Source organism: Flavobacterium sp. 1355, assembly GCF_017833415.1.
In the GTDB taxonomy this organism is placed as follows: Bacteria; Bacteroidota; Bacteroidia; order Flavobacteriales; family Flavobacteriaceae; genus Flavobacterium.
The window spans coordinates 172,185-224,738 of the sequence record NZ_JAFICC010000012.1; the positions used below are offsets into that span (position 1 = coordinate 172,185).

42 protein-coding genes (1 of these 42 cut by a window edge) are annotated in these 52,554 nt (G+C 33.3%); 14 read left to right on the plus strand and 28 right to left on the minus strand.

Translation table 11 applies throughout. The features are described 5' to 3' along the window. The 3 genes from lipA to JOD96_RS16680 form a co-directional block, all read left to right on the plus strand. A protein-coding gene (lipA, locus tag JOD96_RS16670) for a lipoyl synthase (protein WP_209565356.1) crosses the window boundary here: on the plus strand, nt 1–68 show its final stretch. 799 nt of this gene lie to the left of the window's left edge; the window shows 68 of its 867 coding nt (coding positions 800–867); its start codon lies beyond the left edge, outside the window; it ends in the stop codon at nt 66–68. Nucleotides 69–132: 64 nt separating this feature from the next. Then, a complete protein-coding gene (gap, locus tag JOD96_RS16675; protein WP_209565357.1) occupies nt 133–1,134 on the plus strand; it encodes a type I glyceraldehyde-3-phosphate dehydrogenase in 1,002 nt (333 codons plus the stop codon). 26 nt (nt 1,135–1,160) lie between these two features. Further along, nucleotides 1,161–3,341 (plus strand): ATP-binding protein, encoded by a 2,181-nt coding sequence (locus tag JOD96_RS16680; protein ID WP_209565358.1) that lies wholly within the window; start codon nt 1,161–1,163, stop codon nt 3,339–3,341. Here the strand turns inward: JOD96_RS16680 and lpxK are convergent. From lpxK to JOD96_RS16695, 3 genes are read right to left on the minus strand one after another with little or no spacing between them, the layout of a single operon-like run. After that, entirely contained in the window at nt 3,338–4,372 is a 1,035-nt protein-coding gene (lpxK, locus tag JOD96_RS16685; protein WP_209565359.1) for a tetraacyldisaccharide 4'-kinase, read from the minus strand. The two genes, JOD96_RS16680 and lpxK, sit on opposite strands and share 4 nt — an antisense overlap. Before the next feature lie 4 nt (nt 4,373–4,376). Further along, entirely contained in the window at nt 4,377–4,658 is a 282-nt protein-coding gene (locus JOD96_RS16690; RefSeq protein WP_209565360.1) for a Txe/YoeB family addiction module toxin, read from the minus strand. Then, complete coding sequence (locus tag JOD96_RS16695; RefSeq protein ID WP_209565361.1) at nt 4,634–4,885, minus strand: DUF2683 family protein; 252 nt, start codon at nt 4,883–4,885, stop codon at nt 4,634–4,636. Before JOD96_RS16695 ends, JOD96_RS16690 begins: the two co-directional genes overlap by 25 nt. 254 nt (nt 4,886–5,139) lie before the next feature. Here JOD96_RS16695 and JOD96_RS16700 point away from each other — a divergent pair, with 254 nt between their 5' ends. The 3 genes from JOD96_RS16700 to JOD96_RS16710 all read left to right on the plus strand — a co-directional run bounded on the left by JOD96_RS16700 (nt 5,140) and on the right by JOD96_RS16710 (nt 8,085). Beyond that, complete coding sequence (locus JOD96_RS16700; protein ID WP_209565362.1) at nt 5,140–6,234, plus strand: Nif3-like dinuclear metal center hexameric protein; 1,095 nt, start codon at nt 5,140–5,142, stop codon at nt 6,232–6,234. A 3-nt stretch (nt 6,235–6,237) separates the two neighbouring features. Next, nucleotides 6,238–7,017, plus strand: a complete 780-nt coding sequence (locus JOD96_RS16705) for a zinc ribbon domain-containing protein (protein WP_209565363.1) — start codon at nt 6,238–6,240, stop codon at nt 7,015–7,017. 180 nt (nt 7,018–7,197) lie between these two features. After that, nucleotides 7,198–8,085 (plus strand): alpha/beta fold hydrolase, encoded by an 888-nt coding sequence (locus tag JOD96_RS16710; RefSeq protein WP_209565364.1) that lies wholly within the window; start codon nt 7,198–7,200, stop codon nt 8,083–8,085. A gap of 18 nt (nt 8,086–8,103) precedes the next feature. Here the strand turns inward: JOD96_RS16710 and JOD96_RS16715 are convergent, their stop codons facing one another. After that, nucleotides 8,104–8,781: an ArsR/SmtB family transcription factor gene (locus tag JOD96_RS16715; RefSeq protein WP_209565365.1), complete on the minus strand. Its 678-nt coding sequence runs from the start codon at nt 8,779–8,781 to the stop codon at nt 8,104–8,106. Between the two features lie 76 nt (nt 8,782–8,857). Here JOD96_RS16715 and JOD96_RS16720 point away from each other — a divergent pair, with 76 nt between their 5' ends. The 3 genes from JOD96_RS16720 (at nt 8,858) to rluF (ending at nt 11,382) form a co-directional block, all read left to right on the plus strand. Further along, a complete protein-coding gene (locus JOD96_RS16720; protein ID WP_209565366.1) occupies nt 8,858–10,009 on the plus strand; it encodes a cytochrome P450 in 1,152 nt (383 codons plus the stop codon). A 15-nt stretch (nt 10,010–10,024) separates the two neighbouring features. Then, a complete protein-coding gene (locus tag JOD96_RS16725) occupies nt 10,025–10,369 on the plus strand; it encodes an antibiotic biosynthesis monooxygenase family protein (RefSeq protein WP_209565367.1) in 345 nt (114 codons plus the stop codon). A gap of 200 nt (nt 10,370–10,569) precedes the next feature. Beyond that, nucleotides 10,570–11,382 carry a 23S rRNA pseudouridine(2604) synthase RluF gene (gene rluF / locus JOD96_RS16730; RefSeq protein ID WP_209565368.1) on the plus strand — a complete coding sequence of 271 codons (813 nt, stop codon included), beginning with the start codon at nt 10,570–10,572 and terminating at the stop codon, nt 11,380–11,382. Between the two features lie 17 nt (nt 11,383–11,399). Here rluF and JOD96_RS16735 read toward each other — a convergent pair whose 3' ends face one another. From JOD96_RS16735 to JOD96_RS16795, 13 genes are all read right to left on the minus strand, one after another. Then, complete coding sequence (locus tag JOD96_RS16735; protein ID WP_209565369.1) at nt 11,400–12,146, minus strand: LytR/AlgR family response regulator transcription factor; 747 nt, start codon at nt 12,144–12,146, stop codon at nt 11,400–11,402. Continuing rightward, nucleotides 12,139–13,890 carry a tetratricopeptide repeat-containing sensor histidine kinase gene (locus JOD96_RS16740; protein ID WP_209565370.1) on the minus strand — a complete coding sequence of 584 codons (1,752 nt, stop codon included), beginning with the start codon at nt 13,888–13,890 and terminating at the stop codon, nt 12,139–12,141. The genes JOD96_RS16735 and JOD96_RS16740 overlap by 8 nt, the downstream gene beginning before the upstream one ends. Nucleotides 13,891–13,898: 8 nt before the next feature. Then, complete coding sequence (locus JOD96_RS16745) at nt 13,899–14,411, minus strand: hypothetical protein (RefSeq protein WP_209565371.1); 513 nt, start codon at nt 14,409–14,411, stop codon at nt 13,899–13,901. 222 nt (nt 14,412–14,633) lie between these two features. After that, nucleotides 14,634–16,022 (minus strand): DUF4173 domain-containing protein, encoded by a 1,389-nt coding sequence (locus tag JOD96_RS16750; RefSeq protein WP_209565372.1) that lies wholly within the window; start codon nt 16,020–16,022, stop codon nt 14,634–14,636. Between the two features lie 59 nt (nt 16,023–16,081). Continuing rightward, a complete protein-coding gene (locus tag JOD96_RS16755) occupies nt 16,082–16,372 on the minus strand; it encodes a winged helix-turn-helix domain-containing protein (protein ID WP_209565373.1) in 291 nt (96 codons plus the stop codon). Nucleotides 16,373–16,376: 4 nt separating this feature from the next. Next, nucleotides 16,377–16,991, minus strand: a complete 615-nt coding sequence (locus JOD96_RS16760) for a hypothetical protein (protein WP_209565374.1) — start codon at nt 16,989–16,991, stop codon at nt 16,377–16,379. A 259-nt stretch (nt 16,992–17,250) separates the two neighbouring features. Continuing rightward, a complete protein-coding gene (locus tag JOD96_RS16765; protein ID WP_209565375.1) occupies nt 17,251–18,135 on the minus strand; it encodes a bifunctional 5,10-methylenetetrahydrofolate dehydrogenase/5,10-methenyltetrahydrofolate cyclohydrolase in 885 nt (294 codons plus the stop codon). 131 nt (nt 18,136–18,266) lie between these two features. Then, the gene (ffh, locus tag JOD96_RS16770) at nt 18,267–19,619 is read right to left on the minus strand and encodes a signal recognition particle protein (protein WP_209565376.1); all 1,353 of its coding nucleotides are present in this window, start codon (nt 19,617–19,619) and stop codon (nt 18,267–18,269) included. Nucleotides 19,620–19,887: 268 nt separating this feature from the next. Continuing rightward, on the minus strand, nt 19,888–21,570 hold the full coding sequence (locus tag JOD96_RS16775) for an MBOAT family O-acyltransferase (protein WP_209565377.1): 1,683 nt from the start codon (nt 21,568–21,570) through the stop codon (nt 19,888–19,890). Nucleotide 21,571: 1 nt separating this feature from the next. Beyond that, entirely contained in the window at nt 21,572–22,993 is a 1,422-nt protein-coding gene (locus JOD96_RS16780) for a GDSL-type esterase/lipase family protein (protein WP_209565378.1), read from the minus strand. Beyond that, complete coding sequence (locus tag JOD96_RS16785) at nt 22,986–24,467, minus strand: SGNH/GDSL hydrolase family protein (RefSeq protein WP_209565379.1); 1,482 nt, start codon at nt 24,465–24,467, stop codon at nt 22,986–22,988. Before JOD96_RS16785 ends, JOD96_RS16780 begins: the two co-directional genes overlap by 8 nt. A gap of 231 nt (nt 24,468–24,698) precedes the next feature. Beyond that, the gene (locus tag JOD96_RS16790) at nt 24,699–25,334 is read right to left on the minus strand and encodes an HmuY family protein (RefSeq protein WP_209565380.1); all 636 of its coding nucleotides are present in this window, start codon (nt 25,332–25,334) and stop codon (nt 24,699–24,701) included. A gap of 26 nt (nt 25,335–25,360) precedes the next feature. Beyond that, nucleotides 25,361–27,427 (minus strand): TonB-dependent receptor plug domain-containing protein, encoded by a 2,067-nt coding sequence (locus tag JOD96_RS16795; protein WP_209565381.1) that lies wholly within the window; start codon nt 27,425–27,427, stop codon nt 25,361–25,363. A 105-nt stretch (nt 27,428–27,532) separates the two neighbouring features. On the opposite strand from JOD96_RS16795, the gene JOD96_RS16800 reads away from it, so the two are divergent. Continuing rightward, entirely contained in the window at nt 27,533–28,438 is a 906-nt protein-coding gene (locus JOD96_RS16800; protein ID WP_209565382.1) for a DUF6607 family protein, read from the plus strand. A 102-nt stretch (nt 28,439–28,540) separates the two neighbouring features. On the opposite strand, the gene JOD96_RS16805 is transcribed toward JOD96_RS16800, so the two are convergent. From JOD96_RS16805 to argS, 6 genes are all read right to left on the minus strand, one after another. Beyond that, nucleotides 28,541–29,050 carry a lipid-binding protein gene (locus JOD96_RS16805; protein WP_209565383.1) on the minus strand — a complete coding sequence of 170 codons (510 nt, stop codon included), beginning with the start codon at nt 29,048–29,050 and terminating at the stop codon, nt 28,541–28,543. Between the two features lie 59 nt (nt 29,051–29,109). Beyond that, on the minus strand, nt 29,110–30,648 hold the full coding sequence (locus tag JOD96_RS16810) for a SusD/RagB family nutrient-binding outer membrane lipoprotein (protein ID WP_209565384.1): 1,539 nt from the start codon (nt 30,646–30,648) through the stop codon (nt 29,110–29,112). 10 nt (nt 30,649–30,658) lie between these two features. Then, nucleotides 30,659–33,880, minus strand: coding sequence for a SusC/RagA family TonB-linked outer membrane protein (locus JOD96_RS16815; RefSeq protein WP_209565385.1), 3,222 nt, complete (start codon nt 33,878–33,880; stop codon nt 30,659–30,661). A 262-nt stretch (nt 33,881–34,142) separates the two neighbouring features. Further along, on the minus strand, nt 34,143–35,645 hold the full coding sequence (locus JOD96_RS16820) for a SusD/RagB family nutrient-binding outer membrane lipoprotein (RefSeq protein WP_209565386.1): 1,503 nt from the start codon (nt 35,643–35,645) through the stop codon (nt 34,143–34,145). Between the two features lie 9 nt (nt 35,646–35,654). Next, entirely contained in the window at nt 35,655–38,858 is a 3,204-nt protein-coding gene (locus tag JOD96_RS16825; RefSeq protein WP_209565387.1) for a SusC/RagA family TonB-linked outer membrane protein, read from the minus strand. Nucleotides 38,859–39,388: 530 nt separating this feature from the next. Next, the gene (gene argS, locus JOD96_RS16830; RefSeq protein WP_209565388.1) at nt 39,389–41,170 is read right to left on the minus strand and encodes an arginine--tRNA ligase; all 1,782 of its coding nucleotides are present in this window, start codon (nt 41,168–41,170) and stop codon (nt 39,389–39,391) included. A gap of 319 nt (nt 41,171–41,489) precedes the next feature. On the opposite strand from argS, the gene JOD96_RS16835 reads away from it, so the two are divergent. After that, complete coding sequence (locus tag JOD96_RS16835) at nt 41,490–43,904, plus strand: TonB-dependent receptor domain-containing protein (RefSeq protein ID WP_209565389.1); 2,415 nt, start codon at nt 41,490–41,492, stop codon at nt 43,902–43,904. Between the two features lie 89 nt (nt 43,905–43,993). Here the strand turns inward: JOD96_RS16835 and JOD96_RS16840 are convergent, their stop codons facing one another. The 5 genes from JOD96_RS16840 to JOD96_RS16860 all read right to left on the minus strand — a co-directional run bounded on the left by JOD96_RS16840 (nt 43,994) and on the right by JOD96_RS16860 (nt 48,381). Then, nucleotides 43,994–44,665, minus strand: a complete 672-nt coding sequence (locus tag JOD96_RS16840) for a copper homeostasis protein CutC (protein ID WP_209565390.1) — start codon at nt 44,663–44,665, stop codon at nt 43,994–43,996. Between the two features lie 189 nt (nt 44,666–44,854). Next, the gene (locus tag JOD96_RS16845; RefSeq protein WP_209565391.1) at nt 44,855–45,862 is read right to left on the minus strand and encodes a 3-oxoacyl-ACP synthase III family protein; all 1,008 of its coding nucleotides are present in this window, start codon (nt 45,860–45,862) and stop codon (nt 44,855–44,857) included. Nucleotides 45,863–46,104: 242 nt separating this feature from the next. After that, the gene (locus tag JOD96_RS16850; protein WP_209565392.1) at nt 46,105–47,055 is read right to left on the minus strand and encodes an ABC transporter ATP-binding protein; all 951 of its coding nucleotides are present in this window, start codon (nt 47,053–47,055) and stop codon (nt 46,105–46,107) included. Between the two features lie 102 nt (nt 47,056–47,157). Then, nucleotides 47,158–47,853 (minus strand): OmpA family protein, encoded by a 696-nt coding sequence (locus tag JOD96_RS16855; RefSeq protein ID WP_209565393.1) that lies wholly within the window; start codon nt 47,851–47,853, stop codon nt 47,158–47,160. Between the two features lie 24 nt (nt 47,854–47,877). Continuing rightward, a complete protein-coding gene (locus JOD96_RS16860) occupies nt 47,878–48,381 on the minus strand; it encodes a lipocalin family protein (RefSeq protein WP_209565394.1) in 504 nt (167 codons plus the stop codon). A gap of 202 nt (nt 48,382–48,583) precedes the next feature. On the opposite strand from JOD96_RS16860, the gene htpG reads away from it, so the two are divergent. The 3 genes from htpG to JOD96_RS16875 all read left to right on the plus strand — a co-directional run bounded on the left by htpG (nt 48,584) and on the right by JOD96_RS16875 (nt 52,417). Next, on the plus strand, nt 48,584–50,467 hold the full coding sequence (htpG, locus tag JOD96_RS16865) for a molecular chaperone HtpG (RefSeq protein ID WP_209565395.1): 1,884 nt from the start codon (nt 48,584–48,586) through the stop codon (nt 50,465–50,467). 261 nt (nt 50,468–50,728) lie between these two features. Continuing rightward, on the plus strand, nt 50,729–51,550 hold the full coding sequence (locus JOD96_RS16870; protein ID WP_209565396.1) for a Gfo/Idh/MocA family oxidoreductase: 822 nt from the start codon (nt 50,729–50,731) through the stop codon (nt 51,548–51,550). A 132-nt stretch (nt 51,551–51,682) separates the two neighbouring features. Further along, the gene (locus JOD96_RS16875; protein ID WP_209565397.1) at nt 51,683–52,417 is read left to right on the plus strand and encodes a DUF4369 domain-containing protein; all 735 of its coding nucleotides are present in this window, start codon (nt 51,683–51,685) and stop codon (nt 52,415–52,417) included. The last annotated feature ends 137 nt before the right edge of the window (nt 52,418–52,554 follow it).

Here is a 52,554-nt window from a genome sequence, read left to right on the forward strand (position 1 = left end):
GTTTCCGCCATGTAGAAAGCGGGCCACTGGTTCGTTCTTCATACAAAGCACAAAAACATATTCTATAAAAAATTTACTTGTTTAATTGTTAACCAATTAAACAAGTAAATGGTCAAATGAACTCATTACGAATTGAAAAAAACAAGAATTGCCATTAATGGTTTTGGAAGAATTGGAAGAAATCTATTCCGCTTACTTTTAAACCATCCTGAAATTGAAGTCGTTGCAATAAACGATATTGCTGATAACAAAACAATGTCGCATTTAATAAAATACGATAGTATTCATGGTGTTTTACCTTTTAAAGTGGGCCACGATGAAGAAAGTATTATTGTAGATGGAAAACACTATTTATTTTTCCATGAAAAAAGTATTTCAAATTTAGACTGGAAAAAACATGCTATTGATTTTGTAATCGAATCAACAGGAAAATACAAAACACACGAAGAATTGAATGCCCATATTGAAGTAGGTGCAAAAAAGGTAATTCTTTCGGCTCCTTCTGAAGTTGACACTATAAAAACGGTAGTTCTTGGAGTTAATGACACTATTTTGGACGGAACCGAAACGATAGTTTCGAATGCCAGCTGTACGACAAATAATGCAGCTCCAATGATAAAAATTATCGATGAATTGTGTGGAATAGAACAAGCATACATTACTACAATACACTCTTACACAACTGACCAAAGTCTTCATGACCAGCCCCATAAGGACTTACGCCGCGCGAGAGGTGCAAGTCAGTCAATTGTCCCGACAACTACAGGTGCAGCGAAGGCATTGACAAAAATTTTTCCTAAATTGCATGAAAAAATAGGAGGCTGTGGAATTCGTGTACCTGTTCCGGATGGCTCATTGACCGATATTACATTTAATGTAAAACGTGCTGTCACTATCGAAGAAATCAACTCTGCTTTTGAAAAAGCCTCAAATACAAGCTTAAAAGGAATATTAGATTACACAGAAGATCCAATCGTTTCGGTTGATATTATTGGCAATACACATTCGTGTCTGTTTGATGCACAACTTACCTCTGTAATTGACAAAATGGTAAAAGTGGTGGGTTGGTACGACAATGAAATTGGCTATTCTTCCCGATTAATCGATTTGATTTTACTGATGAAAAAAACATAGATTCATTGTAAGAAGCATTGCGATACATGAAACATCTTTTAATTCTAATCAGTTTTTTAAATTCGTTTTTGTATTCTCAAGCCAGCCAGAGTACAGATAGTATTTTCTATTATAATAAATTAGCAGACAAAAATCTTAAGGATAAAAAATACGATAACGCTATTTTTTTTACACAGAAATCAATTGATTTCTGTACGGCCAATCATAAAACTGAGCAGCAGGCCAATCAAACTTTTAAGCTTGGTAAAATTTATTACACACAGCGAAATTACGAATATGCGCTAAAAACTTTCCACAAAAGCATTTCCTTATTTGACAGGATAAAACCAACTCCTACAAATGCACTGGCATTGCATTATATTGGTGTTACCAGTGCCTTAAAAGGAAATCTAAGAACTGCCGATGTCTACTATAATAAATCTGAAAATCTTTTTAAACAATTAAATATTGTTGATCGTTCTCAAATCCTGAGCTATCAGAAAGCAATGGCTTTTAAGGCTGGCAAGAACTTTTCACTGGCTATAAAAACTTTTCAGAAAATTGCCAAAAAACCAGATAATATTTCGGTTTTAAAAACAAAAACAGATGCTTATCATCAGCTTGGCTTAATTGAAACTCAACTGAGACAAAATGATTCTGCCCTCTTTTATTTTGAAAGTGCATTAGAAGGCATTTCAAAAAGTAATGATCTGGCTCAAAAATCAAAAATCATTCTGGCTATCAGTCAATACTACAAGAAAAACAAAAACTTTGATCTTGCCTATTCTTATCTGGATGAACATTATCAGATTGAGAATTATATTTTGAAAATAAAAAATACGAGGCTGGATTCAAACGAATTCGAACAATTCAAAAGAAACCAATCCTTAAACAATACCCTGCAAAAAGAAAGCGAAGAAAAAATTCATCAAAAAACATATCGTTACTCCAAATTGGTGAGTATTCTGGCAATTGCCTTAATCTCTATCTTGTCTCTTTTGAGTCTGTCGTTATATAAAAATAATATTATCAGGAATCAGAATAATTTGCTTTTAAGAGAGAAAAACAAAGAACTGATTTTAGCCAAAAACAAAGCCGAAAAAGCTTCACAAGCGAGATCAGAATTTTTATCAACTGTAAGCCACGAGCTCAGAACGCCACTGAATGCTATTAACGGAATTACCCATTTATTACTGGAAGACAATCCTAAAAAAAGTCAGTTAAAATATTTAGAATCTTTAAAATTTTCAGGAAATTACCTTACTACTTTTATAAATGAAATCCTTGAAATAAATAGAATTGATTCTGCCAAAGCAGAAGTTGAAAACATTTCTTTTGATCTTAAAAAGCTGTTATTTAACATCCAGAGTTCCTTAAAAGAATTAGCAACAGCCAATAAAAATTATTTTAATCTGGAAATCGATGAAGATATTCCGGATAATTTAATTGGTGATCCTACCAAATTATCCCAGATTATCCTCAATTTAATAAACAACGCTTTAAAATTTACCCAAAACGGGCATGTAAATGTCATTGCGAAATTATATGAAGCTAATGAAGATACTGCGGCCATTTATTTTGAAATCGTTGATACCGGAATTGGTATTCCCGAAGACAAACTACAAACGGTCTTTGAAAGTTTTTCGCAAGGATCAATAGAAGTAAATCGAAAATATGGCGGAACGGGCCTGGGACTTACTATTGTAAAAAAACTAATTGAACTTTTGGGTGGCGAAATAAAATTAAAAAGTGAGGTAGGAAAAGGTTCTACTTTTACATTCAGATTAAATTTTGATATCAGCAAAGAACCATTAAAAAACACTGATGAACTAAAAACAGATAACTACCCACAATTAAAAAACAAGTTTTTTTTGTTGATTGAAGATAACAAAATCAATCAGATGATTACCCGAAAAATGCTTGAGAATAAAGGTATAAAATGTGAAATACTGGAGAATGGCGAAGATGCAATTGAACTTTTGAAAGTAAAAAGATTTGATATGATTCTGATGGATGTGCATCTCCCCGGAATTAATGGCACAACAGCGACGAAACAAATCAGGGAGTTTGACAGAACAACTCCAATTATCGCATTAACAGCTATTTCGCTTGACGAAAACCGCGATTTACTGCTTTCTTTCGGAATGAACGATGTTATTACAAAACCGTTTACAGCTGACGAATTTTACAGCACAATTGCTAAGTATTTTGAGTTAAAAAATGACTAAGCTTTTTGTTTGCTAAACCTCAACCTCACAATATATTCTAAAATACTACTGTCAAAATCTTGTTCTTTACTGATAAACGTACTTTTTATGGGTAAATAATACAATGGCGAAACCAATTTTGATTCTTTCAGCCGAACATAATCTTTTTCGGTTGTAATAATTTTTTTTTCTTGTGCCTTATTTTGAACCGTTTGTAAATCTGAATCAGAAAAATGATGATGATCCGGAAAAGTAAGACATTCATCTTTTTCATTTTTTAAATAATCAAAAAAGGGTGCTGGTTTTGCAATTCCGGCCAAAAGCAATTTTGATTCATTTTTGATCTCACTCACAGCAATTTTTTCTTCTTTTCCATAAACAGAATCATCATAGTCTATAAAGGTAAAAAAAACCTGTTGCGAACTATTGACATTTAGCTTATTACGAATTTTTTCTTGCTTTTCAACAGATAAATCTTTTGGGCATTTGGTAACAATAACAATATTTGCCCGATCTGCTCCTCTCCTGCTTTCGCGAAGATTTCCTGTTGGCAGCATAAAATCATCTGCATACAAATCACCATAAGATGTGAGCAGAATGTAAAATCCGGCTTTTACTTTTCGGTGTTGATAAGCATCATCAAGTAAAATAATTTCCGGTTTTTCTTTCTGTAACAGTAATTGGGTAATGCCGTTTGTTCTGTTGGCATCAACAGCAACCTGAATATTTGGAAATTTTTGATAAAACTGAAAAGGTTCATCTCCTAAAATTTCAGCATTTGAAGTTTCATCTGCCAAAACAAAACCTTCTGATTTGCGTTTATAACCTCGGCTTAAAGTGGCAACTTTATATTTTTCAGACAATAACCGGATTAAATATTCTATTTGAGGCGTTTTACCAGTTCCGCCAACGCTAAGATTTCCAACAGCAATTACCGGAATTTCAAATGATACTGATTTAAGAATACCTTTGTCAAAAAGAAAATTACGGATCGAAGTAATGAATCCGTATAAAATGGCAAAAGGAAAAAGTAATATTCGAAGTAATTTCATAAAGTTATTTATCGGAGTAATGTCCCATTGCAGAAATCACGAACACGGTTACAATGTCGTCTTCTATTCTGTAAATTAATCGATCTTTTTGATTGATTCGCCTTGACCAAAGACCTGAATATTGATGTTTTAATTGTTCCGGATTTCCAAAACCCTCCTGTGGATTTTCTGATAGTTCAATTAAAATTTTAGAAATATTTTTAATTGAAATTTTATTTCCTGACTTTTTATGCTTTTCAATATCTTGATTTGCAATTTTAGTTACTTCAACCCTAAACTTCCCCATATATCATTCGGATCCAGCGTTGTAGTTTCGCCATTCTTAATATTCTCTTCTGCTTTTCTAACTTTCTCAATAAATTCAGGGCTATAAATACTTTCTCCCTTATCAAGTTTTCTTGAATCGGTTTCTATAATTTCAATTTCTTCAAAACCTTTAAAACTATCAAACATAGCGATAAAAGCTTTCCCTATTTTAGTACGTTCGTTTATTTTTACAGTTAACGTTTTCATGGTTTTTTATTTAAACACAAAGATACAAAATTCGTACTATTAGTAATATAATATATTACCAAGTATAACTATTAAGTAGCATAAAATCAATAAAACTCGTGCTATTAGTAATACAATATATTACCAAGTAAGAACTATTACATATCACAATATCACCGAAATATTTTAAGGTTAATACGTTTATTCGTTAATTTGTTTAAAAATTTTAAGTTAATGGAACAACCTGAAACTTGAAACCTGAAACAAAAATTCAAATGAAAATCAAAAATATAATAGAAGTTCTCGAAGAAATGGCTCCGTTGGCTTACGCCGAAGATTTTGATAATGTTGGACTTTTAGTGGGTGATGCCGAAGCTGAAAGCACAGGTGTTTTGGTATGCCATGATGCTTTAGAAAATGTTATTGAAGAAGCCATTACAAAGAATTGCAATTTGGTGGTTTGTTTTCACCCTATTTTATTTTCAGGAATTAAAAAAATTACGGGAAAGAATTACGTAGAGCGCGCCACTCTAAAGGCTATTAAAAATGACATTGCTATTTATGCTGTTCACACAGCGCTTGACAATCATTTGCAGGGAGTCAATAAGATTTTCTGTGATGCGTTAGGATTAAAAAATAACAAAATTTTAATTCCGAAACAGCATTTTATTCAAAAACTAGTTACTTATACCGTTCCCGAAAATGCCCAAAAAGTACGTCAGGCGATGTTTGATGCCGGCGCAGGAACAATTGGAAATTATGACAATTGCAGTTTTAACTCTAACGGAACAGGAACTTACAAAGGAAATAATGAAAGTAACCCTGTAATTGGAGAACGTCACGAACTAACAGAAACTGAAGAAATAAAAATTGAAGTTACGTTTGAAAAACATCTACAATCCAGGATTCTAAAAGCGCTTTTTGCCAATCATATTTATGAAGAAGTAGCTTATGAAATTTATGATCTGCAAAATCAGCATCAGAATATTGGCTTAGGAATGGTTGGCGAATTTGAAACTGAAATGGACCAAAAAGACTTTCTGATTTTTATAAAAGAAAAAATGATTGCTGACGGAATTCGCCATTCTGCTTTTACAGGAAAAAAAATTAAGAAAGTGGCTGTTTTGGGCGGCTCCGGGAGTTTTGCCATAAAAAATGCAATTCAGGCAGGAGCAGATGCATTTTTAACCGCCGATTTGAAGTACCACCAGTTTTATGAAGCTGAAAACAAGTTACTTTTGGCAGATATTGGTCATTTTGAGAGCGAACGCTATACAAAAAATTATATTGTTGATTATCTTCGAAAAAAAATCCTTAATTTTGCCATCATTTTATCGGAAGAAAATACAAATCCAGTTAAGTACTTATAGAATATGACGAATACGAAAGAATTAAGTGTTGAGGACAAGTTAAGAGCAATATATGATTTACAGCTTATTGACTCTAGAATTGACGAAATCAGAAACGTTAGAGGAGAACTTCCTTTAGAGGTAGAAGATTTAGAAGATGAAGTTGCGGGCTTAAGCACACGTTCAGAGAAACTGAAAAGTGAACTTGAAGTAATTGAGGAGCAAATCAAAGCAAAGAAAAATGCAATTGAGGAGCATAAAGAAGTGATCAAAAAATACACTAAACAACAAGAATCAGTTCGTAATAACAGAGAATTTAATTCTTTGACTAAAGAGGTTGAATTTCAGGAATTAGAAATCCAATTGGCTGAAAAGCAAATCAAAGAAATGAAAGCTTCTATCGAACATAAAAAAGAAGTTATTTCTAATTTAAAAGAAAAACTTGACGCTAAAAGCTCACATTTAAAACATAAAAAATCTGAATTAGACGCTATTATGGCTGAAACTCAAAAAGAAGAAATCTTCTTGTCTGAGAAATCTGCTGAATTTTCTGCTCTAATCGAAGAAAGATTATTAGCTGCTTACAACAGAATCAGAAGCAGTGTACGTAATGGTCTGGCTGTTGTATCTATCGAAAGAGGAGCTTCTGCAGGATCATTCTTTACAATTCCGCCTCAAACTCAGGTTGAGATTGCTTCAAGAAAGAAAATCATCACTGATGAGCACTCTGGAAGAATTTTGGTTGACAGTGCGTTAGCAGAAGAAGAGAAAGAAAAAATGGAACAATTGTTCGCTAAAATCTAAATAAGTTAGTCCCGATTAATCGGGACTTTTTTTTATATTCTTTTGCCACAGATTAAAAGATTAATGTAGATTAAATCATTCAAGTCTGAAATGAAACCCGCGCAAATCTTTAATCTGTAGCAAAACTTTTTTAGCAGGTTTTAAAATCATATTTTTTATCTTTAGAAAAAAATTTAAGTTTTGGGAATCAGAAAAGGAATTCGTTTTATTACTTTAAAATCGGTCGGATCATATATTAATCTTCTTAGTTATGTACGTCCTCAAAAAGCTGTCGCACTTTCTTACGCTCTTTTTAGTCAGCCACGAATAGGCAGATTACATAAAGACAAATTACCCAAAATATTAAGAAATACAGCAACAGAAACATTTCATCATAACGAACATCACTTTCAAACTTATATCTGGAAAGGCAACGAAACCAAAATCTTACTCGTTCACGGATGGGAAAGCAATGCTTCGCGCTGGAAAAAAACCTTACCTCATCTTCAAAAATCAGGAAGCACTATTATAGCAATTGATGCTCCCGCTCATGGGCAAAGCAGCGGAAAAGAATTCAATGTTCCCCTTTATGCAGAATTCATTAATAAGGCTGTAGAAAAATACCAGCCCACAATTATTATTGGCCACTCTATAGGCGGTGCCGCATCTGTCTATCATCAGTATTTATTTCCGAATACCAGCATTAATAAAATGGTTATTCTGGGAGCTCCTTCAGATTTAAAAACTTTAATTGACAATTATATCGCAATGCTGAGTCTGAACACCAAAATGTTTTCACTTCTGGAGAGCAAATTCATGGAAAGATTCAATTTTAAACTGGAAGATTTTTCAGGGCAAAAATTTGCTTCAGTATTCAATGTTTCGGGGTTAATTGCACATGACACTTCAGATAAAATTGTTGCTTTTGAAGAAGGGAAAAAAATCCACAGCAACTGGAAAAATAGTCAGTTTATTGAAACAAAAGGGTTAGGACATGGAATGCATGATGATGAATTGTACGACAAAATAATTGAGTTTCTGTTTAGCGAACAAAACACTCAGGCTCAACTTGACAAAGATTCAGAATAAAAGATTTGCCCGTTTTGATCAAACCACAATCCTGAAATGCTTCAAAAGCTCTTTTTCTCCTTTTCCTGTAATTTGTATCGCTCTGGAATCTTTAGTTCTTCTTAACCAATCTTCTGCAATCATTTTATTTAATAAAGAAGCCCCGAGTGAACCTGCAATATGATTTTTTCTTTCGCTCCAGTCCAGGCATGGTTTCAGGAATAATCGTCTTTGTTTTTTTATTTCCTCCAGATTAATCCCAAAATCAGAAAACCATTTTACACCTTCCTGACTTACTTCGAATTTATTTTCAGAATCGAGAATAATTTTTTGCTCTAAAAGACTTTCGGCAACAGCCACACCAATTTTTCCGGCCAAATGATCGTAGCATGTTCTACAGTGTTTTATTGACGAATGTTTTTCAGAATTCTTTTTTTGAGATACTGCCGGCGGAATCAGGCTTGCCATTGCTTCTATTGCATAAGCTGTTTCTTTATTAGAAAATCTATAATATTTATGGCGTCCCTGTTTTTCTACACAAAGTAAACCAGCGTCTAAAAGCTTCGCCAAATGCATACTCATATTCTGCGGAGAAGTATTGGCTGTAATAGCAAGTTCGGTAGCTGTAAATGCTTTTCCATCAAGCAATGTCCACATAATTGCTGCCCGGGTTGGATCTCCAATTAATGAGGCAATTTTTATAAATTGATCTTCCATTTTATGTATTCATAGTTAAATCCAAACTTAAGTATTGTGTTGTAAAGTTAAATAACTTTGCTAAAAACAATACACTATGTCGTCGTTATTTCTACAATCTGAAGTAAAAAATCCATACACTATTTATCAGAAAATGATAAAAGAAAATCCAGTTTATTGGGATGAAACAAATAAAATCTGGGCGATTTATTCTTATGAATTTTGTGTTGAAATATTAAAAAACCCTGATGCTCAAATTCCGGCATTTCCTCCAAATGAAAAGCTTAATGAATATGTTTTAAAAATCATTGCTAATCTTGCCCGATTATCAGATGGTGTTCAGCATATGGTTGCAAAAGAAACCGCAACTATTCTTTTTTCTCATATGAAAACTAGTGGAATTCAACTGTTATTAGAAAAATTATTCCAAAAAAATAGCGTTTTAAATCAAATAAACTGGGTAGATTCTATCTGCAAAAAACTTCCTGTTCTCACGGTTTTAAAAAGTTTTGATTTTGATGAAGAAGATTGCCTTTTTATTATCGAAAACATAGCAGTGTTTCTAAAAATAATGCAGCCTGTTAAAACAGATGAAGAAGTTGAGATGCTTAATGACATTTCGAAGAAAATTTATTTAATAACCGAAAAACATATTCGCAAATTATCTTTTTATGAAAGTTTACTGGATAAGATTTCTTCATCTTACACCATTTCAAAAGAAGCAGTAGTTTCTATTTGCGTTAGTAATTTAATCGGACTAATTATTCAAAGTTATGATGCCGGGAGAGGGCTTTTAAGCAATTCATTATTGCAGTTTTTTTTAAAAGAAAACCCTCTTCAAAATCAAATTGACAAGACATGGATAGAGAAAATGGTTATTGAAACATTACGGTTTGACCCGCCAATTCACAATACCAGGCGAGTTGCCGTTGCCAATATCGAACTGAATGGAATTACGATCAAAAAAGATGATTTAATTTTAGTGGTTCTTGCTGCTGCAAATCGTGATCCTGATCATTTTGGAAATTCGATTATTTTTGATGTTAAAAGAGAAAATAATAATGAGCATCTGACTTTTGGAGCTGGCGGGCATATGTGCCTGGCAAAGTATTTTTCTGTTCAGTTGGCAACCGAAGCTTTATATTATTTATTTACCCATTACAAAGTTTCATTATTAGGAAATGAAGCAGAATATGAACCTATGATAAATGCCAGATTACCGAAAGCGATCTGGATTTCAATTTTATAATTTTAAACTAAAAAAATGATAGCAGTAATTTTTGAAGTCATTCCAAACAAAGGAAAAAAAGAAGAATATCTTGATATTGCAGCAAAATTGAGACCCGAATTAGATACTATTGAAGGCTTTATTTCTATAGAAAGATTTCAGAGTTTTAATGATCCCGAAAAAGTTTTGTCTCTTTCTTTCTGGCGGGATGAAGAAAGCATTCAGCAATGGAGAAATCTTGAAATGCATCGTTATGCTCAGTCAAAAGGCAGAAATGAGATTTTTAAAGATTATCATTTAAGGGTTGCAACCGTAGTTCGCGATTATGGAATGTTTGAAAGAAAAGAAGCTCCGGGAGACAGTTTTAAATTTCATTCTTGATAGGCTAAGGTTCTGAGATACTAAGATACTAAGATACTAAGATGCTAAGGTTCTAAGCTTTTTTCTTTGGATAAAAAAATTTTATTCTTATCCCGAATAGATATGCTAACGCAAATTTCTAAAATTCCAAAAATCCAGAACCCAAAATCTAAAGTCTAAAATCTCAAATCTAAAATCTTTTTTTTGCCTACTTTTGCAGTATGGAAGAGAATTTAAAACGTCTTAATAAATTTATTGGAGAAACCGGTTATTGTTCCCGTCGTGAAGCCGATAAACTTATTGAGGAAGGACGTGTAACAATAAATGGCATTGTGCCCGAAATGGGAACAAAAGTTTCGGCAAATGATGAAGTACGCATAGACGGAAAACTGATTGTGGAGAAACACGAAAAACCGGTGTATCTTGCTTTTAACAAACCGGTTGGAATAGAATGTACAACCAATCTGGAGGTTCGAAACAATATTGTTGATTATATTAATTATCCAAAACGTATTTTCCCAATCGGAAGGCTTGATAAAGCAAGCGAAGGACTAATTTTTATGACAAATGATGGTGATATCGTAAATAAGATTTTGCGTGCCAGAAACAACCACGAAAAAGAGTATACTGTAACAGTAAACAAACCAATTACAGATCGTTTTATACAAAGAATGGGAAATGGTGTTCCGATATTGGATACGGTGACCCGAAAATGTAAAGTCGAACAAATTAGTAAAACTACTTTCAAAATCATTCTGACGCAAGGGTTAAACCGCCAAATCCGTAGAATGTGCGAATATTTAGGCTACGATGTTACTGCTTTAAAACGTATTCGTATTATTAATATTTCGTTGGATGTACCTGTTGGCCGCTACAGGGATTTAACCGATGCTGAAATAAAAGAATTAAACCAATTGATCGAACCATCAAGTAAAACGGAGGAAGCGAGTCTGCCAAAAACAGAAGCGCCAAAACGCAGAACAGAGTTTATTTCAAAGCATGATCCGAGATTTAAAAAAAAGGGAGATTATTAAATAATCTCCCTTTTTTATTACTTCAATACTCTGAAATTTTTCACAAAATCTTTGTACTTATCGCTTAAGGTTATTTTGTGCTTTCCCTTTAAGATAACCAGATTATCATTGACAATGATTTCTTCTATCTTGCTTGCATTTACGATATAATTACGATGCGTCTGGAAAAATTTTGCCGGATCCAGTAACTGAATGATTTTAGTTAAAGATATCAAAATTACAAATTTATCGGTTTCGGTGATAACGTTGCAATAGCGGTCTTCTACTTCAATGTATACAATATCCTCAAATCTTACTTTCTTCAGAGCTTTATTCTTTTTTATAAAAAGCGAATCATCACTTATTATCGTATTTTGATCCTCGCTATGAAAAACATTTGGCTGTCCGTAAAATTTCTCTACAGCCATTTCGAGTGCATATAAGATTTCAAGCTCATTAAAAGGTTTCATCAAAAAACTAAATGGCTTTGTAAGCTTTGCCCTTTCAAAAATCTGGCGGTCTTTTGAGCTTGTCAGAAACACAAATGGTTTTACACCATTTGGTACAATATTTATCGTTTCGGCAAAAGTTATTCCGTCCGGATTTCCGTCCAGAAAAACATCGATTACTACAATATCAACCGTATTATTGTAGAACATTTTCAACGCTTCGCTATAAGTTGGGGCAATACCGACTACAGTATAATTATTTTGTGTGAGCACTTTTACAAGAGCATCACTTTCTGTTGGGGTGTCCTCAATAATAAGGACATTTATATTATCCATTATTTTTAAACTTTGGTAATGCTATAATTATTTTAGTTCCAACATTTTCTTCACTTTCAATTTCGAGTTTTCCTCCATTTTTATTGATCATGCTTTTACATAACTGCATTCCTAAACCGGTTCCTATTATGTCGTCGTTTTTCTTTTTAGAAAGCAGGACAGTTTCTTTTAGCAATTCTTCTTTTGTTGCTTTGCTCATTCCCAATCCGGAATCTTCTATAACCAGGTAACAAAATTCTTCTGAAGAAGGTCTTGAATAAATAGAAATAGACCCATTTTCATTAGAAAATTTAATTGCATTATCTAAAAAATTCCGAATGACTATCTTCAGCGAATCCATATCGGCATATACATAGTCTGAAGTATTGACATCATTTTTAAAATCAATGTTTTTGTTCAGCATCAAAGGCTTATAGTTGTATTCTACATGTTGCACAATCGAAGCGAGATGCAGTGATTCCTGATAAAAATAAGCTTGTTTGGTTTGCAATAAAGCCCAATTAAGCAGATTATCTAATAAATTATAAGCACCGTTGGCAATTGTACTATTGTTATGAAGCAAAACATCCAGTTCTGAAAAGTTTTTGCTTTCCAGATTTTCCAGCAATTTGCCGTTACTTGTTTTTAAGGCATTTACAGAAGATCGCAAATCATGGCTTACTATAGAAAACAACTTGTCTTTTGTAGCATTCAACTCGTCGAGTTCGTTCTTTTGTGCTAAGATTATTTTGTTGTTCTTAATTTTTTGCCTGTAAAAATAAACTCCTGTACCAAATAAAATGAATAACAAAACAGACGAAGCCAGAAATCCATTTCTTTCAGCTGCTTTTACTTTGTTTTCTGCTTGAAGAATATCTACTTGTTTTTGCTTTTGTTTTACAGCAAATTTCTTTTCAAGATCTGCAATTGCCCAGACTTTGTTTTGGTCGTTTAGAGAATCTTTCCATATTTCGTATTCTTTTCTGTAAACTAATGCAGCCTGAAAATTCTTTCTGTTTTCTTCGACTGCTGCCATATTTTTAGCAGCCATCCTTTTAATCTCAAATGACTTTATTTTTTTAGAAAGAGCATATGCTTTTTCAAAGTACGGTATTGCTTTATTGTCATTGTATTGAACATAGTATAAATTGGCAAGAATTAAATAAGATTCCGCCAGCAATAAAGTATCTTTCTGAGCTTCATGTAATTCAGAATTTTCAATTAAATAATCTTCAGCCTTAGAAAATTCATTAAGATGTAAGTAACATAAACCAATATTCTGCAAAACATCACTCTTTTTAAAATCGTAAGTGCTTTCGGGAAGTTTCTCAATAAAATTGAAATATCCCAAAGCAAGCTTAAATTCATTTTGTTCCAAAGCTATTTCCCCTAAAAAGAAACTCACATTATGATAAAATGCAAATTTCTTTGAAACAAGTCTGAATTCATTTTTAGCTTCTTTAAAAAGCTTTTTCCTTAAAAAACTAACCGCTCTAAAGTAATGACAATAGTCGTTTAATTCCAGAGCGTTGTTCTTTGTAAGTTGTTTCATAGAATAAACCAAAGTTGAGTCCCATTCCTTCTCAAAAAAGAATTTTTGGGCCTTATCAAAATTAATTTCTTCTTTATATTTAATTTTCTCTTTATTTACTTCGATTTTTAACGAACTTTCGTTTAATCTTTTTTGAGAAAAAAGAATGAAAGGGAAAAAAAATAATAATAAAACAACTAAAAAATTTATTCCTGTTTTTTTTTCTCTTAACATATAATCAATTAGATTGACCTAACAGGTGTTTCTGTACCTCTTGATGTTTCAGGATCTTTATCCCATAGAAAAGTTTGAATCGTTTTTAAATTTGAAAGTCCTCCAATAAATATATCTGAATTTGCATCAAAAACGATTTCATATATTGATAAATCACCTGACAATTCTTCAGGCATATCGTAAACAATAAAAAATTGCAATTGAGCATGTCCATCTAAATCAATGTAAGTGTTTTGAAGAACAGAATAGTCAAGCATTCCATTATTTGCTGCAATAACTTTCGAAGTAACATAGACGATAGCATTTAAACTTAGTCTATTCTCATTAGCATTATAATAGGCTTCTACATAAGGAGATAAAATCTCTACAGATTTTCTTTGTTTAAAAACCACATGCCCAATTGGATCAGCTGCTTTTTCTGGTGTGATGTCTGTTCCGGGTGGTGTAAAAGGAGCTGTAAATGCTTCATAAGTAGTTTTTTTCATGGTATTTGTTTTTGGGTTAAATAATAGTTTATTCATGTTTTTAAGAAGTATTCTGCTTAAAAAACATTAAAAAAGGGATTTTTTCTGAAATCAAATGTAGTAAAGTTTTTCCTAATAAGTTTTACGTATTTATTCTAGTTGTAATAATTAACAATTACTTATTGATATGTTAGATAAGAAAACTCAGCAAATATGGGGTATGAATGAATTGCGGGTTATAAAAAAATCCCATTCAAAATTTGATTGGGATTTTTAAGGTTAATTTCTTCGATTTATAAATTCATAATATAACGTTTTTGATAAAAAAGTTTCATTCTGATAGCGCTGAATTTCGCCTTCTCTGGGATCATCAACAAATAAGCTTTCTAAATTATTCTGCTTAAAATATTCTCTTCGGACTTCATCATTAAAATTTAAACTGCTCAAAAATCTGGGTTCAACGCCTTTGTTTACCGAAATATTATAAGTGGTAATCAGGTTTCCCCAGTTGACAAAACTACACAATAATATCGTTCCGTAGAAATACCAAACCATCTGGTTTATAAGATAAGCATTTGTTTTTTGTCTTGTAATCTTCAGGAAGGTAATTACCAATCCTATAATTGCTAAAATTAGAAAAGCATATACGCCTAATCTTTTATAAGTCAATCCGAAAAACGAAACGTATTCTGCGTTTTTTATGAACGTACTTACAATCAGAATACCGTTTAGAATAATCCAAAGTTTAGAAAGGGTTTTTAGTTTTGAAGCTTTTTCATCAAAGTTGAATCCGCCTTTAAAATAAAACAGGATAACTCCAACGGCCATCAGAATCGAAAATATTACCGAATTTACTCTTTCGTGTGTGGCTGCACTCAACTGAGAAGTTTTGACAACTTCAAAAAATTGCTCGTAATTATAAGTTGCAATAAAAACGAGAAGTAATGCATTTAACAGAAATAAGGTAATTTCTCCACTTCTTCTTTCAAAATCACGGTCAAGAAATGAAAATGTATTTTGATTTTTAATTTCTGGTACGTTACTAAAATCATTATCCAGCATTTCATTTTTATCATAACAAATATCCGGAATCCAGTAATTCCAGAAAGTAAATGAAATATAAAATCCAAAACCAGAAATAAGGATAAGCTGCAAAATATCAATATATAATCTGTAATCTGTAAAAAGTGATGAAAAGTGATCGCTCCCAAAAGAATAAACAATAAAAAATAAGATTAAAAAGACAGCCGGAATCATAAAATAAGCAATCAGCTTTTTAGCCAGATTATTATTGATTTGTCTCTTCGGAAGCCACTGATTAAACATAAATACACGTCCCAGAGAAGCAAAACCGTTTAAGAATACCAAAGGGAAGACCTGAATGATTTTTAGCTTTGTTTCCTGCGTTTTAAACTGTAAAAAAATAACAGACATAGATAAAGCGAAAAAAGATGGCGGATCTCCATACCAGGCAAAAGCAATACAAGATAAGACCGATGTAACTACTAAAACCAAATGAGACCGGTCTGTAAAACGATCCTGAAAGTTAAAACAAATAAGACCGGTTAAAATCAAACCGAAGATACCAAGATTAAGTCCTGGTGCTTGCTTGTAAAAAAGCAGTAGAAAAGCCACACTGCAGACTAAGATTAAATGGAGTTTTTTCATAATTTTAAATTTAAAAGTACTTTGTAATTCAAAGTTTTTTAGTAAAAAAATTTTAATGGTTAGAATTTCATTAATTTTTCAAGATTATTAAGATGCTCTTTAAAAGCGGCGCGCCCAAGATCGGTAACTCTATAAGATGTTTTAGGTTTTTTGCCTACAAACTCCTTTTTTATTTCTATATATTCTGCTTTTTCCAGAGCAGAGGAATGACTTGCTAAATTACCATCTGTGATATTCAAAAGCGTTTTCATTTCTGTGAAATCAATCCACTCGTTTACAATCAGAATAGACATTATACCTAATCTGACACGACTTTCAAAATCCTTATTTAATTTATCAATGATTCCCATTGGCTTATTTGTATTTTCTGAACATTACTAATCCGTACAAGATGTGTAAAATACCAAAACCCAGAATCCAAAAAATCAAACCATATCCTAAGAAGAAAAGAGATATAAAACCTAAAATCAATTGACAAAAGCCTAAATATTTGACATCAGAAAATGTATATTTTTCTGCATTAACAAGTGCCAGTCCATAAAAAATTAAAGTTGCCGGGGCTACCAGAACATATATTTGGTGATATAAAAGTGCCAGGCAAAAAACTCCTCCCGCGGTTAAAGGAACAGCCAGATTAAAAAGCATATTTTTTGTAGCTGTTGTCCAAACTGGCAAATTGTCTTTTTTGCTTTTTCTAAGGGTAAAGAATATTCCAAAAGTTAAAGCAAATAACAAAATAATAATACCTGTTAGAATTAATTCTGAAACCAGATTAGCAGAATATAACACATGATTCTCATTAAAATAATCTACACCGTTTATTCTAAATAATTGGTAAACATACATTCCTCCTATCAAAGCAGAGAGTCCGGCAAAAACTCCAGAAAGTCCGCTTAAGGATATAAATCTTGAAGAACGCTCCATCATGGAGCGAATATGTGATAAATCTTCCTGGTGCTTCTGATTCATAATTAAAGTACTTTGAAATACAAAGTTATGTTTTATTTTGAAATGACAAACTAAAAATTGACTTTTTTATTTTAATAGATAGAAATTAAACCTACAAGGTATTTAAAACCTTGCAGGAATGAGGGTCTTAACGCAGATTTGCGTGAGGATATAGTAGAAGCTGGCTACCGAAGTAGCGCGTATAGCCCGACCAAAGTATATAAAAACAACAAAGCCTACTCGATTGAATAGGCTTATTAATTATTTTATTTGAAGAAAATTATTTTCTTGCGCTTCTCATCTTTCGTGCTAAAAGTGTGTTTTTAAGCAGCATTGCAATTGTCATTGGTCCTACTCCGCCCGGAACTGGCGTGATGAATGATGCTTTTTTGCTCACTCCATCAAAATCAACATCTCCCTTAATAACATAACCTTTTGGGTTTGATGCATCATCTACGCGAGTAATTCCAACATCGATGATAACAACTCCGTCTTTAACCATATCTCCTTTTAAGAATTCGGGAACTCCCAAAGCTGTGATAATAATATCTGCATTTTTAGTAAATTCTGCTAGGTTTTTTGTTCGGCTGTGTGTTAAGGTAACGGTTGAATCGCCGGGATTTCCTTTTCGGCTCATCAAGATGCTCATTGGGCGACCTACGATATGGCTTCTGCCAATTACTACGGTATGTTTTCCTGAAGTTTCTACTTTATAACGTTCCAGCAATTCCATAATTCCAAATGGGGTTGCTGGAATGAAACTTTCCATTTCCAAAGCCATTCTTCCAAAGTTTGTTGGGTGAAAACCATCAACATCTTTATCAGGATCAATTGCTAAAAGAATTTTTTGTTCGTCGATATGTTTTGGCAAAGGCAACTGAACGATATATCCGTCAAGGTTATCATCTTCGTTCAATTCTTTGATTTTTGCTAATAAGTCTGCTTCGGTAATATCTTCAGACAAAGCGACTAAAGTGGAATCGAAACCAATTTGCTGGCAAGATTTTACTTTACTTCCTACGTAAGTTAAACTTGCTCCGTTGTTTCCGACAATAACTGCTGCTAAATGAGGTACTTTTCCTCCTGCTGCTTTTATAGATTGAACTTCGGCTGCAATTTCGTTTTTAATGTCTTCAGATGTTTTTTTACCGTCTAGTAGTTGCATTAGTTTTTTGTTTCAGGTTTAATTTTTGTTTCAAGTTTCAGGTTTCAGGTTGGAGCGAAACTATTTATTGAAAAAAGTTTCAAATTTCAGGCTCACAACTTGAAACCTGAAACTTGAAACTTTTTATTTTATTATCTCGGCATTCCGCCAGGCATTCCTTTCATGCCTCCCATCATTTTCATCAGGTTTTTTCCGCCGGGACCTTGCATCATCTTCATCATCTTGCTCATTTGGTCAAACTGCTTCATTAACTGATTCACCTGCTCGACTTTGGTTCCGGAACCTTTTGCGATTCTGGCTTTTCTTTTTACGTCGATGATGGAGGGTTTGCTTCTTTCGATTGGCGTCATTGAGTGAATGATTGCTTCAATATGTTTAAAAGCATCATCTTCTATTTCTACATCTTTCATGGCTTTTGAAGCTCCTGGTATCATTCCTACCAGATCTTTCATATTACCCATTTTTTTCACTTGCTGAATTTGCGTTAGGAAATCATCAAAACCAAATTCGTTTTTAGCGATTTTCTTTTGAAGTTTTCTTGCTTCTTCTTCGTCAAATTGTTCCTGTGCTCTTTCTACAAGCGACACAACGTCACCCATACCAAGGATACGCTCAGCCATACGGTCTGGATAGAAAACATCAATTGCTTCCATCTTCTCGCCTGTACCGACAAATTTGATTGGTTTGTTTACAACTGATTTAATCGAAATTGCAGCTCCACCACGGGTATCACCGTCTAATTTCGTTAAGATAACTCCATCAAAATTTAGGATGTCGTTGAAAGCTTTTGCAGTGTTTACGGCATCTTGTCCTGTCATGGCATCGACAACAAACAAAGTTTCCTGAGGCTGAATTGCTTTGTGAACACGAGCAATTTCATCCATCATTTCCTGATCTACTGCCAAACGACCGGCCGTATCGACGATAACGACATTAAACCCGTTTGCTTTTGCGTGTTTGATTGCGTTTTGAGCAATTTCTACAGGATTTTTATTTTCTGGTTCTGAGTATACCTCAACACCTATTTGGTCTCCCACAACATGCAACTGGTTAATCGCCGCAGGACGGTAGATATCACACGCTACTAAAAGTGGTTTTTTGTTTTTCTTTGTTTTTAAGAAGTTGGCTAATTTTCCTGAGAAGGTCGTTTTACCAGAACCCTGAAGTCCTGACATTAAGATCACAGATGGAGTTCCCGAAAGATTAATTCCCGCAACATCTCCACCCATCAATTCGGTCAACTCGTCTTTTACAAGTTTAACTAATAATTGTCCTGGCTGTAATGTTGTTAAAACGTCCTGTCCAATTGCTTTTTCTTTTACTTTGGTTGTAAAATCTTTAGCAATTTTAAAGTTAACGTCGGCGTCTAAAAGAGCACGACGGACTTCTTTTAAGGTATCGGCAACGTTTACTTCTGTAATTTTCCCGTGTCCTTTTAATATATGGAACGCTTTATCTAACTTATCACTTAAATTATCAAACATACTATTTTCTTTATTTGAAGTGCAAAGATAATCTAATTAGATATTTCAGGCAATTTTTATTTATATGTAGTTTTTGCCACGAAGGCTCTAAGACACAAAGTTTTTTGCTCACAAAGTTTATTGTTTCACGCAGATTTAGCAGATAGAGCTGATTTTCATACTTAATCTAAAAAAAATTAATCTACATGATCTGTTAAATCTGCGAGAAAAAAAATACAAGGAATAAACCTTTGTGCCTTTGCAACTATGCAACTATGAACCTTAAATATTAAAACTGGAAATAAATAAATGGCTGTGAGCCTGCAACTGCTGTTGCGTATACGATCCAGTAAACGAAGCCCAGAATTACGGCTTTTAAAAGTAACGGTGTTTTATCGAAAACAAATTTCATTTTATTTGTAATGACTTCTGGTAAAAAGTGCCAAACGTAACCGAACAACATCAATAAAAATACATTTTTATATCCGGAAAGGATCACTTTCCATTGCTCTGGTTCAAAGGTTAACTGACCAATATTATTAATTACCTGTAATGCTGTGTCGAAATCTCTTGCACGGAAAAATATCCAGCAAAAAACAACAAAGTGAAATGTAATTACAATGGAAAAAAATGTCCATAAACCTGAACTTTTACCTTCTTTTTTTGATGGAAAAAATTCTAAAAAGATTTTGTGAACTGCCAATGCTAATCCGTGTAGTGCCCCCCAAACTATAAACTGTGCGCCGGCTCCGTGCCACAATCCGCCTAAAAGCATTGTTGTAAACAAATTAAAATTGGTTACTGTTGTTTGGTTTTTCTTTTTTGACAATAAAAATGTCAGGCAGAAAAGTAATATTGAACTAATAGCAATTATTACTGGTATGATACTGGTGTTGATATTTGACATTCCCCAAAGCAATAATCCGAAGAAGAATAAACTTGGAAATAAAAATCCGGCAAAGGATCCTTGGCGATTTCCTCCGATAGAAATGTATAAAAAGTCTTTTAACCAGGTGGATAAGGAAATATGCCATCTTCTCCAAAAATCTGTGATCGAAGTCGATTTATATGGGGTTCTAAAGTTAACAGGTAATTTAAAACCTAATAATAATGCAATCCCGATTGCCATATCTGAATATCCTGAAAAGTCGCAGTAAATCTGAATGGCATATCCGTAAGAAGCCATTAAGTTCTCAAACGCCGTATAGGTCATTGGCGTATCAAAAACGCGGTCAACAAAATTTACAGATATATAATTTGAGATAACTGTTTTCTTAATTAATCCTCCAATAATAAGGAACAGGGCATTGTTTACATCTTCTTTAGTAAGATTTAATTTTTGATAAATCTGTGGAAGAAAATCTTTTGCACGTACAATTGGCCCGGCAACTAATTGCGGAAAAAATGAAACAAAGAAAAGATATTCGATGTAATTTTTTGTTGGTTTTATTTCTTCACGATAAATCTCAATAATATAACTCATCGACTGGAAAGTATAAAACGAAATCCCAACGGGAAGAAAAATATTATGGAGTTCAAAATTGCCCTTGAACATATCATTGTAAGTAACAATCATAAAGTTCATGTACTTGAAATAACCCAGCAATCCTAAATTCAGAATAACGCTTATTACAAGATATATTTTCTTTACGTTATCTTTCTTTTCTCTGTAAATAATCTGGCTTAATCCATAATCTACAACCGATGAGAGCAATAATAACAAAAAGTAAATGCCGCTCGATTTATAGTAAAAGAAAAGCGAAAACAAAATAACGTATGTTAAGCGCAAATAAAATGTTTTGCGCAAAAAAGCGTAAACAAAATAGAAAACGAGAAATAGTCCCAGAAACAAACCAGTATTAAATAATAACTTTTCATCCGGGTTGTATATAAACCAACTTTTAACCTGCTCGATTGTTATTGTACCAAAATTATGAACAAACCAATCATTTATGCTATTACTTGTTATCAACTTACTTTTTTAATTTAAAATTATCGTATGCTTTTAAAAATGCTTCTGTAAAGAGTTTTCCTTGTTTTTCGTATCCTTTTTTAGAATAGTGAACAAAGTCCGGGCCTATTAAACCTTCTGCTCTTAATCTTCGGACTCCTGTTATACCTCCAAATTCATCATACAAATCCCAAACGGCATAATCTTCTTTTTCTGCAGCACTATTAATACGTTCTGCATAATCTTTTACGTAAACATTTGGCTTTCTGCCTCTGTGCAAAGATGGCGGCGGTGTCATGATAATTATCGGAACATCAATTTTTTGTTCTTTCAGGTTACTTATAAACTCGCGTAATTCTCTCATATAAGCCGAGGCTTCCATGTTGTCGTAACTTTCATTGGTTCCGAGTGAAAAAATCAATAAATCGGGATGTAAAGATTTTAACTGTTCAAAGAATAAGGGATATTTATTATAATCAGAGAATTTAGCTCCGTTTACACCGATTCCGCTATAGGTTATTCCAGGAGCATCTTTTTGCAACACAAGTCCGTTAAGCTCATATTCTGATGCGCTTTTATTCGGAATCAAATAAATTTTATCTAGTGCTTTTTCTGATTTATAATAATGTGAAAAAGCATCTGTTTCAAGATTTAACGGAACAAATTCTGAATTTTTAATTTCCTTCTGTCTTGTTTCGTTTGTTGGAATTTTTAAAGTTCTCCCGGCACGAATATTATTTGATTTCAGATTATTTGCTCTTTTAATATCGGCTACAGAAATATTATATTTATCTGCAATTACAGAAATTGCCTGACCTTTTTTAATTTTATGGGTGATTACTTTTCGCTCTGTAGACTGGATAATATTGTTTTGAGATGATATTGCCAGATCAAACATATTTTGATTTTGCGGCGTAATGATATGGATTGTGTTGAATTTATATGCCGGATCTTTTATATTCAATTGTACCGCAAAACCTGCATTGTCCCTCCAAAGTCCAATTCCGCTTAAACCAACTGGCCTGTTTTTTACAGGATAAATATTTCTATAACTTTCCCAGGTTTTGTTGGAATAAAATCTTTCGTTATAAGATCCGTTTGTTTTGGCTAATTGGTATGGAAAAACTAAACCCCGACCTGCATTTCCAAATTGCTGCTGCAGGATTTTTCTAATTTTATTGGTCATCAAATCTCCCTGAATATGAGAATCTCCAATATGTACAATGTTTATTTTCTGATTACTGCCAATTTCATTTTCTTTTAATTTATTAAAAACACTTTCTAAAACTTTAGCGTTATATATATGATTTCCTGCATAGGTTTCAATCATAGCTGAATCGATTTTAGCACTCATTTTTTTAGAAATTAAAAGTGGGACTGACTTTTGGGCTTCAATATTTGCCGAACATAAAAGACCGAAAAAGAAAATAATTAGTTTATTCATTTACACTATCTTTTACAACAGAGACGGAATCTGTTTTAGTTTTTCTGACTGGTTTTGGCTTTTCTGCACTTTCACGTTTTTCGCGCAGCACTTTATATTCTTCGTAACCTTTGTTTAACTGGCTGTATAATAAGTTTCCGATTGCTTTTGCGCCACGCTGATTAAAATGCGTATAATCTTTATTTGCTCTTGCCGGCGATTCATCTGCCCATTTTACCATAGATCCGTCACCACCCATTAGCGTATAAAGATTTACAAAACCGGATTCTGTATCGAGTGCGTATCTTTTCTGTGCTTTCATTAAAGGTACAACTGCCGAATCGGTTTTCATTTCAAGATCATATTTTGTTGATTTGTCAGCAGTTGAGACAATCAAAATTGAAACTCCTGGAAAAGATTCTTTTATTTTATTTACAGTTTTCGTCATCCCCTTCTGATACCAGGAATAATTTTTGGTTCCGTAATTCAATACGTTAGTTCCATAATGCAAAATAATCAGGTCGTATTTCAGGCTGTTATTAAATGCCTGCATTACACCAGCATTGAACATCGAAATTGGTAATCCCGAATTTCCTCTTTGCGAAAAGTTATCTACATGGACTCCGCTTCCGTTATCAAAATTAAAACCATAAATCGGAATCGAATCTGACTGGATGAAATTTGCTTTGAATGCTTTTATGCTTCCGGAAGTCACTTTTAGAGTATTAACTAAATTAGTCGGATTAAGAGTTTTACGCAATGTATCTTTTCCTATAATAAAATTAACATTCCCCTTTTTGTGTGATTTTCCGTAAAACAATGTAGGATTGTCAAGGGAAGTAGAAAATTTATTTAATCCTGCTTCATATTGTACCCAGGTCGTATTGGTTTTGTCATTTGCAAAAAATACGTGCCCATTTACACCAAAGGGACTTGTTGGTCTTTTTACATTTAGATACGATTGTGTTTTCCAGTTTTTAGAAAAAAGTGTTTTTACAGAACCTCTTGATGCCGATGATTCTGAAATTATAGAAACAAAACCAACCCCGTTTCCGCCAAAACGTTCCTGATAATTCATTCGCACATCCTGTACGATTAAATCTCCGTCGGTCATAGAATCTCCATAATAAGCTATTCTGACTTTGCTTTGCGGATTTTTTTCCAGCTGATATAATTTTTCATAAAAAGAAATCAGGTATTGATATCCTTTGTAATTCTCAAAAGTCTCAGACGGAAATTCAATTCCTTCAACACCATCAAAAACAATTTTCTCACCTGCTTCTTTTCTTTCGTCTTCTGTAATACTATCTGCATCCTTAGACAAAGAGTCATTTGCAACCGATTCCAGAAGGAGGCTGTCAATGAGTACATTTTTGGAATCTATCTTACTGTCCGAAAAAATTTTATCCGGCAAGATTTGCTTAAATCCAATGAATGCTATAAATGCTAATGCTACAATGGCAAAAGACTGAAAAAAATAAGATTTTGTATTCACTTAGTGCTTATAAATTTGAAGAAAGGTTTTAAAATATATGATATTTAATCTTTTTAAAAAACATCCGCAAAGATAGGATTAAACGTCAATTATAGTTGTTTTTAATCATTAAAAATAAAACAAAAAAAAGAGGCCAGATAAATCTAACCTCTCTCAAAAAAAATAAAAAAAACAAAGCTAATGATCAACTAAATTTTAAGGGTTTAATTGAAAATAATTTTACCAGATTTCTTAGAATGTTGTAGTACTATTAGCCTGATAAGCAAAATTGAAAGTGTAATATCTGGCTACAGCTGTTGCAGGATCCGGATTAGAAGGTGCATCTTTATAATAACTTAAGATTTCAAATTTAGCATATTTACCATCATGCGTTTTTACGACAAATACTTTTCCAGCCAAAGGCGAAATAATATTGTTTGCTGAATTATAATTATACCATCCTTTGTCACTTCCTGTCGGAATCGCATAAGCTGTTGCAGCATCCTGAACAAAAGTGGCTGCAGCTGGAAATGCAGTTATGCTTGCAAATGTACCTTGAGCTATACTTACTGCACCTGATCCTTTTCTTTCCGGTTCGTCTGCGTCTGCAGTAATAACTTTTGTTCCTCCATTAACAATGATTGTTGTTCCGCGGAAAGCGATATCCCAATTGTCATTGGTTACAATTTTATTTTCTGAGAAACTGAATTTTGTAAATGCTCCACCTACCGTTTGCCCTTGCCCTCCTGTTTGTGGTGCCGGAAGATTAGAAACTTTTGTAGTGACAACTGCAGGAGTTGTATCTTCTTTTTTGTCATCATCATTACTACATGATGTTATAAAAATAGTTAGCGCTAAAATCGAAAGTTTTAAAAAATTTGTTTTCATCGTAAAGGTGTTTAAATAATTGTTGATTAAAAATTATATTGAATTCTTGCAAAAAGCTGCCTACCCGCAAGGTTTGGTATTTGGTCCGGATCTTTATAATCAAATAAATTATTGGCACCGGCCTGTAAGAATAATTTATCCGTAATGTTCTTTGAAGCAGCTAAATTTGTAATGAAATAATCATTTACAAAATCATCGTATTTGTCTAAAATCTGATTGTTGTTTGAGTCAAATATTCCGTATTTGCTTCGATAAAAAACGCGTAAGTTGATATCTGTCTTTATTTTCGGAATAGTGTATGCAACCTTTAAATTTGCTGTATGCTTAGATCTGTTGTATAACCCGAAATAATCTGATTTCTTAATCTCAATTGTTTGTAATTCTGAATTTCGAATGTATTTGTGATCATCAAAATTGTCAACAACTGATTTATCTTTTGCTATTAAATATTGATATCCTACTGATACCGAAAACTCATTGGTGAATTTATAAGTTGAATTAAATTCTGCACCATAGGTAAAAACTTTGCTTCTGTTGAAGTAACTGAAAACATTTTGACCATTGTTTTTTTGGGCGACTATTCCGGTATCTATCAAATTACTTATAGAGTTATAAAAAGCATTCACATCAAATCTCAGTTTGTTCTTTTTATAGAAAGTCCCAAAATTATAGTTAACAGCAATTTCAGGTTCCAAAGGTTCGTCAAAGCTTATTCCGTCTATTCTTTTTAAAATCTGACCTTCACTATCCAGTTGGTTCAGACGGTCTTCTGCAACATTGTAACCTAAAACAGTATACCCTACGGAAGGATTTGTAAAATCGAAAAACAATTGGCGGAAATCTGGTGCTTTATATCCATAACCAACTGATCCTTTCAAAGAAAAGTTCTCATTGAATTTATAATTTACTGCCAGTTTTGGACTCAACTGAGATGCATATTCACTGTGATTGTCATATCTGAATCCGGCGAGTATATTCCATTTTTCAGTTGGATTATAGTCGTATTGTATAAAAACATATTGAGAATTAAACTTTACGTCCTTATCAAAATAGGTTCTGTCCAGACTCTCATAATTTAGTCCAATTCCTCCCGTGAGCTTGTCATCATTTATTGACAATGTAGTTCTGATTTCAGGTCGCAAAAGCCATTGATTGTAATAGGTACGATCATAAAGCACATTATTTTGATCATTTAGAAATGAATCATTTTTATAATTGGTGGTATACAATTCATACTCAGAGTATAACTTAGAACTCCATTTATGATCAAATTTAATTTGCGAATTCCATTCATTTTCTTTTGCATCACCTTTGTAAGTTTCAGCATCAATTAAAGCAACATTATCCATCTTTTGATTATAGAAACGATTACTTACAGTAAGTTTCAGCTTTTCTGAAAAATCATAATATAACTTTGGCTGAATTGTATAGTTATAGAAACTTTCAACATTTTTAAGAGCTGTGGTTTTATCCAAATCATATCCATCAGTCGAATAAAAATTGGTGAATAAATTGGCTGAGAATTTTTTCTTTTTCCAAAGAATATTGGCATTAGCATCATTGGTATTGAATGTTGCATATCGATAAGAAAGTGAACCTTCTAGTATATCTTTTTTAGGCCTTTTTGTAATTACGTTTATAACTCCTCCCATCGCCTCTGACCCATATAGCGCCGAAGATGCTCCTTTTACAATCTCAATTCTTTCAATATTCCCTACAGAAACACGCGATAAGTCCAAAACACCCGAACTTCGGCCCACAAGAGGCACCCCATCAATTAAGATCATCGTATATGCAGCATCTAATCCCTGCATTTGTATACCCTCAAAACCACTTTCGTCCGGAATCAAAATAATACCTGTTTGTTCGTTCAAAATCTCATTTAATCTTGTCACACCAGATTTTGCAATCGCCTCAGCGGTAATAATTGTTATTGGCAACGGTAATGAAGAGAGTGCTCTTTCTGTTCTGGTTGCTGTAACAACTGTAACTTCTGATAATTCATTTGCGTTAATACTATCTTTTTGCTTCTCCTGTGCTGAAAGATTTATTATAAATAAAATGACTGCAAAAAGGGTAATTTTTATTTTCATTATTTTGATTCATTCTTAATAGTCGATGCAAATATATAATTATTTTTATTCAATCTAAATTAAATTTATATATTTGCAAAAAATATAAAAACACATAAACTAACTATGAATACAAAAAGCCTTTACTTTTCAGCCATTATGGCTCTAACATGCAGTCTTGGTTTTGCTCAGGATGCTAAAAAACAGCAAGACATCAAATCAATCAAATCAATGTGTGGTTGTTATGAAGTGAAATTTAATTTTGTAGAGACTTTTCAGTACCCAAAAGATTCTCTTACTTATAAACCATCAAAAACTAAACATGATTATGGTTTAGAATGGGTTGAGTTGTTAGAAGATACTCCAAACAAAATCTCAATGCAGCATTTATTGATTGTAAGCGATAAAATGATCATTAAACACTGGAGACAAGATTGGCTCTACGAAAACACAGATTTGTATTCTTTTGACAAAAACACTTCCTGGAAATACAATAAGCTGAATAAAAAGGATGTAAAAGGCCAATGGACTCAAAAAGTATATCAGGTAGATGACAGCCCTAGATACGAGGGAACTGCAACCTGGGTACATGTTGATGGTACAGATTACTGGACAAACATTGCTGATGCACCACTACCTAGAAGAGAACATACAAAACGTAATGATTACAATGTTTTGAAAAGAAGAAATATTCACGAAATCACCAAAACAGGCTGGAATCATGAACAGGACAATGATAAACTTATCAGAGACGATTCTGGAAAAGATTATCTATTAGCGCAGGAAAAAGGAATGGACGTTTACACTAAAGTTCCAGATATTAAATGTATTGCTGCACAAAACTGGTGGAAAGAAAATAATGCTGTCTGGAAAAACGTTCGCGATAAATGGCAAACTCTTTTTGACAGACATAAAGACTTAAATTTAGAAGCTACAGTTGATAAGAAACCTTTATTCTCGTTTTTGTTTGATTTAAAACCAAACGTTTCAAAAGCAGAAACTGATGCTATTATCGACAAGTTTGTAAAATAAATATTTGAGTGTTAGTTGTGAAAAAGCCGATAGTTTTAAGAAAACTATCGGCTTTTAATTTAACAGAGATTATAATACAATTCTTTGAATTATAATACAGAACTAGTATTCATCTTCCTGAAATCCGGTTCTTTTTGTTCCTACATAATTGTATAAAACACCCGGTTCATTACTGTATTCAACCGTAAACGAAATTTTATCAACTGTATGGCCGCCTCTTGAGGTTCCTGCCATTTTCTCAATTTTACCGTTTGTAATCGTGACAGTTTTATTAGCTTGTCGCAAGTTTGGAGTATTTACATCTGAGGAAAAACTTCCATCACTTAAATTAATAGCATATTTTGCTTTTAATAACTGAGAGTTTGGTGTTTTTTGAGATAATCCATTATCATCTATAAACATGGTATTATCATTTGCCGAAGTGTTATAAGTTGAAAATCTGATAACTTTAGTCACACCATCAAATGGAACACTGATATACCAATCGCCTGCAAAATTTTGAGTAGTTGTACCGCCTGCGTCAGGTTCTCCACCTGCATCACAAGATGCAAATGAAATCGAAATAAGAATACCGAAAAGTATTTTTATAATATTATTTTTTAAATTCTTCATTTTTTTTTAATTGATTTTACTTCAAATAAGATTTCTAATTAATAATCTTTTTTGTGCAATTATTTATTCCACCAAATTTTAGCAGTGATATCTACCAATTGTGGAGCATTTGGATTATAATTTCTTTCAGATAATGGATAAGGAATTCTTTTAGGAAAAGTACCATAAGGAACAACCGCATCAGGGCTCGCAGTAAAAGCAAATTGCCCTCCTTTGTAACCTGCAACATTTTGTGCTACAGCAGAAGTTCGTGGATAGTCTGTTCTGTTTTTTTCAAAGAAAGCTTCAAATCCATTTTCAGGGAAACTTGCAACCCATTTCTGAACAATTATTGCTTCTAATTTCTGGTCAAATGTACCTGCAACAGGATATGCATAAACACCATTAATGAAGGTATCTGCTGTTGCAGCTGATAAACCATTTTTCTTAAAATTTTCAGTGACAGCAGCATCATATTTTGCTTTTCCACTTTTACCTGTTCTTTCTAATGCCTCAGCCTGCAAGAACAGACTTTCTTCTCGTGATAACAAACACACTGGTTTTTTAGATCCGTCATAGATACCGGCCGGATCTGATGTTGTTTTTGAACTATTATAAATTACCGCTGGAACAGACGCAGTTATTGGGCCTTTCGTGTAACCTAAACTTGGATTCGCATCGTAATTTCCCTGATCTTGAAAAACGTATAATTTTGGACTGGTGCTGCCAGGATTCCAATAAACGAAAGGATCTTTTCTTGGATCATTATTATCAGTCAAGTACTTACCTAAGGTTGTACTAATTCTAATATTAGTTCTGGTATTTAATTTATAGTTGTACTCATACAAAGGGTTTTCATAATTTGGTGAACCAATAAAATTAGACTGGGCAGCATCCTTATCCAAGAAAGAAACATTTGGATTATTTAAGAGAGCAGCAATACCGGCATCTGAAACAGCTTTATTTTTTTCTGATTGTCTGATATAAATTTTCAATTTTAATGTATTTGCAAATTTTTTCCAGTTTGCCATGTCTCCAAGGAAAATAAAATCATCCTTACCGGGAACAATTCCTTTTGAAGTTGACAAATCTTTAGAAAGTGCATCATCCAAATCTTTGATCATCAAATCATATACTTCTTGTCCTGTATTGAATTTTGGAGTAAGTATTTTTGGATCACAAGCTTCAGTATATGGAATATCACCATAAAAATCTGTCATTACCTGCGATGCCTGAACATATAAAGTGGTAGCAATTAAATAATAATTCCAGTTTCCCTCTGCAAATGCTTTTCTCTGTACGGCTTTTATATCGTTTAAACCATCATACATAGTTGTCCATGCAAAATTGTAATCGTTTGTAGTAACGGTATAAGAATCTAAGTTTCTGAACTGATTTGCACCAGATGATTGTGTATAATACTGCGACCAAAATCCTCCTATTATTGAAAACACACCTCCTTCTGCTCCAACGATTCCAATAATTCCGGCAGGAAGTTGTGAAGACAATGGCGTAGTATCAGGAGTCAAAAGATCCGGATCTTTGTTGATATCTAAATCAGTACTGCATCCTATGAATGTAGTTGATAAAACAAGTATACTTATAATAAATTTTTTCATTTTCTTTTTTTTAGAATGTTAATTTAAGACTTGCACCGTAAGATCTTTGAGAAGGATTGGTTGCAAATTCTCCGGCTTCACTCAACAAACCATCTCCATAAGTTGATAATTCAGGATCTACATAAGGGTTGGCAGCAGGTGTCCACATGAATAGATTTTTTCCATATAAACTAATGCTTGCATTCGATATCTTAAATTGCTTTGTAAATGAATTTGGTACACTGTATGAAATGAATACATCTCTCAAACGAACAAACGTTTTATCAATTACATGTCCGGCTTCTATTCCAGGATTAGAAGAAGTGTTCCAGAAACTGGTCACTTTACTAGTGGTCATTGGAGTTGTATTTTCAGAATAAGTAATGTTTCCGGTTGCATCCTTAACCTCTACTACTGAGTTCGGAATGATGTAAGGATTTCTGTCGTTAAAAGTGGTTTCTATACCATTTCCTGAAAATTCATTTATTCTCTTAGTGTAAGAATACATTTGTCCTCCCTGTTTCCAGTCAACACTACAGCCTAATGTGAAGTTTTTATATTTAAAACTATTTTTAAACCCCATTACGAAATCTCGTTGAGAAGTCCCCACGTTGCTTTGGTCTTTTGCTGTCGCATAATATCCTGTAGAGGCTACCACAATTGGACGTCCGTCTGGTGTCAATTTAGGAGTATATGCTGTAAACATTCCAAGAGGCTCTCCTTTTTCGGCAACAAAATTAACCCCATACATAGATGCTAAGGTCAGTTTATCTAATCCGTAAGCAATATCAAGAACTTTTGATACGTTTTTGGTAAATGTTGTTGTAAAATCCCATTGAAAATCTTTAGTTTTAACAGGAACTATATTTAAAACAATTTCGATTCCTCTGTTTTGAAGATCTAAGATATTGTCTGTTTGGGATGTCGCACCGGTAGAACCGGCCAACGGTCTTGAAAATAATAAATCTGTTGTTTTTTTATGGTACACAGATAAATCTAAGTTTATTCTCTTTTTGTAAAAATTGCTTTCAAAACCTAATTCGTATTCGGTTGTTCTTTCTGGTTTAAGATTTGGATTTCCTAAGTTTCCAGATAGTTCATATCCGTTAACTCCACCAATTGGAAGCAAAATATTTCCAAATCCTAAAGCTGCATTTGCAGGAATCATAGAGTTATTGGTTTGATAATAACCCGTATCATTTCCAATTGCCGCAACGCTACCTCTTAATTTAATATAATGTTCATTTTTATCTAATACAACCGCACCCACACTCAACGAAGGATAAAAGTAAGAGTTGTTCCCTTGCGGAAGTGTCGATGTCCAATCGTTTCTACCTGTCAATGTTGCAAAATATTTATTTTGGTATGAAGCCTCAACAGATGCAAATACGCCATGACTTCTTCTTAAATAATCATCCTGTACCACAATAGGAGATAATATTGAATTTGACAACTCATAGAAGTTCGGAATATCTAAGTTGGTAATATTTGCTTTTAGTGAAGATCCGCTTCGTTCATTTGTGTTGAATCCGGCCATCGCACTAAAATTGAAATTCTCATTAATAGCTGTGCTATATGCCAAGTTGAAGTTATTATCAAACTCTATATTTTCGGTAGATTTTTCTGTAACTCCTCCAACAATTACTGCTTTTCCATTATCTGCATTTGCAGATCCTGGTGCATAACTCATTATTGCGCCATATGATTTGATTTTTTCACTTCTGTAATCTCCTCCTATTTGATAAGTGGCAGTTAATTTGTCGGTGATTTTATAACTCAAATTTACATTTCCAAAAAATCTGTTTCCTTTAATGTTGGTCGCATTTTCCTGTAAATCCCAATAAGGATTATCTACGTAAGGAGAATATAAATTACTTGGTGTGTTATAAGGATTGTTTGTATAATCCCTTAATCCGGTGATATTAATATCTCTTGGTGTCTGTGCTAATGCTTGTGCAACTGTACCTCCTTCAGTACCACCCTGACCTGTATTTACAACATTTTGGTCTTTGTTGATATAATTTACGCTCGTTCTTACAGTAAATTTATTTGCAGAAATACCTGCATTCAATCCGATTGTATTTCTTTTATAAGCATCTGCTGTCGTTGGAAAAATACCATCTGAACTGACAGTGGAGGCATTTAATGAGAAATTTGAAATTTCGCCACCACCACTCACACGAACACTATTTGTAAATGTTGTACCTGTCGTGTAAAAATCTTTTACATTATCAGGCAATGCAACATACGGTTTGGTTTGTTGTACACCATTAATCATAGCACCCCATGGTCGGGTTTCGCCATTGTATCTGGCACCCCATGAACCATTTTCATTACTTGCATGATTATTTGCATTTGCCGGACCATCCCATTCTGAGTAAGAAAGTCCATTCCATCCTTGTCCAAATTGATCCTGAAGATGAGGCACTCTTGCTACCTGATTGAAGTCTGTTGAAGTTAGGAAATCAATACTTATTTTTGATTTGTTTTTTGCTGATTTTGTTGTAATTAAAATCACTCCATTTGCAGCTCTCGATCCGTATAATGCAGATGCAGCAGCTCCTTTAAGGATAGACATACTTTCGATGTTATTAGGATCTAAGTCACTTATCCCGTTTCCTGCGTCAAAACTTCTTGTACTGTTTACTTTTCCTTCTGCAGTTGTTCCTCCACCATTATTACTATTATTAATAGGTGTTCCGTCAACTATGTATAAAGGACTGCTATTTGATAGTGAATTGAATCCACGGATCACTACTTTTGATGAAGCACCTGCCTGAGCCGGAGTAGTAATATCGGCCCCTGCAACTTTTCCCGATAATGATTCAAAAGCATTTACATTGGTAACATCAGTAAGATCCTTACCACTTACACTTGCAGTGGCATAACCTAGTGATCTTTTTTGTTTCTTGATTCCCATTGCTGTTGTTACAACAACAACATCTTTGAGTTCCTGAGCTGCAGCATTTTCCATTTTAACATTAATAAACGAAGAACTTGCTGCGGCTTCCTTCGTTTCCATTCCCATGTAGGCAAATACCAAAATATCGCTTGGTGCTGCTTTGATAGAAAATTTTCCGTCAAAGTCAGTTTGTGCTCCTAATTTGGTTCCTTTGATTAATACACTAACTCCTGGCAGAGGTATTCCGGCATTGTCTTTTACAACACCTGAAACCGGTCTTTCCTGTGCAGAAATTAATTGTAAGGCTAGCAAAAAGAAAAATGCTATAAACCCTTTTAATTTTTGTTTCATGTTTTATTTATTGAATTGATTGAGGGCGCAACTTATTACATTAATATAATTTTAACAAGAAATATTTCACTTTTAACTAAAAAAATTATAGCTTTTTACCTACTTAAAAATTGATTTTTAGATTAAAAGACTAGTATCAAATTATTTATAAACTCAAATTGACTCTAGCCAGATTTTGTTTTCCTATAAAAAAAACCGCTTAAAACTAAATTTAAGCGGTTTTTCTTTTTCATTTGTACTAAAAAATTTTAATTAAAACACGTTAGTTTTTATCCCAAAATATTTTAGTCTTTAATTTATCACCACCAATGGCCGTAGCAGCTGCATTATAATTTATAGCATTTAATGTTTGCTCTCTAATTGGATAAGTCATTCTTGAAGGGATTTGTCCCTCTGCGGCAGCATCAGCATTTGAAGGAGGTGTCAGAGCAGGAAAATCTAATCTTCTTGTAAATGTCCAACCCTCAAAACCTCTGTTAAACATTGCATACCAAGCTTGTTCTCCAATTTTTTGCTGCCATGTTCCTGTCGCAGTAGCATAAGCAACTGATGATTGTGCCATATAAGCACTTGCATCAGCAGTAGATACTCCCCAGTCTTCCATTGAAGCAGCAATTGCATTGTGATAATGAGATGTGGCACTACCGCTAACAGCAACCCCTCTTTCTACTGCTTCTGCTAATAAAAATTCAACTTCTGCATAATCAAGATAAGTCCCTTTAAAGTCAGGTTGTTGAATTTTATCATTTATATGTGTATATTTCCCAAAACTATTTTTTACTCCTATAACTCCACCTTTGTATGGTAAAGCATTACCATTATCATCTACTAAATTTTGAGCAAAATAAACCTTTGTTCTGGGATCATTTTTAGAAACTAAAGCATCAACAAATGGTTTCGCCGGCACAAAATCATGTCTTCCTCCAAAAACTAATTCAACAAAAAGCGGGTTGGTATTTGGAACATTTTTTTCATATGTTATTTTGGCATTATCCTGATTAGATGTAAAAGCACCTTTTGAAGCCGAAATAATTGCCGCATCTGCAATAGAATTCTCTAATCCAGATGCTTTAAGATTTATACCTAGTTTTAATTTAATACTATTGGCAAATTTTATCCATAAAGTTACATCGCCTTTGTAAATAAAATCAGCTTCTCCAAATGAAGGGTAGCCTGTTTCAATGTCTGCAATATCACGATCAAGACGCACAATTAAATCCTTATAGATATCGACAGCCTTATCATATTTTGGAAGATAGTTTCCAGACCCTTTAAACGCTTCTGAATAAGGAACATCTCCAAAAGTATCAACTAAAATTTGGTAAGAATAAACAGTTAGAATATCGATTAAAGCCAGTTGATTTTTTTTTGTCGCTGTTTTAGTTGCAAAATCAGGGTCAGCGGCTATAATAACTTGTTTTTCTATAAATTCTTTTGCCATCATTAAATCACTCAAAGAACCATCACCGGTTGATGTACCGGAAAAATAAGCGTCCCAATGGTTACCGGAAATATTTCTGGTTGTCCATTGATAAACAGACTCATCAATATAGGTCGTCTCAGTCCATTGCTGGTTAACTAATCTAAAGATGTTTTTATTTACACTTGTATTTACCACCTGCTCAGCTATACCTTTTTGGGCACTGCTGAAAAGAGTAGCCGCCGGTACCTCCGAAGGGTTTTTTGTATCTTCATTCAGGTCAGTCAAATCACTGCAAGAAGTTGTAAGTGCTAAAACACTTAAAAAATAAATTATTTTTCTCATTGTATTGTATTAAAATTTAAATGTTAAATTAAAGCCTATGTCTCTTGTTGTAGGCAGCGATCCAACAGAATAACCTCTGGATTTATTACCAGATGACAAGCCGCTTTCTGGATCAGCATAAGGAAGATTCTTGCTTATTATCCATAAATTTGACCCTAACAAACTAAATGTAGCTGAATCAACAAATGTTCCTTCGAACATCTTTTTTGGAAAATTATATGAAATCGAAACTTCTCTTAATTTCACATAAGAAGCATCATAAATAAATGCCTTAGCGGGTTGCGCTAAGTATCCATAATTATTAGAAAAAGTTCCGGGATTTTGTGACATTTTAGTATTTGCGGTTCCATCTGGAGCCACACCAGCATTTAAAATACCTGTTTCGCGAATATTGCCTGCTGCAGTCTCTCTATACAAACCGGTTGCAAGACCGTAATACATATCCAGAGAGAAAATATCTCCCCCTTTTTGGGTATCAATCAAAAATCCAAAGGCAACATTTTTATAAGTAAATTTGTTTCTAATACCGCCAATCCAATTAGGAGTAATATTTCCTATAATATTATCAGAGGTTGTCGTAATCATATATTTACCTGTGTTTTGATCTACTGTACGTTGACCATTAGTATAAACATAATCCGTTCCTTTTATACTGCCATAAGCTTCATTAGGAGCAGCATTAGTAGTCACTCCACCTTGAAAACCTGCCAACTGCAAATTATTTATACCGCCAGGCAGTGAAATAACTTTACTCTTATTGTTAGACCAGTTTACTGTAATATCCCAGCTAAAACTTTCCGTTTTAACAGGGGTGCCTGTAATCTGAATTTCTAAACCTTTATTGTCTATATTACCACCATTAACTACTGCGTTTTTAAAATGTGATACAGAAGAAACCTCCGCAGAAACAATTTGGTCAACAGAATTGGTTTTATAATAAGTAACATCAAAACCTAAACGTCTATTAAGCATACTGGTTTCTAAACCTACTTCAAAAGATTTTGTCCTTTCAGGTTTTAGATTAGAATTTTTATTGGTATTTGGTAAAGTATACATTGGTTCATTATTAAAATTAGAACTTCTTGTATAGGTATTTACCAACTGTAATGCATCAGCATCGTTTCCTACTTCAGCATAATTCATTCTGAATTTCCCTAAATTCAACCACTTTTGCTGTATTAGATTGGAGAATAAAATAGAGCCTGAAACTGCAGGATATACATATACATTATTCCCCTTAGGCAATGTAGAAGACTCATCACGTCTTATAGATGCATCTAAAAAATAAGTGTCTTTATATCCCAAAGATGCCTGTGCATAAATACCATTTACTTGTTTGGTATATTTATTTTCAAGAGGAAAAGGCAACGCAAATCTTGAATTTGATAACGCATATATTCCCGGAGTAACTAATCCGCCAATTGTAGATGAAAGAACTTTATCTCTGTCATCTCTTCTTACGTTTGCACCCAATATTCCTGTTAGACTAAGATCTTCACCAAATTTTTTATTGAAGTTAAGCATGAAATCATAATTGATTTCTTGAAAATTACTATCCAATCTCTGATATCCGGAAGTTTCATCAACAGGAGATAATCCAAATCCGGAAGCAATAGAGCCAACAGCTCTTCTTTCTTCCTGAAGTTCTTTATAAGTATCTAAAGAAACTCGCCCTAAAGCACTTAACCAGTTTGTAATTTGATAATTCAGAGAAGCATAACTAAACAAACGTGTTCTATTATCTGAAGAATAATTTTGATGACGTGTAAAATAAGGGTTATCCCAATAAGCAGGCACCAATCCATCTACAGAAGTTGGATCAGCCCAATTCCAGGTAATATTTTGACCTCCAGATGCATTATAAGCATTATGAAGTTCTTTTATATCGGTATTGGTTTGCCACCATTGTCTAAAGTTACCCAAAATATTGTCATTATAACCTGTTGAGTTTCTACCAACCGTGCTTTGCAAAGTAACAGCAGCATAAGCATTAGCAGTTAATTTGTCTGTAATATTTTGACTAAATCTTGCACTTAACTGATTCTTTTTTAATTCACTATTTGGTAAAATACCTGTTTGAAGAGTATTTACATACGACAATGAGATACTCGCCTTTTCTGTAGACTTTTCCAGAGACAGACTATTTGTAGTAGTTTGAGCGGTTTTGAAAAAAGAAATTGGGCCATTTTGAGCTGCACTCCATGCCGTTGCCTTACCGTAATTTTTAGAATATGGGGTAAAAGCATCCCATTGATAAACAGGCTGTCCTGTAAAAGCATCTCCATAAGAGGCATCATTAGAAGTATCGACTGTTGGAATTGTGCTGTCTGGATCTATGAAGGAACTTCCGATACCATATCCTGATCCATATTTTGTCTGATATTTAGGAAACGTCGACTTATCAATTGTACCAACAGTTAAGCTGCTTGAAAAAGTAAAGCCAACTTTCTTATCCCCTTTTTTTCCCTTTTTGGTTGTTACCATTACAACTCCATTAGCCGCCCTAGAACCGTATAAAGCGGTTGCAGCAGCTCCTTTAAGAATATTAATACTTTCTATATCCTCCTGATTTATATCTGACACGTTATTACCGTAATCATATCCTCCACGACCTGTTGACTGGCTATCAGTATTAGAATTTGAATTATCTATAGCAACACCATCTACAACCCATAAAGCCTGATTATTTCCAGTAAGTGATTTATTACCACGAATTACTACATTTGTTGAGCCTCCAAAATTTGTATTTCTAGAAACTTCAACCCCTGCAGCCTTGCCTGATAAAAGATTAGCTACATTTGCATTTCCAGCTCCTCCATCTAAATCTTTCCCGGAGATTTGCTGAGTTGCATATCCTAAAGATTTTTTCTCTCTTTTTACCCCCATTGCTGTTGTAACCAAAACCCCTTCCAGTTCTGTCGCATTGTTTAGCATTTTGATATTAATGGTAGATGAACTTGCTAAAACCTCTTGGGTTTTCATACCAATGTAACTAAATACCAAAATTTGAGATGCTGATGCTTTAACAGCATACTTTCCATCAAAATCTGTTTGTGCACCTGATTGTGTTCCTTTAACCAAAACACTTACTCCTGGTAATGGAATACCTGCATTGTCAGAAACTGTACCGGTAATTTTTCTTTCTTGTGCAAATGTCATCTGTAAAGCGATAGAAAAAAAAAGCACCATAAGTCCTTTTAATTTTTGTTTCATAATTTGATTTTTTTTGATTTGGAGTGCAACTTATCAAATTAATATATTTTTAACAAGAAATATTATATATTTAACATTATTATATATAATATTTTTCCTATATATAATAACACAATACAAAAATTGAATATGTTAACTACTTAATAATAAATTAACTGCCATTTTATTTTCTTTAACTAATTTTGTAAGAATTAATTTGGGAAATAATCTAAATAAAAATCAAAAAAGGAAGTTTTTTAGAACTTTTATATTTTAAATGAAAAGTGAATAATTAAGTTTTAGAATAATTATATAAAAAAAGCCGTCTAAAACTAACTTAGACGGCTTGACCTTTTATTTATTTTTACTAAAAGCTTACTAATTCAAAATAGTTAAAAATGAAATATAAGGAGGTATTTTAAATTACCATTATTTGAAAGCAAATGTAAAATCAATTCAAAATTTTTACAGGAACAATATGTTTAAAAAGCATCAAAAAAAGCCAACAATTTGAAAACTGTTGGCTTTATAAATTTTAATATTTTGAAATATTACATTCTCTCCGGAACTTCAATTCCTAATAAAGTGAAGGCTGACTTAATAACCTCGGCAACTTTTTGTGATAATTGTACTCTGAATATTTTTTTTGTCAAATCAATTTCACCTAAAATATGTACTGATTGATAAAACGAATTATATTCTTTTACCAAATCATATGTGTAGTTTGCTATCAGGGCAGGACTGTGATTTTGAGCTGCATTTTGAATTACTTCCGGAAAAAGTTCGATCTGTTTTACCAATTCTTTTTCTTTTTCGTGAAGCACTTCGACTTCCCTCAGTATGACATTATAGTCAAAATCAGCTTTACGAATAATTGACTGGATTCTTGCGTATGTGTATTGTATAAAAGGCCCTGTATTCCCCGCAAAATCAACAGATTCTTCTGGGTTAAATAAAATACGTTTTTTAGGATCGACTTTTAAAATGTAATATTTAAGCGCGCCAAGGCCAATTGTTTTGTACAGTTTTGCTTTTTCTTCATCAGAATAACTATCCAGTTTTCCTAAATCTTCAGAAATTTGTTTGGCTGTATCGGTCATATCCTGCATCAGATCATCGGCATCTACAACAGTTCCTTCACGGCTTTTCATTTTTCCGGAAGGTAAATCAACCATCCCGTATGATAAATGATATAAACTTGAAGCCCAGTCAAAACCTAATTTTTTTAAGATCAAAAACAAAACTTTAAAATGATAATCCTGTTCGTTTCCGACAGTATAAACCATTCCGCCAACATCCGGCATATCTTTTACACGCTGAATTGCAGTTCCTATATCCTGTGTCATGTATACCGCAGTCCCGTCAGAACGCAATACAATTTTACGATCCAGGCCTTCATCTGTCAAGTCTATCCAGACTGAACCATCAGGATCTTTTTCAAAAACCCCTTTGTCAAGCCCAACCTGAACAACGTCTTTTCCTAATAAATAGGTATTGCTTTCGTAATAATATTTATCAAAATTAACTCCAAGATTAGTGTAAGTTGTTGCAAAACCATCGTAAACCCATTGGTTCATCATTTTCCAAAGTGTAATTACTTTTTCATCTCCGGCTTCCCACTTTTTCAGCATGTCCTGAGCTTCAATAATAATTGGGGCTTGCTTTTTTGCTTCTTCTTCTGTTTTTCCTGAATCCATCAATTGAGAGATTTCAGCTTTATAAGCTTTATCAAACTCAACATAGTATTTACCAACCAGTTTATCACCTTTTAAATCTGAACTTTCAGGAGTTTCTCCTTTTCCAAATTTCTCCCACGCCAGCATTGATTTACAAATATGAATTCCGCGGTCGTTTATAATTTGGGTTTTATAAACTTTTTTGCCGGAAGCTTTAATAATTTCGGCAACAGAATATCCTAATAAATTATTACGAACGTGACCTAAATGCAAGGGTTTATTAGTGTTTGGTGAAGAATATTCGACCATAATAGCCTTATCGTCAGGATTTGGAGTTACATACCCAAATTTTGTGTTGTCTTTTATTTCATTAAAGAAATTCAGATAATAACTGTCTGCAATTACAATATTCAGGAAACCAGAAACTACGTTGAACCTTGCTACTTCCTCAACATTTTCAACCAGATAATCCCCGATTTTATTTCCCAATTCTGCAGGATTGCTTTTTATCACTTTCAGCAAAGGAAAAATTACCATCGTAATATCGCCTTCAAACTCTTTTCTGGTAGTTTGAAATTCAATTTTATCAACAGTAACATCAAATAATGCTTGTATTGCTTTTTGTATAGAAGGTGTAAGAATTTGTGATAATGACATGTAACTTATTTTTTTAAAGTGAGCAAAGATACTGCTTATTCATCAATTAGAGAAAATCAAAAACATATAAAATTTAGGAAACCAGTTAGAAATTCACAAAAATCAGAATATTTCAATTGTTAAAATTATCAAAAAATTAAAACCTTAATCCATTATAAAACAGCACTTCTTAAAAAAAATTAAATTTTCTTCTAATTTTTATGTAACATATCGACAGCTAAAGAGTCTTAATAGGGACTTTAAATTATTGTCAAAAGGAAAAAAAACAAAAAAAACAACAATCATCATCAATCAAATCAAATCAATCAAGTACCACATTATGAAACTAAAATTCTTACTGTTCGCATTACTGGGGGTAATGGCAACAGCACAAGCCCAGAATTCCGGAACAGTGTCCGGGAAAATTACAGAAAAATCGAATAACGCACCAATTTCTTATGCTACAGTTTCTATTAAAGACAATGGAAAAGTAGTTTCTGGAGTGAACACAGATGATAATGGTGATTTTGTTATTAAAAATTTAGCCTTAAAAAATTACACTATTGAAATTCAATATATCGGATTCAGAAAATATATCGGATCTGTCTTATTAAGCGACAACAAAAAAGAAGCTTCTGTAAAAGTTGCACTAGAAGAAGAAGCTACCCAACTAAAAGGCGTAAATATTGTAGCCGAGCGTTCAACAATAGAACAAAAAATTGACCGTAAAGTAGTGAATGTTGGAAAAGATTTGACTACTGCCGGGGCTTCTGCATCTGATATCATGAATAATATTCCTTCTGTAAACGTAGATCAGGACGGCAAACTTTCCCTTCGTGGAAACGATAACGTTCGTGTTTTGATTGACGGAAGGCCAAGTAATATTGACCCGGCGCAGTTATTAAAACAAATTCCTTCGACTTCTATCAAAAAAATTGAGTTGATTACAAATCCTAGCGCTAAATATAATCCGGAAGGAATGTCGGGGATTATCAATATTATTTTACACAAAAATGCAAACACCGGATTCAACGGAACTTACAGCGGTGGTATTACTTTTGGAGAAACTGCAAAATACAATCAGTCACTTGACTTGAACTACAAAACAGGAAAAGTAAATTTCTTTGGGAACGCCGGACAGAACTTCGGAACTTATTTTAATGATGGTCATATCGTAAGATTAGATCAGGATATTGTTCAGAATCTGGACATCAAAAACGACAATGATTCGTATTTGTATAAAATTGGAATGGATTATTTAATTGATGATCACAACACTTTGTCTTTTTATACCAATCAAAATAAATCTACAGGAAAAGGATTTGTAGATACTAATATTGATTATAATAATGTATTGGATTCTGACATTGCAAACATCTTTCAAAAATCAAGATATTGGGGACCAGAAACAACCGGAACTTATAATTTAGCCTACAAACACATCTTTAAAAAAGAAGGGCATACTTTAGATATTGAAGGAAATTATAGTGATACTAAAGAAATTCAAAATGCTTCGTTTGATACTGAGATCACAAATATCGACAATACATCTAACCGTACTATTTATGATGATTACATTAACGGTACAAGAAAATTAAGCACTGTAAACGTAGATTATGTAAATCCGTTAAATGAAAAAACTACATTAGAAGCCGGTGCAGAAGCCAGAATTACAAGAACTGATAATATTTATAATACCGGAAATCCGCTTGCAGAATTGCCAAGTTCAAATTATACCTACGATACTGATATTTATTCAGCTTATGTAACATTTGGTCAAAAGTTCAAAAAATTCAGTTACCAGTTGGGTGCTCGTTTTGAAAGCTACAAAGTTGCTGCAAATTTGAATAAGGGATTTGAAAAATTTGACGATGACTATATCACTTTATATCCATCAGCATATTTAACTTATAATTTAAACGAAAAAAACACTTTACAATTAAGCTACAGCCGTCGTGTAGACCGCCCAAGTTTAGAACAGACAAAACCTATTCGTGAGTTTTCTACCCCATTGGTTACTTCTTTAGGAAATCCGGAACTAAGACCTCAGTTTACAAATTCTGTGGAAGTAAATTACACTAAAACACTTGAAAAAGGAAGTTTTACAGCAGGTGTTTTTGTAAGAAGTATTAATGATCAGATCAACAGAATTTTATACCCTGACGATAAAGAGCCAAACAGTAACAAACAAATCATGTCTTTTACCAACTACGACAACAATACTGCGTATGGATTTGAGGCTTCTTTTAATTATAAAATTACAAAATGGTGGGACATTTCTCCATCTATTGATTTCTCAAGTATCAATCAGCAGGGAATTGTGTTTTTATATGATCCGACAACAAAGTTAAGTACTCCAATCGAAAGAAAAATTACAGTTGCGGCATTTAACGGGCGTATGAACTCAAACTTTAAAGCAAACAAGCGTTTAAGCTTTCTTTTATTTGGTTTCTACAGAGGCGCAGTTGACGGATTGCAAAATAATAGCCACGAAATGTACAAAATGGACATAGGTTCACGTTATACATTGTTAGACAACAAGATGAACATCAGTTTACGTTTCAATGATGTGTTCAATACTATGAAATATGCTTTTGACACTATGTATCCTTATCCTCAGGCAGGACAATTTTCATGGGAAAGTCAAACAGTATATTTAGGTTTAACATACAACTTTGGAGGTGCAAAAATCAAAAACCTGCAACGTAAACAAAGAGAAGACAACACTAATAAAGATGGTGGCGGAATGTTTTAGTCCCGTTTCTATTAGTAGATTTTAATATTTTTAATAATTTTTCTTGTAGAGAAAAGCCCTGGAGTGTGCCAACTCCAGGGCTTTTTTATTTAAAGTGAACTGATTAAAAAATTTATTTCTTCGGCATTTGCCATTTCAGAATCGTCTGTAACTGCTGATGAATGGTAAAAAGTGGGCTCCAACTTTTGCTTCAATAAATGAATATTTGAAGATCGAAGACCTCCTCCCGGCATAATGACAATTCGACCATTGGCTAATTTTTGAATTTTTTCTAATACCGAAATGCCTTCTGTAACATTTTTTCCTTGTCCGGATGTCAGGATTGTTTCAAAACCACAATCTATGACATCTTCGAGAGATCGCTCAATATCGGCAACTACATCAAAAGCTCTGTGAAAGGTACAAGATAACGGGCTGGCTAAATCTACCAGTTCTTTGTTTTTGGTTTTGTTTACACTTCCGTCTTCATTTAAAATTCCGAAAACAAAACCGTCAACTCCCAGTTTTTTAAACTGTTTGATATCTTGTTTCATTTCAACAAGTTCTTCATCAGAATAAACAAAATCTCCTCCACGGGGTCTTATAATAACATGCATTTTAATTGACAGTTCTTCCCGAACTTTTACTCCTAGTATATAATTTGGTGTCGTTCCGCCTAGTTGCATATTCTCGCATAATTCTATTCGATCAGCTCCATTTTCCTGTGCGATTAAGGCTGATTCAAAATTAAAACATGCTATTTCCAGTTGATTTTTTTCCATTGTCAATATAATCTATTTTCTCCGAATTTGTCATTGCGAGGAACGAAGCAATCTCACATTTCATCTAATTCATCAGAAAACGTAATATTGCTGATGACATTGCTTCGTTCCTCGCAATGACATTACTAAATTATAAAAAAACCTGTTCAAAAACTGAACAGGTTTTAATATATTATTAAGATCGAAAAATTACCATCTTATAATAGCACTTCCCCAGGTAAATCCACTTCCAAAAGCTGCTAAAACAACTGTGTCGCCGGTTTTGATTTTACCTTGTTCCCAGGCTTCTGTCAATGCGATAGGAATAGAGGCTGCTGTTGTATTTCCGTATTTCTGGATGTTGTTATGCACCTGGTCGTCTGACAATTTGAATTTGTTTTGAATAAATTGAGAGATTCTCAAATTGGCCTGATGCGGAATCAGCATATTAATATCAGAAACCTGCAGACCATTTGCTTCCAAACCTTCGTTGATAACCTCAGCAAAACGTACAACTGCATTTTTAAACACAAATTGCCCATTCATATAAGGATAATAACTTTCGTCATTTGGATCATTATCTGCTAAAATATCAGTTACCCAACGCGCTCCCATTCCCGGTGCCTGCAAAGCCAATTCTTCTGCATGCTGCCCTTCTGAGTGTAAATGTGTTGATAGTATACCTTTGGACAAATCTTCTTCACGGCTTAAAACTGCTGCTCCTGCCCCATCTCCAAAAATAACAGAAACTCCTCGCCCACGCGTTGTCATATCCAATCCGGTCGAGTGTACTTCTGAACCAATTACTAAAATGTTTTTATACATTCCTGTTTTGATATATTGATCAGCAACCGAAATAGCATAAATAAAACCAGAGCATTGATTTCTAACATCTAAAGCTCCAACCGTTTTAAGGCCTAAATCACGTTGTACTAAAACTCCGGGCCCTGGAAAATAATAATCTGGGCTTAATGTAGCAAAAACTATAAAATCAATATCTTCTTTGGCTACGCCGGAACGTTCTATTGCAATCTTAGCTGCTTTTACTCCCATGGAAGTTGTCGTATCTTCTCCGCGAATAATATGTCTGCGCTCCTGAATACCGGTTCGTTCCTGAATCCACTCATCATTGGTATCAATAATCTTAGACAAATCATCGTTTGTCACAACATTAGAAGGAACATAATATCCTAAGCCCGCTATTTTTGAATGATACATATGTTTTATTATTTGTTAAAAAATTGGATTGCAAATTTAAGTATACTTTAAAATATAAACGTACAAATTACTATTTTTTTCGTAATTAGCAATTTAATATCCTTTAATAATATTGCAAACAGGAAGATTATAATTTAAAAAAAAGGTTTTAAAACCAAAAAAACTGAAGAATCGTAAAACCACAATTAATTTTAAATTCAAAAAGCCATAACAATCTTTTATCGATTTTATGGCTTTTGGATTTATAGATAATTTAGACTTAAGAATATTTCCTGCTCCAGAGGCAAATCAATTTCGCTTTCAAAAAAAACTAATTGCCTTTTATAAACAGCTTCAATTAGATAATGATTTCCTCTAAAATAAGTTCTTCTGATTTTGACAGGAAGATTGGATTGTGCAACCATTTTAAACTGATGCGGATATACTAATGTTTTATGCGTTTCATCTTCGTAAGGAACTAGCAAGTGTGTTGCAATTTCGTTTACTTCTCCAAAAAGTGAAGCCACATATTTGGTCTTCGGATCTTCATAGATTTTTGTCGGATCATCTTTTATAACGACTTCACCATTTCTCATTACAATAGCTTCATCTGCAAACGACAGTGCGTCTGTACTGTCATGCGTAGCAATGATACAGGTAATTCCTTTTTGTTTTAGATATCTGAATAAATTTCGTCGAAGCGCATTTTTACGAAACGCATCAATCTGACTAAAAGGTTCATCGAGCAGAATTACTTCCGGCTCTAAGGCCAAAACCCTTACCAAAGCAATTCTTTGCTGTTGTCCACCACTCAAAAATTTAGCTTTAACATTAGAAAATTTATCCATTTCTACCATTTCAAGCAATTCCTGAATACGCAGTTTTTTCATGTTGGCAAATCCATTAGAAAGAAACTTCCCAACATTTTCTGCCACAGTTTCGTATGGAGACAAATCAAAATCCTGCGCCAGATATTTCATATAAGGCATTCCGGGAATTAAATTGTGTTTAGGACCCAGAACAGGCTCTCCATTATAAAAAATCGCACCTTCATCTAAGTCATATAACCCATATATAAGTTTAAGAAGTGTACTTTTTCCGCAACCACTTTCGCCAATGATTGCAATATTCTGACCTTTTTCTATAGAAAAAGTCACATTTTTTATAACCGGTGTTTCGGTATACGAAAAGGAAATATTTTTTATATCAAGCATGGAGTTCTAATTGAGGTTTCAAATTTACAATGTTTAATTCCTATTGTCAAAAAAAAAGCTGTTCAATACGAACAGCTTTTCTTTAAATATATTGTATGTAAATTATTTTCCGGCTTCTGCCTTAGCTTCATTTACCATTTTGTCATTTGCTGTAATTGAGAACTCAACACGACGGTTTTGTGCTCTTCCTTCCGGAGTATCATTTGTTGCAATTGGATCAACAATTCCTAAACCTGAAGTTTTGAAACGGCTTGATTTTAATCCTTTTGACACAAGGTAAGCTTGTACAGATGCCGCTCTTTGTCCGGAAAGTGTCAGATTGTATTCTGGTTTACCTGTATTATCAGTATAACCAAAAATCTGGATATCTGTATCACCGTACTCATTGAATACAGGAACAAGTTTATCTAAATTTGCTTTTGCCTGAGTAGTTAATGTTGATTTATTAGTATCAAATCTAACTGCATTTTCATTTAAAGTTAAGTGAATCCCTTCACCTACTCTTTCTACAGATGCACCTGGCAAAGCCTGATCGATTTCACGGGCTTGTTTATCCATCTTGTTTCCAATAAGGGCTCCGGTTCCTCCACCAACAGCAGCTCCAATTGCAGCACCTAATGCAGCATTACCGCCTTTACCTAAATTATTTCCTAAAATACCTCCAATAAGACCACCGGCAACTACTCCGATTCCGGCCCCTTTTTGTGTATTGTTTGCATTTTTTACCGAATCACAACTTGTAAACAAACTAACTAATACAAGTAAAGTACTTAAACTTAATGCTGTTATCTTTTTCATTTTTTATTCTTTTAAATTTAAATATTAATTAGCTCTTTGAAATTGGTACGTAACATCTTTTGTTTGTCCACCAACATTAATGTTGTCAATCAACTGAAATGAATTTTCAGTTAAACCCGCAACTTTAAGCAGATATCCATCTCTTACTTTTTTTGCTTTTACGCCAGCGTCAAGAATTTTAAGTACAAAAAGACCTTGATTGTTTATACTCCATACAATAGGTGATGTAAAACTTGTACAGCTTGCAGAAGTTAAAGCCATTGTTCCTTTATTGTTGTTTGAAATAAAATTCCAAGTGCTACCAATAAAACATTTTGAATCTGCAAGATCAAATGAATTTACTTTTATATAGTCTGAACCCGGGTAAGAAACATTGGTAAGCACCCAATTTCCTTTAATAGCTACTTGAGTAGATTTATCAAGTTTAGTCGAAAGTGTTGTCGCTTCAGTTGAAGCAGTTGAAGACGAAGCTGATTTACACGCAAATACAAGTGTGGCAACCATGCAAATGAGAATTATTTTCTTCATTTTATACATTTATTTAAGTTAATACTTACACGTTTAACAATTATTATACCACAAATATACGATACGTACAGAAAACATTGGTTTTAAAATCTAATTATTTTCTTTCAAAATTAACACTTACGACATTTTGTCACTTTAAAATAATTGGTATTTTTTTTGAACAAGTGAAAGTCATCACATTAAACTAAAAATCACAAAAAGTATGACAACAGGTAAAATTAATGTTTCAGTAGAAAACATCTTTCCCTTAATTAAAAAGTTTTTATACAGCGACCACGAAATCTTTTTGCGCGAGCTGGTTTCAAACGGAACCGATGCTACTTTAAAATTAAAACACCTTATTAGCATTGGCGAAGCTAAAGTTGAATATGGAAATCCTATTATCGAAATTAAAGTTGATAAAGAAGGGAAAAAAATCCATATCATTGACCAGGGTCTTGGTATGACAGCAGATGAAGTTGAAAAATACATCAATCAGGTAGCTTTTTCAGGAGCTGAAGAGTTCTTGGACAAATACAAGGATTCTGCTAAAGATTCTGGAATTATTGGTCATTTTGGTCTTGGTTTTTATTCTGCTTTTATGGTTGCAGAAAAAGTAGAAATCATTACCAAATCTTATAAAGACGAACCAGCTGCACACTGGACATGTGACGGAAGTCCTGAGTTTACTTTAGAGCCGGCTGACAAAACTTCACGCGGAACTGAAATTATCCTGCATGTTGCCGAAGATTCTCTTGAGTTCTTAGAAGATTCTAAAATTAGCGGTTTATTGAATAAGTATAACAAGTTTATGCCTATTCCGATTAAATTCGGAACGAGAACTGAAACGCTTCCTAAACCGGAAGATGCACCTGAGGATTATGTAAACGAAACTGTAGAAAAAGACAACATCATCAATAATCCAAACCCGGCATGGACTAAGCAGCCGAGTGAATTGTCTGATGAGGATTATAAAAATTTCTACAGAGAATTATATCCAATGCAGTTTGAAGACCCATTGTTTAACATTCACTTAAATGTAGATTATCCGTTTAACTTAACCGGAATTTTGTATTTCCCAAAACTGGGTTCTGATATGCAAATCCAGAAAGATAAAATTCAGTTGTACCAAAACCAGGTATATGTTACTGATAATGTAGAAGGAATTGTACCTGAATTTTTAACAATGCTGAAAGGGGTAATTGATTCTCCGGATATTCCTTTGAATGTTTCACGTTCGGGCTTACAGGCAGATGGTGCCGTTAAAAAGATTTCTAACTATATCACGCGTAAAGTAGCTGATAAACTGAAAGCTTTATTTAATGAAAACCGTTCTGATTTTGAGCAAAAATGGAATGATATTAAAATTGTATTGGAGTACGGAATGCTTTCTGAGGATAAATTCTATGAAAAAGCAGGCGCATTTGTATTGTACCCAACAGTTGATGATACTTATTTTACTCTTGAAGAATTAAAAGAAAAAATAAAAGACAATCAAACTGACAAAGACGGTAAATTGGTTGTTTTATATGCCGGAAACAAAGATGCTCAGCACTCTTATATCGAAACAGCAAAAGCAAAAGGTTACGAAGTATTACTTTTAGATTCTCCGATTATCTCTCACTTAATTCAAAAAATTGAAGGTGATAATAAAGATCTAACTTTTGTACGTGTGGATTCTGATCATATTGATAATTTGATTAAAAAAGAAGAAAACACGATTTCTAAATTATCTGACGAGGAAAAAGAAACTTTAAAAACTTCATTAGAAGCTTACATTCCAAAAGCATACTCTGTACAATTAGAAGCAATGGATAGTCAGGCAGCTCCTTTTATTATCACGCAGCCGGAATTTATGCGCAGAATGAAAGAAATGAGTCAGTCTGGCGGTGGCGGAATGTTTGGAATGGGAAATATGCCGGAAATGTATAATCTTGTTGTAAATACTAATTCTGATTTGGCTACAAGTATTTTAAATACTTCAGACAAAACACATCAGGAACATTTGGTAAAACAAGCTTTAGACCTGGCTAAATTATCTCAAAACCTTTTAAAAGGCGAAGCTTTGACTGCATTTGTTAAAAGAAGTTTCGAGATGATTAAGTAATAAATTTTTACTAAAATATTTTTAAAAACCTGCAAATTAATCTTTTGCAGGTTTTTTTTTATTTGAAATTAAAAAGCAGCCAAATCTTAATAAATAGTATCGAAAAGATTCACAGAAACCAACAAGACAAAAGTAAGTTTCATAAAATTGTTTAGGATTTAGATCCCGATATAAATCTGTTCCTTATTTTTTTATTACTACCAAAATCTTTTTTTACTATTTTTGGCTAGCCTTTGTTATCTAACTTAAACAAATACCACTATGAAAAAGACCTTTTTTTTACTCTTAACCCTTTGTACAACAGCAATAACATTTGTTTCCTGCGGAAGTGACAGTGATGACATTGTAAGCCAGGCAGACACATCTGCAGTAAGTGCTTCTATAGTTATTGATGCAATAAATGAAATGGATGTAAACACAGGATTGAAGGTATCTGCAGACAACTCAACTGCAAAACCATCTGAAACGGGACCTGAAGCCTGCGCTACTATCACAGTCGAAAAGACTACAGCAGAAGATTATCCAAAAGTAATTACGGTAGATTATGGAACCGGATGTACGATCAACCAAATTACAAGAAAAGGGAAATTAAAAATTACACTAACAGGACCAGTAACTATTACAGGCAGTAAAATGACAATTGAAAGAATTGATTATTCTATTAGTGATATGAAACTGGAAGGAACTATTGAGTATGAAAATATTACAACTGAGCAAACTGTACCAAAATGGACCAGAAAAGTCACTAACGGAAAACTTACCGATTTGCAAGGAAGATTCTACACAAATTCCGGAAACTATACAACAAAACAAACTGAAGGAGTTGCAACATTAACACTAAGTGACAATGTTTACGAAATTACTGAAGGCACTCACACTGTAACCTCAAACTCTGGTGGAGTTTTAACGCTGACTGTTCAGGAAACTTTGATAAAAAAGTACTCTTGTGATTTTATTTCTAAAGGAAAATTAAAAGTTCAGGGAGGCTATTTAAACGGAGTTGTTGACTACGGAAATAACGATTGTGATCGTAACTATACCTATACTCACGAAGACGGAGCAATCTATACTTTGGTAATGTAACTAATTCATTTATAAAAAAATAAAGCAATCCCAATTTAGAAATAGATTGGGATTTATTTTTATCAAAAATTGAACACTCATTTCTCAACATTCAAACTATTTTCTTTATTTTGCAGCAAAATCTAAAAACCAATGAAAAAATCAATTATTGCCTTTGCTGTTCTTGCACTGTTAGCATCATGCAGCAAAAAAGAATCTACTGACAGTTTACATCTTACCGGAAATATAAAAGGGTTAAAAAATGGAACTTTATATATTCAGAGAGTTGTAGATACTACTCTTGTTGCAATTGACTCTGTTAAAATCGATGGTAACTCTGCTTTTGAAAGAGACATAAAATTAGAATCTCCAGAAATGCTTTACTTATTCCTGGACAGAGGGGTAACAAATTCTTTAGACAATAATATTTTATTCTTTGCTGAGCCAGGAAATGTAAATATCGAAACTAATCTTGACAACTTTATTTACGGTGCTAAAATTACCGGATCTAAAAACCAGGAATTATACGAAGAATATAAAAAAATAAATTCCCGTTTTAATGATGAAAATCTTTCTATGGTTGAATCAAAATTTAAAGCTATAAAAAGACAGGATCAAAAAGCGATTGACAGTATAGATGCAAAACAGCAATCAAATATCAAAAGAAAATATTTGTACGCTACAAACTTTGCTATTAATCATAAAGATTACGAAATAGCACCTTATATTGCTTTAGCAGAGATTTATGACATCAATATCAAATTTCTGGACACTATTCAAAAATCAATGACGCCAAAAGTCGCTAAATCACTTTATGGAAAGAAACTAACAAAATATGTTAGTGACATCAAAAAAGAAGAACAAAAAGCTCCTGCAGCTACAGAATAAAAAAAAACGTCCTGAAGTCTCAGGACGTTTTTTTTTACGAATTTATGTCTAGTCCTGAAATAGCGATACACAAAAAGTATCATTATGGAAAAAGATCAAGAATTACGCTATATAAAGCGTACACAAAAAGACTACAC

Coding starts and splice junctions, on each gene's coding strand:
- JOD96_RS16680 (WP_209565358.1), top strand. CDS start 1,161: ATGAAACATCTTTTAATTCTAATCAGTTTTTTAAATTCGTTTTTGTAT.
- lpxK (WP_209565359.1), bottom strand. CDS start 4,372: ATGAAATTACTTCGAATATTACTTTTTCCTTTTGCCATTTTATACGGA.
- JOD96_RS16690 (WP_209565360.1), bottom strand. CDS start 4,658: ATGGGGAAGTTTAGGGTTGAAGTAACTAAAATTGCAAATCAAGATATT.
- JOD96_RS16695 (WP_209565361.1), bottom strand. CDS start 4,885: ATGAAAACGTTAACTGTAAAAATAAACGAACGTACTAAAATAGGGAAA.
- JOD96_RS16700 (WP_209565362.1), top strand. CDS start 5,140: ATGAAAATCAAAAATATAATAGAAGTTCTCGAAGAAATGGCTCCGTTG.
- JOD96_RS16705 (WP_209565363.1), top strand. CDS start 6,238: ATGACGAATACGAAAGAATTAAGTGTTGAGGACAAGTTAAGAGCAATA.
- JOD96_RS16715 (WP_209565365.1), bottom strand. CDS start 8,781: ATGGAAGATCAATTTATAAAAATTGCCTCATTAATTGGAGATCCAACC.
- JOD96_RS16720 (WP_209565366.1), top strand. CDS start 8,858: ATGTCGTCGTTATTTCTACAATCTGAAGTAAAAAATCCATACACTATT.
- JOD96_RS16725 (WP_209565367.1), top strand. CDS start 10,025: ATGATAGCAGTAATTTTTGAAGTCATTCCAAACAAAGGAAAAAAAGAA.
- rluF (WP_209565368.1), top strand. CDS start 10,570: ATGGAAGAGAATTTAAAACGTCTTAATAAATTTATTGGAGAAACCGGT.
- JOD96_RS16735 (WP_209565369.1), bottom strand. CDS start 12,146: ATGGATAATATAAATGTCCTTATTATTGAGGACACCCCAACAGAAAGT.
- JOD96_RS16740 (WP_209565370.1), bottom strand. CDS start 13,890: ATGTTAAGAGAAAAAAAAACAGGAATAAATTTTTTAGTTGTTTTATTA.
- JOD96_RS16745 (WP_209565371.1), bottom strand. CDS start 14,411: ATGAATAAACTATTATTTAACCCAAAAACAAATACCATGAAAAAAACT.
- JOD96_RS16750 (WP_209565372.1), bottom strand. CDS start 16,022: ATGAAAAAACTCCATTTAATCTTAGTCTGCAGTGTGGCTTTTCTACTG.
- JOD96_RS16755 (WP_209565373.1), bottom strand. CDS start 16,372: ATGGGAATCATTGATAAATTAAATAAGGATTTTGAAAGTCGTGTCAGA.
- JOD96_RS16760 (WP_209565374.1), bottom strand. CDS start 16,991: ATGAATCAGAAGCACCAGGAAGATTTATCACATATTCGCTCCATGATG.
- JOD96_RS16765 (WP_209565375.1), bottom strand. CDS start 18,135: ATGCAACTACTAGACGGTAAAAAAACATCTGAAGACATTAAAAACGAA.
- ffh (WP_209565376.1), bottom strand. CDS start 19,619: ATGTTTGATAATTTAAGTGATAAGTTAGATAAAGCGTTCCATATATTA.
- JOD96_RS16780 (WP_209565378.1), bottom strand. CDS start 22,993: ATGAATAAACTAATTATTTTCTTTTTCGGTCTTTTATGTTCGGCAAAT.
- JOD96_RS16790 (WP_209565380.1), bottom strand. CDS start 25,334: ATGAAAACAAATTTTTTAAAACTTTCGATTTTAGCGCTAACTATTTTT.
- JOD96_RS16795 (WP_209565381.1), bottom strand. CDS start 27,427: ATGAAAATAAAAATTACCCTTTTTGCAGTCATTTTATTTATAATAAAT.
- JOD96_RS16800 (WP_209565382.1), top strand. CDS start 27,533: ATGAATACAAAAAGCCTTTACTTTTCAGCCATTATGGCTCTAACATGC.
- JOD96_RS16805 (WP_209565383.1), bottom strand. CDS start 29,050: ATGAAGAATTTAAAAAATAATATTATAAAAATACTTTTCGGTATTCTT.
- JOD96_RS16810 (WP_209565384.1), bottom strand. CDS start 30,648: ATGAAAAAATTTATTATAAGTATACTTGTTTTATCAACTACATTCATA.
- JOD96_RS16815 (WP_209565385.1), bottom strand. CDS start 33,880: ATGAAACAAAAATTAAAAGGGTTTATAGCATTTTTCTTTTTGCTAGCC.
- JOD96_RS16820 (WP_209565386.1), bottom strand. CDS start 35,645: ATGAGAAAAATAATTTATTTTTTAAGTGTTTTAGCACTTACAACTTCT.
- JOD96_RS16825 (WP_209565387.1), bottom strand. CDS start 38,858: ATGAAACAAAAATTAAAAGGACTTATGGTGCTTTTTTTTTCTATCGCT.
- argS (WP_209565388.1), bottom strand. CDS start 41,170: ATGTCATTATCACAAATTCTTACACCTTCTATACAAAAAGCAATACAA.
- JOD96_RS16835 (WP_209565389.1), top strand. CDS start 41,490: ATGAAACTAAAATTCTTACTGTTCGCATTACTGGGGGTAATGGCAACA.
- JOD96_RS16840 (WP_209565390.1), bottom strand. CDS start 44,665: ATGGAAAAAAATCAACTGGAAATAGCATGTTTTAATTTTGAATCAGCC.
- JOD96_RS16845 (WP_209565391.1), bottom strand. CDS start 45,862: ATGTATCATTCAAAAATAGCGGGCTTAGGATATTATGTTCCTTCTAAT.
- JOD96_RS16850 (WP_209565392.1), bottom strand. CDS start 47,055: ATGCTTGATATAAAAAATATTTCCTTTTCGTATACCGAAACACCGGTT.
- JOD96_RS16855 (WP_209565393.1), bottom strand. CDS start 47,853: ATGAAAAAGATAACAGCATTAAGTTTAAGTACTTTACTTGTATTAGTT.
- JOD96_RS16860 (WP_209565394.1), bottom strand. CDS start 48,381: ATGAAGAAAATAATTCTCATTTGCATGGTTGCCACACTTGTATTTGCG.
- htpG (WP_209565395.1), top strand. CDS start 48,584: ATGACAACAGGTAAAATTAATGTTTCAGTAGAAAACATCTTTCCCTTA.
- JOD96_RS16870 (WP_209565396.1), top strand. CDS start 50,729: ATGAAAAAGACCTTTTTTTTACTCTTAACCCTTTGTACAACAGCAATA.
- JOD96_RS16875 (WP_209565397.1), top strand. CDS start 51,683: ATGAAAAAATCAATTATTGCCTTTGCTGTTCTTGCACTGTTAGCATCA.